Below are 54,658 nucleotides of genomic sequence, written 5' to 3' on the forward strand. Positions count from 1 at the left end.
GAAAGGGCCGACCCCGGGCGGGGGCCGAAGGCCGCAAGGCCTGGGGTCTCCACCAGATCGGCCTCGTCGGCGCTGGCCTGCCGGGAAATGGCCAGCGCCGAAACCGTGCCCCCCGTCGGGGGGGGCGAAACAACTCAGCCCTGGCCGGCCGGCGCCGTCGCGGCGGGGCGGGCGCGGCGCTGGGCGGCGCGCTGGCCGGACTGGCGATGGCGGCGCTGGGCCGCGGCTTCGCGGCGCTGGCGGCGCTGCGCGCGGGTCTGGGTCTGGCCATCGCGGGCCGCGGCCACTTCCTGATAGGGCGTGCCGTTGGGGGCGACGGGGCTGTTGGCGCTGGCAGGCGCCGTCAGCAGGACGGGAGCGGCGATGGCGGCGGCGGCGAGCAGCAGGCGAAGGGTCATGCGCATGGGTGCGTTCCTGAATCCGGGGCGGTTGGCTAGCGTCGCTGGCGCCCGGGGGGAAACGCCGTCGAGGTACCGCCAGGGTGCGCCCCAGCCCCTGACGGGGCGATGGGGCGCAACTGAAATCCACGTAATCCAAGACGCTTGGCGGATGTTCTTCGCGCGATGTCTCGTCAGATGAGGCAGAGCGCCTCAAGCTCCCGCCGCAGGGCGGGCGGCAGGGCCTCCAGGCCGGTCGCGGCGGCGCCGCCACGGGCGACGTCCGGCGGTGCGGCCGGCGGTTCCAGGTAGCGCCAGCCCTGGAAGGGCTTCTGCGGCCGCGGCTCGACCAGGACCAGCTCCGGGTCCAGGACCAGGCCAGCACAGGCGGAGCCGTCATCCCACCGCTCCTCCCGGATATCGACCAGGCGCTGGCGCACGCGGATGAGGCCGGCCACGACCCAGTAGAGGGATCCGCCATCCAGCAATTCGGCCGCGCGCTTCGGCACCATGCGGGTCTGGTGGCGCAGCGGCGGGTCGAGCGCGGCGCGGCGCGCCTGGTTGGCGGCAAGCTCCGCCACCTCCTTCGGGCCGACGCAGAGTTTCAGGAGATGCAGCATGCGACGGGCATGTGGCCGCCGGCCGAGTCCCTGCAAGCCCCGATCCGGCACGCGGGCTTGCCCCCGGGCGCGATCCCGCTGTAATGCGGGTGGCATACAAGCAACAAAACGGAGGAAGCGTCATGCGTCGCCGCCATATTCTTGCTGCCTCGGCCGCCGGTCTCGCCCTGCCCTGGATGGCCAGCCCCGGCTTCGCGCAGCCGCGCAACGCGTCCTGGCCGCGCGCGCTCACGATGGGCACGGCGGCGCCGGGCGGGACCTATGCCCTCTATGGCCCCGCCTGGGGGCAGATTGCGCAGGAAGCGACCGGGGTCGCCATTTCCTACCGCACCACGCAGGGGCCGAACCAGAACATCATCCTGGTCAACCGGCGGGAGGTGGAGCTGGGCATGGTGACCATGGGCGTCGCGCTGCAGGCCTGGAACGGCCAGGGCGACTGGACCCAGGGCAACCGCTTCCGCGACATCCGCGCGCTGTTTCCGATGTACGACACGCCCTTCCACGGCATCGCGCTGAAGCGCAGCGGCATCACCGGCCATGCGCAGCTCGGCGGCCGGTCCGTCGGCGTCGGCCCGCGCGGCGGCACGCCGGGCACCTACTACCCGCAGATCCTCAACACGCTCGGCGTCCGGCCCTCCGCCGTGCGCTACGGTTCGGCCTCCGACCTGGTGGGCCAGATCCAGGACGGGCTGCTGGACTGCTTCCTCTTCGCCTCCGGCGTGCCGGTGCCGGCCTTCAGCGAGATCGAGGTGCAGGCGGACGTCAACTACCTCGACTTCACGGCGGATGAGGTGCGGCGGCTGACCGCGCAATTCCCGGAGCTGTCGCCCGGCACGCTGCCCATGGGCACCTACCGCAAGCAGGAGAAGCCGCTCAGCATCGTCGGCATGTACAACTTCGCCATCGGCCACCGCAGCCTGTCCGACGACCTGGCCTACGAGATCACCAAGGCGGTGCTGGGCCAGAATGCCCGCTTCCGCCAGGCGATCGCCGCGGCGTCGGAGACGCTGGCGGAGAACTGGACGAAGAACACCTTCCTGCCCTTCCATCCCGGCGCGGCACGCTACCTGCGCGAAGCCGGGCATGCGGTGCCGGACAACCTCGTGCAGTCATAGACCTCACACAACCGTGAGGCGGGCGGTCACAACCGCCCGTCGTTCATTGTCCGGCAAGGTGGGTTTGCGAATTTCCGGATATTCATTCATCCGGAAGCTCGAAAAGAATGCGACTGATCCCGGACTTCACCGTGGGCCGCAAACTTGCGGCCTCGGCGCTGCTGACCCTTGCCATGCTGGCGGTGCTGACCGGCCTCGTGTGGCGCGCCACCACCGGCATCATCGGGGAGCAGGCCGCCTCGGCCGAAACCGAATCCGCCATGGACCGCCTGGATGAGGGCGAGTCGACGCTGCGGGACGTCGCGGTGCTGGAACGCGACCTGCTGCTGCTGCACCAGGAAGCCGCGCAGGCCCCGGCCTGGACGCGCATCGCCACCGCCCTGGAACAGGGAAGACGCATCGTGCAGGAGGCCGGGCAGCGGCTGAACCGCCCGGAGATGACGGCGGCGATCCAGCGGCTCGATGGCGCGGCCGGCAGCTACGGCCAGGCGCTGGAACAGGTGGCGCGGCTGCGCCTGCAGATGATCCAGGCCCGGGACAACGAGCTTTTCCCGCGCAGCGGCGAATATGACAGCCTATTCGAGGCGGTGGCCGCGGCGATTGGCTTCGACGTCCCGGCCGACCAGCAGGACGACGCCCGCCAGCGCCTGATGACGGTGCACGCGGCGGTGAACGACACGCGCATCGGCATCCAGCGCCTGCTGGCGACCGGGGAGGAGGAGCAGGTGCGCCGCATCCGCCGCGGCATCGCGCAGAGCCGCGTGCATGGCCGCGGCCTCGCTTCCATCGAGGCGCCGCCCCGGGTGAAGGAGGACATCAACCGGCTGATGGAGCGCGCGCTGGCGGTCGGCGAGGCGTCGAACAAGATCCTGGTGGCGGGCGAGGAGATCGCGAAGCTGCGGCGGGAGCAGGTGGAGCCCGCGCGGGCTGCGATGCGGGAGGCGATCGGCGCGGTCGGCGAGGTGGCGCTTCGCATCTCCGCGACCCAGCGCGCCGCCGTGGCGGAGGAAGCGGAGGGCGCGCGCCAGGGCACGATCTGGGCGGCGATGGCCATCGCCGTGGTCCTGGTCCTGTCCGGCCTGCTGCTGGCCCGCGTGATCGGCACGCCGCTCCGCCGCCTGTCCGGCGTGATGCGCCGCATCGCCGATGGCGACGCCAGCATCGCCGTGCCGCACCGCAACCGGCATGACGAGATCGGCGCGATCGCGGAAGCGCTGGAGACGCTGCGCGTGACCACCGGCCGCGCCTTCGCCCAGCAGCAGATGATCGAGCAGCTGCCGACCGCGGTGATGTCCGCCGATCCCAACAATGATTTCCGCATGACCTACATGAATGCGGAGACGAAGGCGCTGGTGGAGCGTCTCCGCCACCTGATGCCGACCGACGCGGATGGCATGATCGGCCAGTCCATCGACATCTTCCACAAGGACCCCAACCACCAGCGCGCGATCCTGTCCGACCCGTCCCGCCTGCCGCATACCTCCCGCATCATGCTGGGGAACGAGGTGATCGAGCTGCGGATCTCCGCCATCCGCGATGCCGCCGGCAACTACACCGCCACCATGCTGTGCTGGAACATCGCGACGGAGAAGGTGCGCCTGGCCGATACCTTCGAGACGGAAGTGGGCAACGTGGTCGGCGCGGTGGCGGAATCCGCGCAGCGCCTGCGGCAATCCGCGGTCGGGCTCAGCGCCTCGGCCGAGACCTCGGGCACGGAGGCGGCGGCGGTGGCCGCGGCGGGCGGGCGCGCCCAGGCCGATGTGCAGGCCGTGGCCGCGGCGGCGGAGGAGATGGCGGCCTCGGTCACGGAAATCTCCCGCCAGGTGGCGGAAGCCGCCAGCGTGGCGAGCCAGGCGGTGGCGGAGACCCGCGCCACCGACGCCACCGTGCAGGGGCTGGCGGAAGCCGCCGCCCGCATCGGCGACGTGGTGCGGCTGATCGGCGACATCGCCGGCCAGACCAACCTGCTGGCGCTGAATGCCACGATCGAGGCCGCGCGCGCCGGCGATGCCGGCAAGGGCTTCGCGGTGGTGGCGAGCGAGGTGAAGACGCTGGCCGGCCAGACCGCCCGCGCGACGGAGGAGATCGGCCAGCAGATCGGCCAGATGCAGGCCGCCACCAGCCAGGCCGTCGCCGCCATCCGCGGCATCGGCACGACCGTGGAACGCACCAGCGAGATCGCGACGGCCATCGCCGCCGCGGTGGAGGAACAGGGCGCCGCGACGCAGGAGATCGCCCGCAGCGCCGCCCAGGTGGCGGAAGCCACCCAGACGGTCGCGACGGGGATCGAGGGCATCCGCGGCGCGGCGAATGCCACCGGCGGCGCCGCCACCGCGGTCCGCGACGACAGCGGCGCGCTGGCCAGCCAGGCGGAACTGCTGCGCGCCAAGACCGACGGCTTCCTGCGGGCCGTCCGCGCCCTGTAATACCAGCGGACCGGCCTGTTGGCCGGTCCGAGCGCCCGAATGGGCGCCGCCGCTTATGCGTCACGCCGCAGGCGTGCCTTTGGCACGACGAAGCCAAGGAAACCGGAGGTTTCCGCGCCACGCCGCAGGCGTGCCTTCGGCACGACGCGTCTGAGGGGGCCTTGAGCGGTCACGCGAAAAGGCCGTTGGAATAGCCCGACGCGGAAGGCGGCCTCTGCTTGCCCCCTTCCGCCTGAGCGCCTAAGCCGCCCCTCCCCTTCCAAGGCAGGAGCGGCAGCATGGGCATGAAGGTCGCGGTCGTCGGCGCCACCGGCGCGGTGGGGCGGGAGATCCTCAAGACACTCGCGGAACGGTCCTTCCCGGCGGATGAGGTCGTGGCGCTCAGCGCCGGGCGCGGCGGCGGGCAGGAAGTCTCCTACGGCGAGGACGCGGTGCTGAAGGTCCGCGGCCTGGAGGGCCACGACTTCTCCGACACCGACCTTGCCTTCTTCGCGGCCGGCGCCGCCGCCAGCCAGGTGCATGCGACGCGCGCCGCCGGCCAGGGCTGCATCGTGATCGACGACACCAGCGCCTTCCGCATGGAGCCCGACGTGCCGCTGGTGGTGCCGGAGGTGAACGCCAATGCGCTGACCCGCTTCCGCAAGCGGCGCATCATCGGCAATCCGAGCCCCGGCAGCATCCAGATGGCGGTCGCGCTGAAGCCGCTGCACGACATCGGCAAGGCGCGGCGCGTGGCGGTCTCCACCTACCAGTCGGTCTCCGGCGCGGGGCGGGAGGGGATGGATGAGCTCTGGACGCAGACGCGCGGCGTCTATGTGAACGAGACGCCGCCCGCCGAGCAGTTCCCGAAGCAGATCGCCTTCAACTGCATCCCGCATGTCGGCGACTTCATGGATGACGGCGCGACGCGGGAGGAATGGGCCCTGGCCGCCGAGGCGCGGAAGGTGCTGGACCCCGACATCGCCGTGGTGGCAACCTGCGTGCGCGTGCCGGTCTTCATCGGCAATGCCCAGGCCGTGCATGTTGCCTTCGAGCGCCCGGTGACGGAAGCCGATGCCCGCAACGCGCTGCGGGAGGCGCCGGGCGTCATCGTGCTCGACCGGCGGGAGGATGGCGGCTACGCGACGGCGGCCGAGACCTCGGGCGAGGATGCCGTCTATGTCAGCCGGCTCCGCCGCGACCTGACGGTGCCGCATGGGCTGGCCTTCTGGAGCGTGACGGACAACCTCCGCAAGGGATCGGCGCTGAACGCGGTGCAGATCGCGGAGGAACTGGTGGCGCGGAAGCTGGTGGGGGAGTAGGGCGCGACCCTTCCGGGCCGTGGGACTCTCAGGCGCGGTAGAACAGCACCCGTCCCGCAGGCAGGACCTGCTGCATGAAGTCGAAGTCGCGGATGTTCCGGGTCAGCACCGTATGCCCGTTCTCCAGCGCATGCAGGTAGATCGCCGCGTCGTTGATGGCGTGCAGGGCCTGATGGGGCTGGAACCCGCCCAGGCGGTGCACCAGGCCGGCCATGATTCCGGCCTCCAGCATCGTGCCGGGGGCCACGCCCTCCACCCGATGCGGCGGGATGTCGTCGATGGCTCCGGCAAGCTCGGCGAGCACGGCCGCGGTGCCGGGCGCCCTGGGATCGAGCTTCCCGAACCAGTTCGTGAGTTCCGCGAGCACGACCGACAGGTGGAACAAAGGCCGCGCCGCCAGCAGGGCATCGACCTCCGGCGGCGTGGTGCCGCTCAGCACATCAAGGTAGACGGTCGTGTCCAGCAGGACCGGGGATCCGACCGCGTCGCCCGGACCGACGAAAGTCAGCTGCGCATCCGCGCGCCGCGCCAGCTGGCCGGTCCTGCCCTGCGGCCGGAGGCGCCGCAACGACCGACGCAGGTCAATCCTCAACGGTGAGGATGCCCTTCGCCACGCGCCCCTTCCGGGCGAGCAGGCGACTGCCGAAATCATCCTCCATCGCGACCTTGATCAGGGCGTAGGTCAGGAGCTCCGTCGGCTCCGTGATGCCGGCCCGGCGCTGCGCCTCGGCGACCAGGTGGTCCGGAAACCGCCCGGCGAGCTGCCTGGATTTGGGTCCGGCAAGCAGCCCGGCCTCGTCCGCCGCCTTCTTCAGCCGCGCCCGCCGGCGCTCGCCGAGCGAGCCTTCCGCGATGTCGGCCATGCAGTGCCTCCCGATCCGGTGACGTCAAACGAAATCGGATTTCTGTTTGACAAGTCAAGGCTGGCCGCACGGCCGGCCAGCGCCCTACCCGCCCCGGAACATCGCCGCCACTTCGCGCGCCATCCAGGGCGCGGTCGAGAACTTGCCGCTATCCACGGACACGTAGCGGCCGCTGCGGCGGATGCCGAAGCGGTCGCGGCGGTGCAGGCCGGCAGTAGGGTCGTCGAGCCGCCCACGGCCCTGGGCCACCACCCAGCTGCCCTGCAGGTCCATCTGCGCCGCGCCATCGGCCACCTGGCGCACCGCCGGCACATGCTCCGCCAGCCCGTCCAGGATGCGCGCCTTCAGCGCGGCACGCCCAGCCTCGTCCAGCGCCGGCAGGGGTGGCGGCGCGGGATCCTCCCCCACCGCGACCAGGCCGGCGGGGTACCAGGAGAGGTAGAAATCCCGGTCGCCATAGGCCTTCACGTCGCCAAAGGGCCCGGTGCCGATCAGCGCATTGGGCTGCGCCACCGGGCGCTCCGTATGGACGAAAAGCGCGTAGCGGTAGCGATGGGTCAGCTCCGGCGCCGGCGCCAGCCCGATGCCCTGGTCGATGACGCTGCGGCCTTCCCAGAGCGCATTCACCACGATGGTGAAGGGCCCGTCCTCCCCGCCATCGGTCCGGACCTGGAAGGGGCCATCGAGCCCCGTCGCCTCCGCCGATGGCCGGACAGAGACGACGCGGTGGCCGAGGCGCTGCTCGATCCGCGGTTCCGCCGCCAGCGCCGCGATGTAGCGCCGCGCGACCCAGCGGGAGGAGACGCTGCGTTCCGGCAGGCGCCAGCCGCCGAGGATGGCGCCGCCCTCGGTAGCCACCGCGGCCATCTCGGCGGGCGTCAGCGGCGTGACACCCCGCAGCGCGGCATCGTCCCAGTAGCGGCCGGCATCGGGATGGCGCCGCACCAGCTCCGAGACGCGGCGGAAATAGGCTTCGACCCCGTCCTGCTGCACGACCGAATCGCGGTGCAGCAGGAAGACCTCGTCCCGCGCCGTGGTGGCGCCGGCGATGGACCCGCCGAGCAGTTCCTCCACGATGTCGCGGAACAGCAGCCCGCCCGTCAGCAGCTGGCGCGCGGTGCCGAGGCTGGGGTCGGCGGCGTAGAGGTAGCCGAGGTGGAGCTTGCCGTCGTTCCAGCCGCTCGATCCCTCGAAGGGTTTCGCCGCCTGGTCGAACAGGGTCACGTCATAGCCCTGGCGCGCCATGAACAGCGCGGTCGAGCAGCCCATGATGCCCGCCCCGAGCACCGCCACCTTGCCTGTTGCCCGCCTGCCGCGGCGCCGAGACGTCTCCATCAACATGACGGTAGGCGGGCCGGTCGGGATCGGCAAGGAACCCGGGCGCGCGCGCGCAATACGACCAGGAGATTCAACGGAATCGAACGCAGGCGACCCTTCCCGACAGATCCTCAGAAGAACAGCCGGAGGATGGCGCCGAGCGCCGCGCCGCCGGTCAGCAGCTTGTGCAGCACCTCCAGCGCGCGGGTGAAGCGCGGAACGGCCGCGGGCGGCGGGGTGCCAGGGCGCGCGGGGCCGCTGCCGCTTGCGCCAGCGTTGTCCGGGCAGGGATCGGCCGGGCGACGGGGGGCGAAGCGCGGCAGCGTGCGGGGCTCGGGCTTGCGCATGGCGAAGGATAACATTCCTATCGCCCTGATGCACGATTCGCCGCATGGACGTCTGTCCATGTTGCGCCGCGTTGACGCTATGGCGCGGTGCACCATAAAAGCATCCACAAGGTTGAGCGTGCGCCCCGCCTCGACGCCGGGCGCGCCATGAGGAGCGGGCGCCTTATGTCGACAATGCAGGATTCGCGGGAGGCGACCATGATCGGTCGCCGGTCGGACGGCACGCCGGTCAGGCGGCCGCTGTCGCCGCATCTGCAGGTCTATGACATGCTGCAGATGACCAGCGCGCTGTCGATCAGCCATCGCATCACGGGCGTGATCTGGTCCGTCGGCGCGGCGGTGATGGTGTGGTGGCTGGTGGCCGCGGCCTCCGGGCCCGAGGCTTTCGGGAACGTCCAGTGGTTCCTGGGCTCCTTCCTCGGCATCCTGTTCCTGATGGGGCTGACGGGCGCCGCCTGGTTCCACACCCTGGCTGGCATCCGCCACCTGCTGTGGGATGCCGGCTGGGGCTACGACATCCCGACCGTCTACAAGACGGGCCGCGCGGTGCTGATCGGCACGGGCGTGCTGACGGCGCTGACTTGGCTCGCGCTGCTGATCTCCTGGTAAGGGGCGGAACCATGTCGCATTCGACCGGGGAAGCGCCCCGCCAGTCCCAGCTCCGCACGCCGCTCGGCCGCGTGCGCGGCGCGGGTTCCGCCAAGTCCGGCGTCGCGCATTGGTGGGGCCAGCGCGTCACCTCCATCGCGCTGCTGCCGCTGACGATCTGGTTCATCGCCTCGCTCGCGACCTCCGCCGGCATGCCGCACCATGTGGCGCAGGCCTGGATCGGGCATCCGCTGAACGCGGTGCTGCTGCTGGCGCTGATCGGCCTGACCTTCCACCACATCGCGGCCGGGCTGCAGGTGGTGATCGAGGACTACGCGAGCACCGAGGGTTCCAAGATCGCTGCCGTGCTGGCGGTGAAGTTCGTCTGCGTGCTGCTGGCGCTGGCGGCGGCGCTCGCCGTGCTGCGCATTGCGGTCTGACGCGGCGACCATAGTTCAAGGCCTGGCGGCGCGGGCTACGGGGCCCCGCCTGATGAATGGACGGCACAGCTGATGAACGCCATCTCGAAGCCCTCGATCGGCAATGGTGCGTATCGCATCGTCGATCACACCTATGACGTCGTCGTGGTCGGCGCCGGTGGCGCGGGCCTGCGCGCCACCTTCGGCATGGGGGCCTCCGGCCTCAAGACCGCCTGCATCACCAAGGTCTTCCCGACGCGCTCCCACACCGTCGCCGCGCAGGGCGGCGTCGGCGCCGCGCTCGGCAACATGGGCGAGGATGACTGGCGCTGGCACATGTACGACACCGTGAAGGGGTCGGACTGGCTGGGTGACCAGGACGCGATCGAGTACATGTGCCGCGAGGCGATCCCGGCGATCATCGAGCTCGAGCATTTCGGCGTGCCCTTCAGCCGGACCGAGGACGGCAAGATCTACCAGCGCCCCTTCGGCGGCCATATGCAGAACTACGGCAAGACGCCGGCGATGCGCGCCTGCGCCGCGGCCGACCGTACCGGCCACGCCATCCTGCACACGCTCTACCAGCAGGCGCTGAAGGCCAATTGCGAATTCTTCGTCGAATACATCGCCCTCGACCTGATCATGGACGATGAGGGCGCCTGCCGCGGCGTCACCGCCTGGTGCCTGGAGGATGGGTCGCTCCATCGCTTCCGTGCCCAGTCCGTGGTGCTGGCGACGGGCGGCTACGGCCGCGCCTATTTCTCCTGCACCTCCGCCCATACCTGCACGGGCGATGGCGGCGGCATGGTGCTGCGCGCCGGCCTGCCGCTGCAGGACAACGAATTCGTCCAGTTCCACCCGACCGGCATCTACGGCTCCGGCTGCCTGGTGACGGAGGGTGCGCGCGGCGAGGGCGGGTACCTCACCAACTCCGAGGGCGAGCGCTTCATGGAGCGCTACGCACCGACCGCGAAGGACCTGGCGTCCCGCGACGTCGTCTCCCGCGCCATGTCGATGGAGATCCGCGAAGGCCGCGGCGTCGGCCCGCTGAAGGACCACATCCACCTGCACCTGGAACACCTCGGCGCCGACCTGCTGCATGAACGGCTGCCGGGCATCTCGGAGACGGCGAAGATCTTCGCCGGCGTGGACGTGACGAAGGAGCCGATCCCGATGCTCCCGACCGTCCACTACAACATGGGCGGCATCCCCACGAACATCCACACGGAGGTCCTGAACCCGACGGCGGGCGACCAGGACCGGGTGGTGCGCGGGCTGATGGCGGTGGGCGAGGCCGCCTGCGTCTCCGTCCATGGCGCCAACCGCCTCGGCACCAACAGCCTGCTCGACCTGGTGGTCTTCGGCCGCGCGGCCGCGCATCGCGCTGCCGAGACGATCAAGCCGGGTGCGACCCAGGCGCCGCTGCCGCCGGGCGCGGGCGAGGCTTCCTTCGCCCGCTTCGACAAGGTGCGCCACACCAAGGGTTCCTCCAGCGTCGCCGATGTCCGCCTGCAGATGCAGCGGACGATGCAGGAACACGCGGCCGTCTTCCGGACCAGCGAGCTGCTGGCCGAGGGCGTGCAGAAGATGAACAAGGTGGCGGCGGGCTACGAGGATATCCGCATCGCCGACCGCAGCCTGATCTGGAACAGCGACCTGCTGGAGGCGCTGGAGCTGGACAACCTGCTCGGCAACGCGCTGACGACGATCGTCGGTGCCGATGCGCGCAAGGAAAGCCGCGGCGCGCATGCGCATGAGGATTTCCCGGAGCGCGACGACCAGAACTGGATGAAGCACACCCTCGCCTGGGTCGATGACAAGCGGAACGTCAAGCTCGACTACCGCGACGTGAAGATGCGCACGCTCACCAACGAAGTGCAGGTCTTCCCGCCCAAGGCCCGCGTGTACTAGGAGCCCGATGGATCATGGCTACCTTTACGCTGCCCAAGAACTCCACGATCTCGAAGGGCAAGCACTATCCCGCGCCGCATGGCGCGAAGAAGGTGCGGAGCTTCAAGATCTATCGCTGGGATCCCGATAGCGGGGAGAACCCGCGCACGGATACCTATGACATCGACCTCGATGCCTGCGGGCCGATGGTTCTTGATGCCCTCATCAAGATCAAGAACGAGGTGGACACCACGCTGACCTTCCGGCGGTCCTGCCGGGAGGGCATCTGCGGCTCCTGCTCGATGAACATCGACGGGCTGAACACGCTCGCCTGCCTGAAGCCGATCGAGGATGTGACGGGCGAGGTGAAGATCCACCCGCTGCCGCACATGCCGGTGGTGAAGGATTTGGTGCCGGACCTCAGCCAGATCTACGCGCAGCTCCGCAGCGTCGAGCCCTGGCTGAAGGCCGATACGCCCCCGCCGCCGGATGGGGAGCGGCTGCAGTCGAAGGAGGAGCGGGCGAAGCTCGACGGCCTCTGGGAATGCATCCTCTGCTTCTGCTGCTCGACCGCCTGCCCCTCTTACTGGTGGAACGGCGACCGGTATCTCGGCCCGGCCGTGCTGCTGCAGGCCTATCGCTGGATCGCGGACAGCCGCGACGAGGCGACGGGCGAGCGGCTGGATGCGCTGGAGGATCCCTTCAAGCTCTATCGCTGCCACACCATCATGAACTGCGCCCGCACCTGCCCGAAGGGTCTGAATCCGGGCCAGGCGATCGGCGAGATCAAGAAGATGCTGGCCGAGCGCCAGGTCTGACCGACCAGCGACCGATGAGCGGAAGGGCCCGCCGGCAACGGCGGGCCCTTTCGCGTTTCAGCGCAGATACGGATCGAGCAGCGGCAGCGACAGCAGGGCGGAGGCCGCGATCATCGCGTAGCAGGCGCGGCGGAAGACCACCGGCGACATGACGGTGAAGAGGCGCGTGCCGACCCAGGTGCCGAAGGCATAGACCGGCCCCGCCACGACCAGCGGGCCCAGCAGCGCCGCGCTGAACAGGCCGGCGATGGCGAAGCCCGCCGCGGTCAGGAATCCGCTGGCCGCGAGGAACAGGTTGAACACGGCGCGCAGCTTCGCGGGCGGCAGGTGGCGGCCGAGCAGCCAGGCCATCACCGGCGGGCCGGGCACCAGCGCGACGCCGGCCAGCACGCCGGCCACGGCGCCGACGCCGACGGAGGCACCGCGATGCACCGTGGCCGGGAAGCGCAGGCCCGAGGCCGCCAGCGCCAGCAGCGCCAGGATCACGCCGGCCACCAGCCAGCGCAGCGCCAGGGGGGCCGCCATCGCCAGCAGCCCGATGCCGAAGGGCAGGCCCGCCAGCACGCCGAGGCTGAGCCAACCGACCTCCCGCTTGTCCGCCAGCGGCCAGGCACCGCGCAGCAGCAGGATCATCGGCACGAAGTCGATCACCAGCAGCAGTGGCGCCGCCAGCCGCGGCCCGATGGCGAAGGCCGCCAGCGGCATGAAGACCAGCGCCGCGCCGAAGCCCGAAAAGCCCCGCGCCACGCCGCTGGCCAGCGAAGCCAGGACCAGGGCGGCGAGCGGGATGCCCTCCGGGATCGTCATGCCCGGCGGAAGGCGACGACCAGGTTGTTGGCCGGCATGGACGTGACCTCGGGCGGGCCGAAGCCCTGCATGGCGGCCAGCGCCGCCACCGCCTCCAGATGGCGCAGCCCCCAGGCGGGGTCGCGGGCGTTGAGGCTGGCGTCGAACTCCTCGTTGCTGGGCGCGGTCGGCACGCCGTCCTGGCGGTAGGGGCCGTAGAGGATCAGGGGCGCGCCCGCTGGCAACGCGCGGGCGGCGCCGCGCATCAGGCCCTCGGTCGCCGCCCAGGGGGCGATGTGGATCATGTTGATGCAGAGCACCGCATCCGCGGCCGGCACCGGCCAGGCCGCGCCGGCATCCATCGCGATCGGCGCCCGCACATTCGGCAGGCCCTGGCACCAGGCGGCGATGCTGGCGCGGTTCTCGGGGTCGAGGTCCGTCGGCTGCCAGTCCAGCGCAGGCAGCGCCGCGGCGAAATGGGCGCAATGCTCCCCGGTGCCGCTGGCCACCTCCAGCACCAGGCCGGACGGCGGCAGCAGGCGGCGGAGTTCGGCCAGGATGGGGTCGCGGTTGCGCAGCGTGGCGGGGGCGTATCGGCGCGGGTCGTCGCTCATGCCCCTGGCATCCGCCCGCGACGGCCGCAGGTCAACGGGCAACCGCGCCGGCCGCTCCCCGTTCCTTCCCCGCGCCGCGATGGGCGGCGGAGGAGGATACGCCATGACGCATCACGCGCTGCACCAGGTGCAGGAACACATGAAGGTCGTCGGCAGCGATGGGGAGGAGGTCGGCACCGTCGATCACCTCGATGGCGACCGCATCAAGCTGACGCGGGACGAAAGCGGCCAGCACCACTTCCTGCCGGGCGAGGCCGTGGCCTCGGTCAGCGATGGGCAGGTGCGGCTTTCCATGCCGGCGGCGCAGGCCAAGCGGCAGTGGCAGGCAGAGCAGATGAATCCCGCCATGAACCCGTCCATGACCGGCGCCACCCAGGGCCAGCGCACCATGCTGGGCGCGGCCGAGGCCGGGCGCGGCGGCGGGCAGCACCAGGGTCAGCACGGCATGTCGCAGAAGCAGGGCGACAAGCCCGTGGTCGGCGGCGAGGGTGGGGCGAATGATGCCACCGGCGGCACGGGCAGGACGCGCGACCCGATCTGACAGGCGCGGGAGCCAGGGGCGGCAACCGATTGCATCCCCTGGCCTTTCCGGGCCATCCTTCCTGCTCCCGGTGGCCATCGGAAGAGCGCACCGGAAGGGAGAGATACATGGTCCGCACCTCGTTGCTGGCGGCCGGCTTCCTCGCCGCGCTGGCCACCTTGCCGTCCCTCGGGCCTGCCTTCGCGCAGGCCCCTGCCCCCGCCCCGGTGCCCGGATGGGCGGTCGGGCGGCCCGAAGGCTCCACCCTCGCCCCCCATGCGCCGCGCCTGACGGTGACGCCGGCGGACCAGGTGCCGGTCGGCGCGCTGCGCCTGCCGCCGGGCTTCCAGGCCGAGATCTACGCGCATGGCATCCCCGGCGCGCGGATGATGGCGGAGGGGCCGAACGGCACGATCTTCGCCGGCTCCCGCGCCATCGGCCGGGTCTATGCCGTCCGCCGCAACGCCGACGGCACGACGCGCACCAGCATCGTGGCGCAGGGCCTGGCGCAGCCGAACGGGCTGGTCATGGTCGGCAACAGCCTGTTCGTCATCGCGGTCAACCGCGTGCTGCGCTACGACAACATCGAGGCCAACCTCGACAACGTGCCGGCGCCGGTCGAACTCACCGCCGCCTTCGGCCTGCCGACGGAGCAGGAGCACGCCGGCAACCACCACTGGAAATTCGCGTCGCTCGGCCCGGATGGCCGGATCTATACGAATGTCGGCGTGAACTGCAACGTCTGCGAAACGGACCGCGACAAGTTCGCCCTCCTCGTCTCCTTCAACCCGGATGGCAGCGACCGGCGGATCGAGGCGCGCGGCGTGCGCAACAGCGTCGGCATGGCGCATCACCCCGTGACGCGCGAGCTCTGGGCCACCAATAATGGCCGTGACTGGGCGGGGAATGACTGGCCGAACGACACGCTGCATCGCATCCGGCGCAGCGGGGAGGATCACGGCTTCCCCTTCTGCTCCGCCGGCAGCGCGGACCCGCAATTCAATGGCGGCCGCGCCTGCAGCGAATTCGTCCAGCCCGCGGCGCTGCTCGGCCCGCACACCGCCGCCCTCGGCATGCGCTTCTACACCGGCACCATGTTCCCGGAGCAGTACCGCAACCAGATCTTCATCGCCCGCCGCGGGTCCTGGAATCGGGAGAGGCTTTCGGGCTTCGACGTCGCGGTGGCGCATCTGGACGCGCAGGGCAACGTGACGCGGGTGGAGGAATTCATGACCGGGCTGCGTGACGACGCCAACCAGCGCTTCCTCGGCCGTCCGGTGGATGTGCAGGTGGCGCGCGATGGCGCGCTGCTGGTGGCGGATGAGCAGATGGGTGCGATCTACCGCATCACCTATCGCCAGTGACCCTGTTCCGACTTCTCGCGGCGGCCCTTCTGGCCGCCGCGTTCTCCGTGAGTGCCGAGGCCGCGGACCCGCGGCGGGGCGCCGACCTCGCCGCGCATCGTTGCGTGAACTGCCATGGCGACAATGGCCGCAGCCAGACGCCGGGCGTGCCCTCCCTCGCGGGGCAGCCGGCCGATTTCATCACCGTGCAGATGATCCTGCTGCGGGAAGGCATCCGCCAGGCACCGGCGATGAACCCCTTCGCGCAGGGCGTGCCGGACCAGGACATCGAGGACCTGGCCGCCTTCTTCGCCAGCCTGCCGCCCGGCCCGCCCGATGACCGCGCGCCGAAGGACGAGGCGCTGTTCGCCGCCGGCCAGGCGCTGGCGGGGCCGCGGCATTGTGCCACCTGCCATGTCGCCGACTATGGCGGCCGGGCCCAGATCCCCCGCGTGGCGGCGCAGCGGGAGGAATACCTGGTGCACGCCATGACGGAATACCGGGACGGCAAGCGGGCCGGCGTGGACACGCAGATGAACAGCGCCGTGGTGGGTCTCAGCAACGCCCATATCGCGGCGCTGGCGCATTACCTCGCGCATCTGGATTGACCGACCGGGGGCATGGCCCCCGGCGATCATGTTATGGTATGCCAAACTCCGGTATCGGAGTTCAGCGCCATGGCCTTCACCCCCCGCAAGATCGTCACCCATGCCGAGACCACCTTCATCGAGGGTGGCAAGGCCGCGCCCGTGCCGCTGCGGCTGTTCGGCGCGGCCGCGGTGCTGGCCAACCCCTGGGCCGGCCGCGGCTTCGTGGAGGACCTGAAGCCCGGGATCCACGCCATCGCGCCCCTGCTGGGGGAGATGCTGACGGCGGAGATCATCCGCCTGGCCGGGTCCGGGGAGGCGGTAGAGGGCTATGGCAAGGCCGCCATCGTCGGCACGGCAGGCGAGGTGGAACACGCCTCCGCCCTGATCCACACGCTGCGCTTCGGCAACCACTTCCGCCGCGCGGTCGGCGCGCGCAGCTACCTCTCCTTCACCAATTTCCGCGGCGGGCCGGGCACGCCCATCGTCATCCCGCTGATGGACAAGCTGGATGAGGGGCGGCGGTCCCACTACCTGACGGTCCACTTCGCCATCCCCGATGCGCCGGCGCCGGATGAGATCGTGGTGGCGCTCGGCGCTTCCATCGGCGGGCGGCCGCATCACCGCATCGGCGACCGGTACCAGGACCTCAAGGAACTCGGCGATACGCAGGGCTGAGCCGGAGATGGGCAAGCTCGCCTTCCGCCGCGCGGGCACAGGCCCGGCGCTGCTGCTGCTGCATGGCGTCGGGCTGGATGGCAGCGTCTGGGCGCCGCAGGTCGCGCATTTCAGGGTGACGCATGACGTGGTGGTGCCGGACATGCTGGGCCATGGCGGCAGCGACCTGCCGCCGGAGCAGCCGGAACTCGCGGACTACAGCGACGCCGTGCTGGCGCTGATGGACGAACTCGGCATCGCGCAGGCCGCTGTGGTCGGCCATTCCATGGGGGCGATGCTGGCGCTGGACCTGGCGCTGCGCCATCCCGGCCGCGTCAGCCGCGTGGTGGCGATGAACGCGGTCTTCCGCCGATCCCCCGCCCAGCGCGCGGCGGTGGAGGCGCGGGCGGCGAGCCTGGAGGGGGTGGGCGAAGCCGCCAGTTCCGCCGCCACCATCGCGCGCTGGTTCGGCGACCCCATCCCGCCCGCGCTGCAGGACAGCGCCGTGCTGCTGCGGGACCTGCTGGCCCGGGTGGACCGGGAGGGGTATGCGCGGACCTACCGCCTGTTCGCACGGATCGACGAGGCACATGCGGCGGCGCTGCCCGGACTCGCCATGCCGGCGCTGTTCCTGACCGGGGAGCATGACCCGAACTCCACCCCCGCCATGTCCCAGGCCATGGCGGCGCTCGCCCCGCGGGGCCGGGCGGAGGTGCTGGCGGGGGAACGGCACATGATGGCCATGGCCGCCCCGGCCCTGGTGAACGAGAGCCTGGCGCGCTTCCTCGGCGAGAGATAACAGCGGCACGACGGAGTGACATGCGGCCGGCGAAGCCGGCCGAGGCCGCGAAGGCGGCCCGCCGCCTATGCGGCGCAGCTAAGCTCGCGGAGCGAGCGCCGGCGATTGAGGCACGGAAAGGCAATACCAACGAGTCGCTGCAAGCGGCCGTTGGTATGACGCCTATTGCGGCTCGATCCCCGCATCGCGGGCGATCGGCGCCCAGGCCGCGAATTCCTCCCGCAGGGTGCGCGCGGTTGCGGGGCCATCGACCCAGAGCTTCTCGAAGCCCTGGGCGTTGAACAGCGCCTCCAGCGAGGGGTCCTGCACCACCGCGGCGAGTTCGGTGCCGAGGCGCTGCATGATCGGGTCCGGCACGCCGCGGGGTGCGGCCAGGAGGTAGCGGATATTGGCGTCGTAGTTGCGGACACCCTGCTCCTCGAAGGTCGGCACCTGCGGCGCCAGGCGGCTGCGCGCGGGGCCCGCCACGCCCAGCACCCGCATCTGCCCATCCCGCAGGAATTCCGTGACAGAGCCGAGCGTCAGGATGGCGGAGGCGACGTTGCCGCTGATGACATCCGTCATCGCCTGGGCGGTGCCGCGATAGGGCACATGGGTCAGGCGGATGCCCGCGGCCTGGGACAGCAGCTGTCCCGCGAAGTGATTGGCGGAGCCCACGCCGGCGGAGGCGTAGTCGATCTTCTCGGGCTCCGCCTTCGCCGCGGCGATGTAGTCCGCGAGCGTCCGATAGGGGCTGCGCCGCCCCACCACCAGCACGATCGGCGCCACCGCCACCATGCCGACCGGCACGATATCCCGCAGCGGGTCGAAGCCGAGCTGGCGGAAGATCAGCGGGTAGGTCGCGATGTTGTTGCCGTTCATCAGCAGGGTGTGGCCATCGGGCGCGGCGCGGGCCACGGCCTCGCTGCCGATGGCGCCGCCGCTGCCGGCGCGGTTCTCCACGATCACGGCCTGGCCGAGCCGCGGGGCGAGCCGTTCCGCCAGCGCGCGCGCCACCGCATCCGTGCCGCCGCCGGCGGGGAAGGGCACGACGATGCGGATGGGGCGGCTGGGCCAGGGCGTCTGCGCCAAGGCGGGCGTCGCCAGGCCGGCCAGGGCGGCGCCCAGCACCGCGCGGCGCGACGCCTCGGGATGCGACACCTCAGGATGCGATGGGGGCGTGCGGGGCATGGCGCGGGATCCTTGGGCGTTATCGGTATTATGGCATACCAAGCCCAGGGCCCTGTCAACGCCGCCGCTTGACTTCGCGCCGCGCTGCTTCATCCAGGGCCGCATCGCGAATGGGATGGGCGCCGGGCATGGGCGAGACCTCGATGCTGGTGGACCGCAGCGCCAGGACGCTGCGCGAACTCGCGACCGAGAAGATGCGGGACGCCATCCTGGACCTGCGCCTGAAGCCGGGCGACCGGCTGGTGGAGCGTGACCTCTGCGTCCAACTCGGCGTCAGCCGCACGGTGGTGCGGGAGGTGCTGCGCCATCTGGAGGCGGAAGGGCTGGTGGACGCCACGGGCCACCGCCCGACCGTGGCCCGCCCCACCCCCGACCAGGCCGCGCAGATCTACGAGATCCGAGCGCAGCTGGAGGGGATGGCCGCGCGGGCCTGCGCGGCACGCGGCGATGCGGCGCTGGCCGAGGCGCTGGAGGCGGCGCTGGGTGCCATCCGCGCGGCCTATGCGAAGCCGGACCTCCCCGGCGTGCTGGCGGCGACGCGGGAGTTCTACCGCCTGCTCTTCGAGGGCAGCGGGAGGGACATCGCCTGGGGGATCGTCTGTTCGCTGAATGCCCGCATCACGCATCTGCGGGCCATGACCATCGCGACGCCGGGGCGGGACCGGACGGGACCGGACCGGATGGCGCGGATCGTGGCGGCGATCCGGGCGGGGGATGGCGATGCCGCCGCGCAGGCCTGCATCGACCATGTCGGCGATGCCTCCGCGATAGCCCGGGCGCTGCTGGAAGCAGCGCCCGGATAATCAGCGTCCCTTGGGCGCTGCTGGAAGCAGCGCCCGGATAGTCAGCGTCCCTTGGGCGCTGCTGGAAGCAGCGCCAGGGTAGTATCAGGCGCCGCCACCGGCGGCGCCCGACGGCCAGCGTTCAGGCCAGGCGGCGATCCATGGCACGGACCGTGGTGCGGGTGCCGGTGCGGGCCCCGAGCACGGCCGCAACGGCGCCGAGCAGCATGGCGGCGAAGATCCAGTAGGCTCCGACCGCCGCGCCATTCGCGGCCGCATCGGCCGCGGCGCGGGCGCGCGTCTCGGCTTCCTGCGCCACGCGGGTGGCTTCGGCTTCCAGGCGATCGACGCGGGTCCGCGCTTCCTCCGCCGGGATGCCGTATTCGGCGGCAACCAGCTGGGACAGGCGGTCGCGCGCCCCCTGGTCGGCGCTGCCGCTGCTGATGCGGTTGCCGACGATCTGCGCCATCTCCGCCCGGCGCTGGTCGGTCGTCATGGCAGCCGGGTCGCCGCCGGTCTGGAGGCCGGCCTGCAGCCGTTCCGCCAGCGCACGCGGATCGATCTCACGCGCCGCGGGCGCGACGGCGGAGATCGCCTCGCCTGCGCCCTGGCCCAGCCCCTGCGCCGCGCCGCCCACCATGCGGGAGACGCCGTTCACCGCACCCGCCGCCGCATTGCCCAGCAGCACCGCGGAGATCAGGAAGCCGATGGCCCAGACGGACAGGCCGTGCAGCACGCCATCCGTGTCATCCGCCGTGCCCGACAGCCGCGCCGCGACATAGCCGCCGACGGCCAGGCCGATCAGGTTCGCCACCAGCAGCCAGATGCCGCCCGCGATGCCGAAGGTGCTGGCGGAAGGCGTCTCGCCCGCCACCACGGGATCGATCGTCGTCGCGCCGATGGCGAGGCCGAGGATGTTGAGCATGGCACCGACCGCGACGGCGACGACGCCGCCCGCAATGACGGCGCCCCAGGAGATTCGGCTGGGCAGGGCGGGCGCGCCTTCCGGCGCAACGCCGCCGGTCATGCCTTGCGCGGTGGCAACATGGGTCTGCATGGGAAATTCCTTCGGCTTGAATGCCGTCCGCGCAACGCGTCACGCCCGGGACAGGTTCAGGGCCCACGCTTCCGCGGAATGGATGTTCCGCAGAATGTGGGCGGCACAGCCGGATTTTTTCCCGCCGCAAACTTGCAGCGTCGGCGTTCCGGGTCCAAACCGCCGCATTCCCGCCATCCCGCCCGGGAAGAATGGACAGCGATGCAGGTCTATCTGCCGATCGCCGAAATGTCGGTGGATGCCCTGCTGCTGCTGGGCATCGGCTTTGGCGTGGGCTGGCTCTCGGGCCTGTTCGGCGTGGGCGGCGGCTTCCTGCTGACGCCGCTTCTGATCCTGATCGGCATCCCCTCTCCCGTCGCGGTCGGTTCGGGGGCGAACCAGACCCTGGGCGCCTCCGTCTCCGGGCTCATGGCGCAGTGGCGGCGCGGCAATGTCGATGTGCGCATGGGCAGCGTGCTGCTGGTCGGCGGCTTCGCGGGGTCGCTGCTGGGCGTGCAGCTCTTCGCGTGGCTGAGACGCCTGGGGCAGGTCGATCTCGCCGTCTCGATCTTCTACATCGTCGTGCTGGGCACCGTCGGCGCGCTGATGATGCGGGAGAGCCTGACGGCGATCCTGCGCCGGCGCCGGGCGCGGCCGCGCCGGCTGCACGAGCATTTCTGGATGCACGGCCTGCCGCTGAAGATGCGGTTCCGGAAGTCCCGCCTCTACATCTCTGTCATCCCGCCGCTGCTGGTCGGCTTCCTGATCGGCGTACTCTCCGCCGTCATGGGTGTCGGCGGCGGCTTCATGCTGGTGCCGGCCATGATCTACCTGCTCGGTATGCCGACGGCGGTCGTCATTGGCACCTCGCTGTTCCAGGTCGTCTTCGTGACCGCCAACGTGACCTTCCTGCAGGCCATCCAGGTCGGCAGCGTGGACATCGTGCTGACCCTGCTGCTGCTGGCCGGCGGCGTGGTGGGCGCGCAGATCGGCGCGGCCATGGGCACGCGGCTGCGGGGCGAGGAGACGCGCGCGCTGCTCGGCGCGCTGGTGCTCTCCGTCGCGCTGGCGCTGCTGTGGGATCTGCTGCGGGTGCCGGAGCAGCTCTTCGTCATCGGTCCGGTTCCTTGATCCGGCTCCTTCTTCTGCTGCTTCTGCTGGCCTTCCCGGCCGCGGCGCAGGTGGCGCCACCGCCGCCCGCCGCGCCGCCGACGATCGCGCCGCCCTCCCTCGCCGCGCAGCTCTCCGTCTCCACCATCGAGGTCACGACCGCCTTCACGGGCGGCGAGATCCTGGTCTTCGGCGCGACGGAACGGCTGATCGGCGCGCAGGGGGATGAGGTGGTGGTGCTGGCGACGGGGCCCTCCACCAGCCTCGTCGTGCGGCAGAAGGTCGAGATGCTGGGCGCCTGGATCAACGGCCCCTCGGCCCGCTTCAACCGGGTACCGACCTACTGGGCGCTGGCCTCCACCTCCCCCGTCGCCACGCTGCTGGATGGGGTGGAGCGGCAGGACCTGCGCCTCGGGCTCGACCTGCTGCCGCTGGTGCAGCTGGGCGCGCGCGGGCCGCAATTCCGCGCCGCACTCGCCAGCCTGAAGCAGGATGCCGGGCTCTGGGTGGACCAGGTGAAGCCGGTGGAGGTCTCGGGCGGCCGCCTGTTCCATGCGCGCCTTCCCCTGCCGGCCACGGTTCAGACCGGGGCCTACCAGATCCAGGTGATGCTGGTGCGGGAAGGCCGCGTGGTGGCACGGCAGGAATTGCGCCTGGATGTGGTGCGCAGCGGCACCGCGGCCTGGATCGCGGACGTCGCGCGCGGGCAGCCCGTGCTGTATGGCTTGGCCTGCATCCTGCTCGCCGCCCTGGCGGGGTGGATCGGCAGCGTGCTGTTCCGGAGGGGATGATGGCGGATGAGGTGACGGAGGAGACGGCCGCCGCCGCCAAGGCCAGGCGCGACCGCGTCTTCCTGGTGGTGGTGGATGACAGTCCCGAGCGTGGCGTCGCGCTGCGCTACGCGGCGCTGCGCACCAAGAAATCCGGCGGCCGCGTGGCCCTGCTGCGGGTGATCGAGCCCGCGGGCCAGGTGGAATGGGCCGGCATCGGGGCGCTGATGGCGGAGGAACGGCGGGAGGAGGCCGAGAAGCTGCTCTCCGCCCTGGCGGCGGAGGTGCACGACATCACCGGCGGGCTGCCCATCCTGCTGATCCGGGAGGGCGAGCCGCGGGACGAGCTGCTGGCGCTGCTGGAGGAGGATCCGCGCATCTCCATCCTGGTGCTCGCGAGCTCTACGGATGGATCGGGCCCCGGCCCGCTGATCGCAGCGCTGACCGGGCGCTACGCCGCCAAGCTGCCCGTGCCCATGACCATCGTGCCCGGCGCTCTGAGCGATGCGGAGCTGGAACGCGTGACCTGAAGGCCATGTCGCGGCAACCACCGTCCCGTTGCACGGGGCGGTGAAAAGGACCACATAGGTCCGGTATCGCCAGCCACCGCGGAAACCGCCAACAATGTTCATCGAAACCGAAAACACGCCGAACCCGGCCACGCTGAAGTTCATCCCCGGCCGGGATGTGATGGGCGGCCGCGGCACGGCCGATTTCACCGCGGCGACGGACGCCGAGGGCCGGTCCCCCCTCGCCGCGCGGATCTTCGCGGTCGGCGACGTCGCCCGCGTCTTCCTGGGCCATGACTTCGTCACCGTGACCAAGACCGAGGATGCCGACTGGCAGCTGCTCAAGCCTCGCGTGCTGGGCGCGGTCATGGAGCATTACCTCGCCGGCCTTCCCACCATGGAAGGCGAGGATGAGGAGGCCGAGGCCGAGGATTTCGAGGCCGAGGACGGCGAGATCGTCGCCCAGATCAAGGAACTGCTCGACACGCGTGTGCGCCCGGCCGTCGCCGGCGATGGCGGCGACATCGTCTTCCGCGGCTTCCGCGAGGGCGTGGTCCGGCTGCGCATGCAGGGTGCCTGCAGCGGCTGCCCCTCCTCCCGCGCCACGCTGAAGCATGGGGTGGAGACGATGCTGCGCCACTACGTGCCGGAAGTGGTGCGGGTGGAGCAGGTGGAAGCCTGACGTTCCATTCCCGAGGGGCCGGATTGGCCGGCGCGTGCCGCCGGCCTATCTCCCTCCGGCAGAGACCTGCCGGAGCCGCCTTCCATGACCGACCAAGCCCCCGCCTCCCCCGGTATGACCACCGAGCCCGCGCCGCCCACCCCGCCGGCGGTCGCGGAGCGTCCGGTGCTGGATGGCGCGGGGCTCGACCTCCTGTTCCGGGAGGCCCGCACCCACTACGGCTGGCAGGACCGGCCGGTGCCGGAAGCGAAGCTGGAGGAGATGTACAACCTCCTCCGCATGGGCCCGACCTCGGCCAATTGCAGCCCGGCGCGCTTCGTCTTCATCCGCACGGCGGAGGGCAAGGCACGGCTGAAGCAGGTGCTCTCCCCCGGCAACATCGAGAAGACGATGAAGGCGCCGGTGGTCTGCATCGTGGCGCATGACCAGGCCTTCTACGACAAGCTCGGCTTCCTGTTCCCGGGTGCCGAGCTGCGCGGCTGGTATGCCGACAACCCGGCGCTCTCGGATGCGACCGCGCTGCGCAACGGCACGCTGCAGGGCGCCTACCTCATCATGGCGGCGCGGGCCGTCGGGCTGGACGTCGCGCCGATGAGCGGCTTCGACAACTACCAGCTGGACAATTTGTTCTTCGCCGGCACGCGGTGGAAGTCGAACTTCCTGGTGGCGCTCGGCTACGGGGAGGCGGCGGCGCTGCCGCCGCGCAACCCTCGGCTCAGCTTCGACGAGGCTTGCCGCTTCGAGTGAGGGGATCGGGGGGCGTCAGCCCCCCAACCCGCCGGCATCAGGCCGCCTGGGCGCGCCCCGCGGCGGGGTCGAGGCGGTAGCCGCCGCCTTCCGTCACCAGCAGCCGGGCATTGGACGGATCCGGCTCGATCTTCTGGCGCAGGCGGTAGATATGGGTCTCCAGCGTGTGGGTCGTCACCGCGCTGTTGTAGCCCCAGACCTCGTTCAGCAGGATCTGCCGCCCGACCGGACGCCCGCCGGCACGGTAGAGGTACTTCAGGATCGCCGCTTCCTTCTCCGTCAGCCGGATCTTCCGGTTCCGCGCGGCTTCCAGCAGCAGCTTGGCGGAAGGGCGGAAGGTATAGGGCCCGACGGTGAAGACCGCGTCCTCGCTGTTGTCGAAGACGCGCAGCTGCGCGCGCAGCCGCGCCATCAGCTCGCTGACCCGGAAGGGCTTGGCGATGTAGTCATTGGCACCGGAATCGAGCCCGCGCACGATGTCCTGTTCGCCATCCGCCCCGGTCAGCATCAGGATCGGCATGCGGAGCCCCTGCTTGCGCAGCCGCGCGCAGAGTTCCCGCCCATCGCCGTCCGGCAGGCCGATGTCGAGGACGATGGCGTCGAAGCGCGCATCCTCCGCCGCCAGCCTGGCCGCGGCTTCGGCCGCGGTCCCGGCTTCGGAGGCCACGAACTCGCCGTCATGGGCCAATTGTTCCGCCAGCGTCTGCCGGAGGGCTTCGTCGTCGTCCACGACGAGGATGGGGCGTGGACCGGCCATGGTAGCTCCCGTATCTGTGAGGCGCCTTCACAACGGGCGCGATGCGCATCGGTTTCACGCAGCCGTGCCTGAATCTCGCGAATTCGGGACGCGACACGCGATCTGATCGTCCCAATCTTGCCCGAGGCGTCATGCAAGGGGCAAGCCTCGTGACCATACCGTCACGATCACCCTCGCTTGACGGGCAGAACGTTTTTCTCGGGGGCCCGCCCCCTCCCAAACGCCTTCCGCACGCCACATTCGAGCGCGCCAATGGGCGAGTACCGGAACGCCAGATGATGAAAACCTCCGCTCCCCTCGCATCACAGATGCGCGATCACGCCGTTGCTGCCCGAACCGATGCGGTGGGCAGCGACTCGGCGGTCGCCGCGCTTCGCGCCGTGCACCGTGTCGCCAGCGAATTGCGGCGCGGCACGCCGGTGCTGATCCGGGGGGCTGGAGGCGCCGTCGTGGTCGCGGCGGCGGAAACCGTCTCCGCGCGCGGCCTCGGCGAACTCGCCACCGCCGCGATCGGCCCGGCGCTGCTGCTGCTGGCCCCCGTTCGCGCCGCCGCGGTGCTGCAGCGCCCGGTGCCACAGGCCCTCGCCGCCGCCAATGCGGGCTCGCCGCCGGAGATGGGCGTGGTGGCCCTGCGCCTGCCGCCCGGCCTGCTGGACCCCGCCGCCCTGAAGACCCTGGCGGACCCGACGGCCGAGCGGTTGCTGCCGGCGGAGCCCGAGCGCGGCGCGGCGCCGCCCCATGCGCTGGCCGCCATCGGCCTGGCCAAGCTGGCGCGGCTGCTGCCGGCGCTGGTCGCCGCCCCGGCGGCGGAGGGCGCGGCCACGCGGCTGAACCTGCTGGCCGTCGATGCGGCCGACATACTCTCCTACCCCACCGGCGCCGCGGCGACGCTGACCCGGGTGGCGGAGGCGCGCGTGCCGCTCGAGGATGCGCCGGAGGCAAGGATCGTCGCCTTCCGCGCTGCCGATGGCGGGATCGAGCACCTGGCCATCCTGGTCGGCCAGCCGGAAGCGGCGCTGGAAGCCGGCACGGCACCGCTGGCCCGCATCCATTCCGAATGCTTCACGGGTGACCTGCTCGGCAGCCTCCGCTGCGACTGCGGCCCGCAGCTGCGTGGCGCCATCAAGCGCATGGCGGAGGATCCCTCCGGCGGCGTGCTGCTCTACCTCGCGCAGGAAGGGCGGGGCATCGGCCTCGTGAACAAGCTGCGTGCCTATGCGCTGCAGGACACCGGGCTCGACACGCTCGATGCCAATCGCGCGCTGGGTTATGGCGCGGATGAGCGGAATTTCTGGGTGGCGGCGGAAATGCTGCGCGCCGTCGGCATCGACCGCGTGCGCCTGCTGACCAACAACCCCGACAAGCTGGCGGGCCTGGCGGCCTGCGGGATCGGGGTGGAGGGGCGGGAGGCCCACCAGTTCGAGGCCAATGGCGTGAACGACGCCTACCTCGAGACCAAGGCCCGGCGCTTCGGCCACCTCCTGGCCTGATGCCGGCCGAGGCGGGTTACGCCCGCGTCCAGCCGCAGGGCGATGGCAAGCGCGGGCTGTTCATCCTGGATGGGCTCGTGCTGCGCTGTGCCCTCGGCAAGGGCGGCGTGCGCCCGGCGATCCAGAAGCGGGAGGGCGATGGCGCGACGCCGGCGGCCAGCATGGCGCTGCGCCGCGTGCTCTACCGCGCCGATCGCGGCCCGCCGCCGCGCTGCGCCGTGCCGGTGGAGCCGCTGTCGCCCAGCGATGGCTGGTGCGACGACGCGAATGATCGCGCCTATAATCGCCCGGTCCAACTGCCTTTCGACGGATCGCATGAGCGGCTGTGGCGGGACGATTCGGTCTATGACGTGATCGGCGTGCTCGGCTGGAACGACGCGCCGGTGAAGCGCGGCCGCGGCAGCGCCATCTTCCTGCATCTGGCGCGGGAGGATTTCTCGCCCACCGAGGGATGCGTGGCGCTGGGCGCCCGCGACCTGCGGGCGGTGCTGGAGGCCGGGTTGCGCGGCGTCACGGTGCTGGAGGGCTGACGCCTCATCCCTGCAGCGGCGGCGGCACCGTGGCCGCCACGGCGGGCCGGGCGAGCAGGCGGTCGAGATAGCCTGGAAGGTGCCGCGCCGCGGCGATGCGCGCGCCGGATTCCGGCAGGCCGCGCAGCCAGTAGAGAATGGGCACCAGATAGGCGTCCGCCAGGGTAAAGCTTGCGCCGCCGAGGAACCCCTCGCCCAGCGCAGCATCCAGCATCGCGAGGTGACGATCCAGCGCCGGCGCCACCTCCTCCACCCGCGCGCGGTCCGGGCTGCGGTCCGGCGTGCCGGGGAACAGATAGGCGAAGAGGTAGCGGCGGATCAGCACGGGCTCCGCGCTGGTCACGACGAGGGAGACCCATTGCTCCGCCTGCGCGGCCGCGCGGGGATCGCGCGGGATCAGGGCAGGTCCTTCGAAGCCCTGGTCGATGAAGGCCATGATGGCGCGGGATTCCGCCAGCACGAAGCCGTCCTGCCGCAGCAGCGGAATGCGGCCGAGCGGGTGCAGCCTCGCGACGTCCGGATGGCCGGGCGGCAGGGGGATGTTGGCATGCGCCACCCCCTTCTCCGCCGCCGCGATGCGGGTGGCCCAGACGAAGTTGCTCTGCGGGATGCCGATGATCTCGATGGGGGGCATGGGCGGTCTCCTCGGCGCCGGGATCGGCGTCCGGGGCGATGACGCGCGGGCCATGCCCGTTTCGACACGGCGGCTAGCAGGCTGCGGAAGAACGGGCGGCTGAGGATGGGCGAGCGAATTTTCGTGCAGGAAAGGATGACGCGAAGACACGATGTGGTTGCATCGTGGCGAGCGGCAGACGAATCCTGCGCGGAAAGGCGCCGCCCAGCCGACCCGTCCCGTTTTTCCGCAGCCTGCTAGGTCTTGCGCCGCCGCAGGCTCCGCAGCGCGTCGCGCAGGTCGAGTCCGCCCAGCGCCTGCGCCGCGCCGAAATAGCTGACGAGCCCGGCGCCGATCAGCAGCGCCAGCCCGCCGAAGCGGGCCAGGCCATGGTCCAGCGGGAAGATCGCGGCCTGCAGCGCGAGCAGGACGGCGGACATCACCAGGGCGGCGGCCAGCAGCCGCGGCACGGCGCGGCGCAGGCGGCGGTCCAGCACCAGCTGCCGCCGGCGGACCAGCAGCCAGCCCAGCACCAGCACATTGGCCCAGGAGGCGAGCGAGGTCGCGAGCGCGATGCCGACATGGCTGAGATAGCGGGTCAGCAGCAGGTTCAGCGCCAGGTTCAGCGCGACGACGCCGATCGCCACCTTCACCGGCGTCGCCGTGTCCCCGCGCGCGAAAAAGCCCGGGGTCAACGCCTTCACCAGCACGAAGGCCGGCAGCCCCGCGGCATAGGCGATCAGCGCGAGCGACGTCGCCGCGGTGGCCGTGGCGTCGAAAGCCCCGCGTTCGAACAGCGTGCCGATGATCGGCCGCGCGACGCAGGCCATGGCGAAGGCGGCCGGCAGGGCGAAGGCCAGCGTCAGCTCGATGGCCCTGTTCTGGCTGCGATGCGCCGACAGCGCCTTCCCCGTCCGCAGCTGGCGCGACAGCAGCGGCAGCAGCGCGGTGCCGACCGCCGCGCCGATGACGCCGAGCGGCAGCTGCGAGATCCGGTCGGCGTAATAGAGGAAACTCACCGCCCCCGCCGGCAGCAGCGACCCGATGATGATGCCGATGGCGAGGTTGAGCTGCGTGACCCCCGCCCCGATCAGCCCTGGCCCCATCCGGCGCAGCACGCCCCGCACCTCCGGCGTCAGCCGCGGCACCGAGAGAGGGTTGATCGCCATCCCCCCCATCCGCGCCGCCACGATCAGCATGAGGAGCTGCACGAGGCCGGAGGCGACGACGCCCCAGGCCAGCGCATGGGCGGGCGTGGCGACATAGGGCGTCAGGCCCAGCAGCGCCGCCATGGAGATCAGGTTGAACAGCACCGGCGCCGCGGCCGCGGCGGCGAAGCGGTCCATCCCGTTCAGCACGCCGGAGACCAGTGCCGCCAGGCAGATGAACAGCAGATAGGGGAAGGTGATGCGCGTGAGTTCCACGGCCAGCGGGAAGCGCAGCGCCTCCCCCACGAAGCCCGGGGCGAGGACGAACAGCAGCTGCGGCATGAAGATGATGCCGATGGCGACCAGGCCGCTCAGCGACAGCGTCATCAGCCCCGCCAGCGCATTGGCCAGCGCCCGGGCCTTGGCGGGGCCGTCCAACGCATAGGCGCCGGCGAAGGCCGGCACGAAGGCGGCGTTGAAGGCGCCCTCCCCGAAGAGCTGGCGGAACAGGTTGGGCAGGCGCAGCGCCACGAAGAAGGCATCGCCGATCGGCCCGGCGCCGAGGCGGGCGGCGATCAGCATGTCCCGCGCGAAGCCGAGGATGCGGCTCGCCATGGTCCAGCCGCCGACGGTGAAGATGCTGCGGAGCATGCCGGGGGTGTAGTCCGGATGCCGGGGGCGGGGAACCGCGGCGCGCCGCCTGTTCACTGATGATTAGCGCGACCGGGGTAAGCCCAGGGCAATGTCGCTCATCCCCGCATTGCCGCGCCTGACGCCGTCCCCGGTGCGGGGACTCGGCCCGGCCTGGCTGCTGCTGGGCGTGGCGACGATCGGCCTGCTCGCCCTGCAGGCCCTGCCGCGCGCCGGGTTGCCCGTGCTGGTGGTCTTTCCGCCAGGGCTCGGCCCTGACCGCGCGCTGGCCGGGCTGCTGGCGGTGCCGGGCTGGGACCCGGCGATGGTCCGGGCTTTCGGGCCCTTCGCCGTCGCGATCGCCGCACCGGCGGATCCCTCCGCGGAAGCCGGCACCTTGCGGCGCGGCAGCGGCGCCTGGCTGACCCTGTCCGCCCCCGGCCGCGCGGCCTGCATGGGACGGATCGGCTGATACGCCGCGCGTGTCGCGCGGCGGGACTGGTGTGAAACGACCGCTCCACGCCGTGCTCGCGGCGCGCCGGCCATCTTGTGGAGACGATGTCTCGATGGATCTCGATCGACTGCGCCAGGGCACGGCGCGCATGCTGCTGGCCACGCTCGCGGCCGGGGTGCCGCTGCTGGTCCTGACCGCCTGGATCTCGGGCGACCCCTGGGAACAGGTGCTGGGCGCGGGCGGGCTGTCGGCGGTGGCGCTGGTGGCCTCCCTCCTCGCGGCACGGGCCGGCATCGCGCATCCCGTGGCGCGCCCCGTCATCACGGTGGCGCTGATGGTGCAGGTCTCCGTGCTGGTCTGGGTGGCGCCCGATTCGCTCCGCATCGACATGCACATGGCCTATTTCGCGGCGCTGGCCGTGGCGGCGGGGCTGGTGGATCGCCGCGCGATCATCCTCGCCACGCTGACGGTCGCGCTGCATCACACGGTGCTGGCGGGCATCGCGCCCCTGGTCGTCTTCGGCGGCGAAGGCTCCATCCTGCGCGTTGCCGTCCATGCCGGCATCCTGGTGGCGGAGGCCGCGGCGCTGATCGCGCTGGTCACCGGCCTGCAGCGCGCCTTCGCCGCCGCCAGCGACGCGATGCAGCAGGCCGAGGCCGCACGGGCCGCGGAGCAGGCGGAAGTGGAGCGCCGGCTGGCACGGGACGCGACGGCCGCGGCGGAAGCCCGGGCGGGCCGGCAGGCCCTGGCCGCGACGGTGGAATCCGAGGTCGGCGGCGTGGCCGCCCATGTGGTGACCGCCGCCGCCGATATCGGCCGGGCGGCCAGCGGCCTCGGCGAGGCCACCAAGGCGGGGCGCGACAGCGCGCAGGATGCGGCGCGCGCCACCGCCGCCGCCGCCGCGGGGGTGCAGACGGTCGCCGCCGCCGCCGAGGAACTCGCCACCGCGGTGGCGGAGGTGACGCGCCAGGTCTCCAACGCGGCGGAGGTCGCGGGCCGCGCCTCCAGCCAGGCGCGGGAGACGGATGTGCTGGTGAACGGACTGGCGGAGGGTGCGGAGCGCATCGGCCAGGTGGTGCGGCTGATCAGCGACATCGCCGGCCAGACCAACCTGCTGGCGCTGAACGCGACGATCGAGGCCGCGCGCGCCGGCGATGCCGGCAAGGGCTTTGCCGTGGTTGCCAATGAAGTGAAGGCGCTTGCCGCGCAGACCGCCAAGGCGACGGAGGAGATCGGCCAGCAGGTCACCGCCATCCAGGCCTCCACCGCCGAAGCCGTGAAGGCCATCCGCGGCATCTCCGACGTGGTGGGGGACCTCGACGGCGTCGCCAGCGCCATCGCCGCGGCGGTGGAGCAGCAGGGCGCCGCGACGCGGGAGATTGCAGGCACCGCCGCCAAGGTCGCGCAGAGCACCGATGCCGCCGCCGGCGCGGTGGACCGCGCGGAGCAGGCGATCGGCACCACCAGCGCCGCCGTCGCCTCGCTGGACGAAACGGCGCGGCGGCTGGACCAGGGCGCGGCGACGCTGCGCCAGGCGCTGGGCAACACGGTGCAGGGGCTGCGCGCCGCCTGAGGCGGGGCGGCATGACCCCCGGGTGCTTGCCTGGGGGCATCGGGACGCCTAGGTGGGGGCGGCGCGTCCGTGACGCCTCCCCGTTCCGATCCGCCAACCAGGCCTGAGATCCAGATCATCACCGACATGAGCGACAAGCAGGATACCCCGAGCCCCGCCGAGACCCCGGCGGAGGCCGTTGCCGCGGCGACCGAGGGCAGCGCCGCCCAGCCCGGCGCCGTGCCGCCTTCGGATGCGGAGCGCGTTGCGGCGCTGGAGGCCGAGCTCGGCCAGATGCGCGACAAGTGGCTGCGCGCGGAAGCCGACAACGCCAATCTCCGCGCCCGCGCGAAGCGGGAGGCGGAGGATGCGCGGCTCTATGCCGTGCAGAAATTCGCCCGCGACGTGGTGGAGACGGCGGAGAACCTTCGCCGCGGCCTGGACAGCCTGCCGCCGGCCGCCGAGGGCGAGGCCGAGCTGCTGGCCAAGCTGCGCGGCGGGTTCGAGGGCGTGGAACGCGCCTTCGTCGCCATGCTGGAACGCCATGGCGTGCAGAAGCAGGACGCGCAGGGCAAGGCCTTCGACCCGGAACTGCACCAGGCGATGGCCGAGCAGCCGGCGCCCGACGGCGTCGAGCCCGGCACCATCATCCAGGCCTGGACGCCGGCCTGGACGCTGCATGGCCGCCTGCTGAAGCCCGCCATGGTGGTGGTCGCGGGCAAGTAGCCTGTTGACGCCTCGCGCCATCGCGCCGGCGGACCTGCCGGCGCTGAATGCGCTGAACGATGCCCATGCGGCGGCGGTGAACGCGCTGCCGCCGGCGGATTTCGCGGCGCTCGTCGGCATCGCCTTCCGTGCGCGGATGATCGAGGCCGCGGACGGCGCGCCGGCCGCGTTCCTCATCGCGCTGAGCCACGAGACGCCGCCGCAGGGGCCGAACCACGCCTGGTTTCTCGCCCGTCATCCACGCTTCGCCTATGTCGATCGCGTCGTCGTTGCGGACGCCTGGCAGGGGCGCGGGCTGGGGCGTGCGCTCTATGACGACCTCGCGGCCGAGGCGCGGGAAGCCGGCCTGCCGCTGCTGGCCTGCGAGGTGAACCTCGACCCGCCCAACCCCGGCAGCATGGCATTTCATCAGAAGCTCGGCTTCGCGCCCGCGGGGGAAGCGACCGATCCGCGCAACGGCAAGCGCGTGCGCTACCTGGTCAAGGCGCTGGGATAGCCTTCCGCCGGTTGCGGCGCATCCGCACCCAGACCAGCGCCGCCACCACCGGCACCAGCAGCGCCAGCACCGTCTCCGCCTTCCAGGCGCCGAGCGGCACGGGCTTCAGCGCGTAGCCCATCAGCGACAGCACATAGTAGGAAATGCCGGCGACGGAGAGACCCTCCACCGTCTCCTGCAGCCGCAGCTGGGCGCGGCCGGTATCGGCCATGGCGCCGAGCAACTTCTGCGTCTGCGCTTCCTGCGCCACGGCGACGCGGGCGCGGAGCAGGTCCACGGCGCGGCCACAGCGGACGGAGAGGTTGGCGATGCGCGTACCCGTCGCCTCCACCGTGGCGACGGCCGGGTCGAGCCGTCGTTCCAGGTATTCCGTCAGCGTCGGCAGCCCGTGCAGCCGGGCCTCCCGCAGCGATTGCAGGCGGCGGCCGACCAGGGCGTGGTAGGCGCGGGTGCCGCTGAAGCGGTCCGCCGTCTCGGCCGCCAGGCGCTCGATGGTGGTGGCGAGGTCCGTCAGTTCCTCCAGCGCTTCCCGTTCCTCATCCAGCTTGTCGAGGCCGGGCAGGCGCGCGGTCAGCGCGGCGAGGCCCGCGGAGGCGCGGGCGAGTTCGGGGCCGCAGGCGCGCGCCTGGGGCAGCGCGAGCAGGGCCAGCAGGCGGTAGGTCTCGACCTCCCACACCGCCTGGGCGAGGCGGCCGGCCAGCGCGGCCGTCATCCCGTGATCCTGCAGCAGGATGCGGGTGAAGCCATCCGCGCCGGGGCGGAAATCCGTCCAGGCCGTGGCGACGCCGGCGGAGAGGCTGGAACCCGCGAGATTGTCCGGCACGAAGCAGCCGGGCGGCGGCGGCTCGTCCTCCCCCGCCGTGCGCGGCACGGCGATATGGGCGGCGACCAGCGTGCGGCCGGGAAGTTCCGCCAGCCAATCCGTGGGCACGGCCTCGATCGCCGTATCCTCGAAGGGATCGGGCGCGCTGGCATCGGGGCCGGGGCGGAGGAAGGTCCAGCCATCGAATTCCGTGTGGCGTTCGTAGCGCAACGTGAAGCGCCCGAAATCGGCCAGCACGAAATCGGCACCCGCCGCCGGCGGCGTCACGCCATAGCGGCGGCACAGCGTCTCCAGGTGGCGGATGGCGGCTCCCCGGTCGGCCCCGGGCTCGCGCAGCAAGGCGAGCCGGCTGATCGTGACGGGGGTGGCGAGCGGCAGGGCCGGGCGGGCATGAAGCTCGCCGGCCAGCAGGTCGCGGTCGGGGTGCAGGGGGAGGGTCTTGATCATCGGCCGCCGCAATCTACACGAAGGCAGGCCAGCGCCGGAACGAAAGAAGCGACTTTTGCGCCACATGAGGCGGGAGGCTTCGGAACTTCCGCGCGCAAAGGTTGAGTCGCTGCCTCAATCCCCCTTCCGCCCCCTTGCCCGGGGCGACTGCGATGAATATGTCACAGCCCATCTACCAACCCCCATCCGGCAGGGGCCGGGGGCGGTGCCTTCAGGGGCCGCTCTCACGCCGCCGCAAGAGGAGCCACATCGGATGAGCAAGGTCATCGGTATCGACCTCGGTACCACGAATTCCTGCGTCGCCATCATGGAAGGCAAGGACGTCAGGGTCATCGAGAACGCGGAAGGCGCGCGCACCACCCCCTCCATGGTCGCCTTCGCCAAGAATGGCGAGCGCCTGGTCGGGCAGAGCGCCAAGCGCCAGGCGGTGACGAACCCCACCAACACCCTCTATGCCGTCAAGCGCCTGATCGGCCGCCGCTTCGACGACCCGATGGTGACGAAGGACAAGGGCCTGGTGCCCTATGCCATCGCCCGCGCGCCGAATGGCGATGCCTGGGTCGAGGTCGAGGGCAAGACCTACGCGCCGCAGCAGATCAGCGCCAACGTGCTGACCAAGATGAAGGAGACCGCCGAGGCCTATCTCGGCGAGAAGGTGACGCAGGCCGTCATCACCGTCCCGGCCTACTTCAACGACGCCCAGCGCCAGGCCACGAAGGAAGCCGGTTCGATCGCCGGCCTCGAGGTGCTGCGCATCATCAACGAGCCGACGGCCGCCGCGCTGGCCTATGGCATGGACCAGAAGAAGGGCGGCACCATCGCGGTCTATGACCTCGGCGGCGGCACCTTCGACGTATCCGTGCTGGAAATCGGCGACGGCGTCTTCGAGGTGAAGTCCACCAACGGCGACACCTTCCTGGGCGGCGAGGATTTCGACGCGCGCATCATCGACTACCTGGCCGACGAGTTCCGCAAGGAGCAGGGCATCGACCTGCGCGGCGACAAGCTCGCGCTGCAGCGCCTGAAGGAAGCGGCCGAGAAGGCGAAGATCGAGCTCTCCTCCTCCAAGCAGACCGAGGTGAACCTGCCCTTCATCACCGCCGACGCCTCCGGGCCGAAGCACCTGGTGATGCAGATGACGCGGGCGAAGCTGGAAAGCCTGGTCGATGACCTGATCCAGAAGACGCTCGAGCCCTGCAAGATGGCGCTCAAGGATGCGGGCCTCTCCGCCGGGGAGATCGACGAGGTCATCCTGGTCGGCGGCATGACGCGCATGCCGAAGGTCATCGAGGTGGTGAAGCAGTTCTTCGGCAAGGAGCCCGCGCGCAACGTCAACCCGGATGAGGTCGTGGCCATCGGCGCGGCGATCCAGGGCGGCGTGCTGAAGGGCGACGTCAAGGACGTGCTGCTGCTGGACGTCACGCCGCTCTCGCTCGGCATCGAGACGCTGGGCGGCGTCTTCACCCGCCTGATCGAGCGCAACACCACCATCCCCACCAAGAAGTCGCAGGTCTTCTCCACGGCCGATGACAACCAGTCCGCGGTGACCATCAAGGTCTTCCAGGGCGAGCGGGAGATGGCGGCGGACAACAAGCTGCTCGGCCAGTTCGACCTGACCGGCATCCCCCCCGCGCCGCGCGGCGTGCCGCAGGTGGAGGTGACCTTCGACATCGACGCCAACGGCATCGTCTCCGTCAGCGCGAAGGACAAGGCGACCGGCAAGGAACAGCAGATCCGCATCCAGGCGAAGTCGGGCCTCTCCGACAACGACATCGAGCGGATGGTGCGCGAGGCCGAGGCCAATGCGGAAGCCGACAAGAAGCGGCGCGAGGCGGTCGAGGCGCGCAACGGGCTCGATGCCCTGGTGCACTCCACGGAGAAGACGCTGAAGGAGAATGGCGACAAGGTCCCGGCCGCGGAGAAGGCCGAGGTCGAGGCCGCCATCGCCACGGCGCGCACCGCCATGGAAGGCCAGGACCTGGACGCCATCAAGGCGGCCAATGACAGCCTCTCCCAGGTCGCGATGAAGATGGGCGAGTCGCTCTACAAGGCGCAGGCGGCGGCGGGCGATGCGGCCGGCGCGGCGGGCGGCCAGCAGGGCGCCGGCGGCCCGGGCGGCAACCCGAACGACAAGGTCGTGGACGCCGAGTTCGAGGAAGTCGACCCGAAGAAGAAGAAGCCCTCGTAACAGGGCGAGGTCTCCGGATCGGCCACCGTTCCCGGCGCGCCCGGCTTCCGAAAGGGGGTCGGGCGTTGCCTTGTTGAAACAATGTCGCTGAACACGCTGCCCCACGGGCCCAGGCCCGACCGGGGCAGCCAGCGTGAGGACTTGGGGCCCCATGGCCAAGCGCGACTACTACGAGGTCCTGGGCACGGCCCGGGACGCGAGCGAGGAGGACCTGAAGAAGGCCTACCGCAAGCTCGCCATGCAGTACCACCCCGACCGCAACCAGGGGGACAAGAGCGCCGAGGCCAAGTTCAAGGAATTGAACGAGGCCTATGACGTGCTGAAGGATGCCGAGAAGCGCGCGGCCTATGACCGCTACGGCCATGCCGCCTTCGAACAGGGCGGCGGCGGGCCCGGCGGCTTCGGCGGCGGCGGTGCGGGCGGCAATCCCTTCGGCGGCGCCTTCGAGGACATCTTCGAGGAGATGTTCGGCGGCCTCGGCGGCCGTGGCCGTGGCGGGCGTGGCCCGGTGGGCCGCGGCGCCGACCTGCGCCAGCAGGTGGAAGTGACGATGGAGGAGGCCTTCGCGGGGGCGAAGAAGACCATCCGCGTCCCCTCCTCCGTCGTCTGCGAAGCCTGCAAGGGCACCGGCAGCGAAGGCCCCGCCGCACAGGCCGCCCAGACCTGCCCGACCTGCCAGGGGGCGGGCAAGGTGCGCGCGCAGCAGGGCTTCTTCCTGATCGAACGCACCTGCCCGACCTGCTCGGGCAGCGGGCGCATCATCAAGAACCCCTGCAAGGTCTGCGCCGGCCAGGGCCGCACGCAGCGCGACCGCACGCTGGCCGTGACCATCCCGGCAGGCGTGGAGGACGGCACGCGCATCCGCCTGTCCGGCGAGGGTGAGGCCGGGCTGAGGGGCGCGCCGGCGGGCGACCTCTATGTCGATGTCGGCGTGAAGTCGCACCCGATCTTCCAGCGGGACGGCGCCAACATCTTCGTCCGTGTGCCGCTGCGGATGACGCAGGCGGCGCTCGGCGGGGGTGTCGAAGTCCCCGTCATCGATGGTGGCCGCGCCCGCGTGACCATCCCGGCCGGCACCCAGACGGGCGACCAGTTCCGGCTGCGGGGCAAGGGCTTCTCCGTCCTGCGCTCCGCCGCGCGGGGGGACATGTATGTCCAGGTCGCGGTGGAGACGCCGCAGAACCTCTCGAAGCGGCAGCAGGAGCTGCTCGCGGAATTCGAGAAGGAATGCGAGAAGACCGGCCGGTCCAGCCCGGAATCGGAGGGTTTCTTCGCCAAGGTGAAGGAGTTCTGGGACGGGCTGAAATAGCCCGCTCTCTGACACCTGCGTGACCGGCAGGCACCGCCGCAACCCCGGCGGTGCCGCCCCGTTGAGCCCGTGACCGTCGCATCCCCCCATCGGCGGTCCAGGCAGGCGGCGGCGCGGTTCCAGGTCCCACCCGCGCCGCCGCCCGCCCCCCTCACGACCTCCGACGACATCGCAGGAACCGCATTCAGGTGCTTGACCCGGCACCCTGGATTGCGGAAGGGATCGGGCATGCGCTTTGCCCGTCCCGCGATCCTGTCGGTGCTGCTGGTCGCCCTCTCCGGGGGTGCCGCGCTGCCGCAATCCAGCATCGCGCCGTCCCAGGGGACGCTGCCGCCACCCCGGCCGGTTCAGGCGACGCCACCGGCCGCCAGCCCGCCCGCCGCGACTGCGCCAAGCCAGCCGCGCCCGGCCCAGCAGGGGCAGACCCCCGCGCGACCGGCCCAGCAAGCCACGCCGCCCAGGCCGCCGCAGCAGGGCGCCACGCCGCCGCGGCCCCAGGGCCAGCAGGGCAGCCAGGCGCAGCGTCCCGGCCAGCCACCGACCGTCGGGCGCAACCCGCAGCAGCCGAATCGCCGCCCCCCCGCCGCCGCCGCCGCCGCGGGGGCAGCGGCCGGGGCTGCGGCCGCCGGCGCCGCCGCCGCGACCAGCCGCGCGCCGGAACCGGCACAGCCGCCGCCCCCGCCCGTGCCCTCCACCGGCTCCGTCACCGGCCTCGCCCTGCCCCGCTTCGCCGCGCTGCGGTCGGACGAGGTCAACATGCGGGTCGGGCCCTCCACCAGCTATCCGATCGAATGGACCTTCCAGCGCCGCGACCTGCCCGTGCAGATCGTGGGCGAGTTCCAGCTCTGGCGCCGCATCCGGGATGCGGAGGGTGCGGAGGGCTGGGTGCATTCCTCGACGCTCGCGGGGCGCCGGACCGTGCTGATCCGCCCGCCCGCCACGGCGCAGGAAGTGACGCTGCGGCGCCGGCCGGAGGATGGCGGCGTCGCCGTCGCGCGGCTCCGCCCCGGCGTCATCGGCCGCGTCAGGGAATGCGAGGCCGGCAATGCCTGGTGCGAGGTGCAGGTGGCCGGGCATCGCGGCTTCCTGAAGCGCGCCGAGATCTGGGGCGTCGGCCCGGATGAAGAGGTGAAGTGACGCGCCACGCCGTGGCATCGCGCCGCGGATTGCGCATAGGATGGGCGCATGACGGACGAAATACCGCCCCCCGCTTTGCCCGTTTCGCCGCCACCGGCGACCCATGACCTCGGCGGCGCGCCCCGCTTCCGCTGCACGGCCGTCGAGCCGGATGACGAGGCGCCGCCCGATGAGTTCGGCAAGCGCGTCGATGCGCTGCGCCAGATCCTCGGCCGCAGCGGGCTGATGACGGTGGATGAGATGCGCCGCTGCATCGAGGCGATCCCGGAGCCGGAATACCACGCGCTCGGCTATTACGAGCGCTGGCTGCGGGCGATCTCGGCGCTGATGGTGGAAAAGGGCGTGGTGCCCGCGGAGAGCCTGCGATGACCGGAGCCTTCGAAGCTGGGCAGCGCGTCCGCGTGAAGCTGGATTTCCCGGAGCTGCGCGGCCCCTGCCACATCCGCACCCCGCATTACCTGCGCGGGCGCGAAGGTGTCGTGGAACGCCCCCTCGGCGCCTATCCGAACCCCGAGGACTTGGCCTTCGCCCGGCCGGCGCCGCGCATCCCGCTCTACCACGTGCGCTTCGACCAGCCCTCCCTCTGGAACGAGGGCGCGGCGGGGGACACGGTGCTGGTCGAGCTCTACGAGCATTGGCTGGAGGGCACGGCCTGATGGCCCATGCCCCCTCCGCGGAGAGCGTCGCGCTGCTCGACCGCTTCGTCGCCGCCCTGGTCGCCAAGGGCGTGCTGACGGAAGACCAGATCACGACCCAGATCGCGAGCACGGACCGCGCGAGCCCCGAGATCGGCGCGCGGATGGTGGCGCGCGCCTGGACCGATCCCGAGTACCGCGCCCTGCTGCTGCGCGACGGCGGCCAGGCGGCGGAGGCGATGGGCGTCTCCATGGCCGGCGCGCCGCCGCTCGGCGTGCTGGAGGATACGGACAAGGTCCATCACCTCGTCGTCTGCACGCTCTGCTCCTGCTACCCGCGCGCCGTGCTGGGCTATCCGCCGCACTGGTACAAATCGGCCGCCTATCGCGCGCGGGCGGTGCGGGAACCCCGCGCCGTGCTGGCGGAATGGGGCACCACGCTGCCGGATGGCGTCGCGGTGAAGGTGGTGGACAGCACGGCGGATTACCGCTGGATGGTGCTGCCGCAGCGGCCCGCGGGGACCGAGGGCTGGGACGCGGCGCGGCTCGCCTCCATCGTCACACGGGATGCGCTGGTGGGAGTCGCGCTGCCGCGCGCGGGGCAATGATGCTGCCGCGCGCCGGCGGGTGATCCGCCGGGCGATCCTGGACGACATTCCCGCGCTGATGCGCATCCGCCTCGCGGTGCGGGAGAACACCTTCAACCCGGCGCGGGTCTCGCCGGCGGATGTGGTGTGGTTCGTCGAGCAGGCGCCGGTCTGGGTGTGGGAGGAAGCAGGCGCGATGCGCGGCTTCTCCGCCGGGGATCCCCGGGACGGCTCGATCTGGGCGCTGTTCGTCGAGCCGGGGTTCGAGGGGCGCGGCATCGGAAGCGCGCTGCTGGCCCGCGCCTGCGCCAGCCTGGCGGAAGCGGGCCATGCGACCGCGACGCTCGACACCGACCCCGGCACCCGCGCCGCCGAATTCTACCGGCGGCAGGGATGGGTCGAAGGCGGGCGGGATGCGGCGGGGGCGCTGCTGTTCAGCCGCGCCCTCGTCACGGGGTCGTAGGGCCGCGCAGCCGCTCCCGCTTTCGCGCGTTGCAGCGCGAAAGCCAGGGCATTCCGCCCCATGGCCGGGAAGCCCTGCATGCCAGACCTGACCAACCACCCGACGATGCTCGCCTGGGCGCCACGGATGCTCTCCGTGCTGCGCATCATGGCGGGGCTGCTGTTCCTCGCGCATGGCACGCAGAAGATCCTGGGCTTTCCGCCCATGGCCGGCGGCGCGCCGTTGCCGGATGCGATGACCTTGTCCTGGGTGGCGGGGGTGCTGGAACTGGGGCTGGGCGCGCTGCTGGTGCTGGGCCTGCTGACGCGCCCCGCGGCCTTCATCGCCTCCGGCGAGATGGCGGCGGCCTATTTCATCGGCCATGCGCCGCGCAACTTCTTCCCCGTGCTGAACGGCGGCGATGCCGCGATCCTCTACTGTTTCGTCTTCCTCTACATCACCTTCGCCGGGCCTGGCCCGTGGAGCCTGGACGCGTTGCGGCGGCGAAGCGCGTAGCTCAGCGCGGCACGACGGCCAGCACCACCGGCAGGCCGAAGCGCCGCCACCACAGCGGCCAGCGCAGCAGGCGGATGCGATCCTCCACCGTCTGCGTTTCCCACAAGCCGCAGAAGTCGCGCTCATAGCCTGCAAGCCGGACGGCCTGGCAGGCGACAGGCCCGCCATCGAGGTTCAGCGCGATGGCGAGGTCGAGCGGCGCTTCGCGCAGGAAGTCCGCGAAACGCCGCAGCGAGAAGAAGGCATCGGCGGTGGTGCCGATGAGGATGCGGCCGTCGCGGTCCTGGCCCAGGAAGCTGCGATTGGCGAGCCAGCGCGCATCGCCGGCCGCGCGGCTGCTGCCATCGGGCGCCAGCAGCAGGGGCCAGGAGACGACGCCATCCCGCGCGCCGGCCAGCGCCGCCCGCCAATCCTGGCCGCGGAGGTCGAGGAGGCGCGTGCCGGAAGCGTCGCTGACCACGGCGCCATGGCGTGCCTCATAGGTGGCGGGGCCGAGGCGCTGTCCGTCGCTGACCATCGGCGTGTCGGGATCGCCGTAGCGATCGTAGAAGCTGCCATTGACGACGAGCACGGCGCCCAGCGCCCGCCGCCAGTCCCGGAGGTCGCGGTTGCCGGCGGGCGCGCCGCGCGCGATGAGGCGGAAATGGCGCGGATCGATGCGCGTCAGCAGCAGGCGATCGACTTCCGCCTCCCCGGCCAGCACCGGCATCTCCGCCACCTCGAAGCCCTCGGCCAGGCTGCGCCAGGCGATGGGGCCCGCGCGCACCGCCGGGACGGGATCGCGCAGCGCCAGCCGCATGGCGGGCGAGAGGCGCGCATCATCCCGCGTGACATCGACCCAGTAGCTGCCGCCCCGCCGCAGCACGATGGTGACGCCGTAGAGCCCCGCCTGCGCATAGGCCCAGCCGAGCCCGGCCAGGATCGCAAGCAGCGCGAGACTCCCCAGCCAGGCGAGGCGGCGCCTCACGCCATCGCCGCCTTGCCCCGCATGCCTTGCGCGCGGATCAGCAGGGTGGTGACGATGATGAGGTTCACCAGGTTCCAGGCGACGCCGTTGAGGAAGGCGGCGGCGTAGCTGCCGGTCAGGTCGAAGATCAGGCCGGAGACCCAGCCGCCGATCGCCATGCCCGCCAGCGTCGCCATCAGCACGATGCCGACGCGCGTGCCGGCCTCCCGCGCCGGGAAATACTCCCGCACGATGATGGCGTAGGATGGCACGATGCCGCCCTGGAACAGGCCGAACAGCGCGGAAATCACATACAGCGACACCAGGCTGTCGAAGCCGAGGTAGAGCACCAGCGCCGCGCCCTGCAGCAGCGATCCCAGCAGCAGCGTCCGCAGGCCGCCGATGCGGTCGGCGATGAAGCCGGAGGCGATGCGGGAGACGATGCCGAAGGCGAGCATGAGGGAGAGCATCTCCGTCCCCCGCGCCACGCCATAGCCGAGGTCCCCGCAATAGGCGACGATATGGACCTGCGGCATGGCCATGGCGATGCAGCAGCCGATGCCCGCGAAGCCCAGCACGCCCGTCAGCATATTCTTCGACATGCCGAGCGGACGGTCCACGCGCTGCGGCGGCGCGCCGGCGACGGCTGGCGCCACCCTCGCCACCGGCGGCCGCGCGCGCAGCATCAGCGCGATCAGCGGCATGGTCGCCAGCACGATGCAGCCGACGACGATATGCGCCACGCGCCAGCCCCAGCTGCCGATCAGCACCGTCAGCAACGGCGGCCAGACGACGCCCGCGAGGTAGTTGCCCGATGCCGCCAGCGCCACGGCGATGCCGCGGCGGCGCATGAACCACATCGACGCATCGGCCATCAGCGGGCCGAAGCTGGCGGAGGAGCCCAGCGCCCCGATCAGCACGCCCTGCACCAGGGCGAAGACCAGCAGGCTCGGCGCCAGGCCCGCCAGGATGTAGCCGAGCCCCATGACGCAGGAGGCGATCATCACGGGCCACATCGCGCCGAAGCGGTCCGACATGCGCCCCATCAGGATACCGCCGAGGGCGAAGCCCACCATGGTCAGCGTGTAGGGGAGCGACGCATCGGCGCGGGTCGCCTGGAATTCCGCCTGCACGAAGGGCAGCGCGACCACCACGGACCACATGCCCGCCCCGCCCAGCGTGGACAGCGCCATGATGGCGGAGAGCCGGATCCAGCTCTGCCGGCTGTCGAGATGCGTCACGCGCCGGGTCCGAAGGTGACGAAGGTGGAGAGCGGCTCCCGTTCCGTCACCAGCGCGTTGGTGGGCTCATCCGCATCGGCGATGCCGATCGACATGCCGCAGACCAGCGCCTGGTCATCCGGGATGCCGAGATGGGCGCGCACCACGTCGTGGTGGTCGCAGAAGGCGGCCTGGGCGCAGGTGTCGAGGCCCTCGGCGCGGGCCGCCAGCATGATGGACTGGAGGAACATCCCGTAGTCGAGCCAGGAGCCCTGTTCCATGTCGCGGTCGATGGAGAAGAAGAGGCCGACGGGCGCGCCGAAGAAGTCGAAGTTGCGGGCGCGCTGCGCATGGGCGGCCTGCGTGTCGCCGCGGCCGATGCCGGCGAGTTTGTAGAGCCCGAAGCCGCAGGCGCGGCGGCGCGCCAGGTAGGGTTCGCGCCAGACCCGTGGATAGTAGTGGTAGTCGCGTTCGACCTTGGCGCCGGCATCGTGCGCGGCGCGCAGCGCGCGGGAGAGGGCGGCCTTCTCCTCGCCTACCGTGACGCGCACGCGCCAGGGCTGGATGTTGGAGCCTGAGGGCGCGCGGGATGCCGCGCCAAGGATTTTTTCCAGTGTCGCGCGCGGGATGGGGTCTGGCCGGAAGCCGCGGATGCTGCGGCGCGTGGCCAGGGCCTCGAACACGTCCATGGTTTTTGGCGCTGCTCCCGCTTGCTTGCTTTGAGTTTGTCGCGCCCGGTGAGTTGGCGCAAATCGATGGCGGGGTCCGGGGGGCGCCACGCCCCCCGGCGGAGCACGAGGCGGAGCCTCGTTCTGTTCATGCCCTCAAGCGCCGGGCGCGGCCTCCGGCCGCTTGGCTCGCCGGACTTCCGGCGGGCCGCATTCGCGGCCTCGGCCGCCAAAGGCGGCCGCAGGTCACTCCATCGTGCCGTTGGAGTCACCCGATCTGTTCGGCGATCGCTTCCGCCACGCCCTTCGTCCCCACGCCCCCGAATTCCGCGCTGCGGAGCCCTTTCGCGAAGGCCGCATCGACCGCGCCTTCCATCTCGGTCGCCGCATCCGCGAATCCCTGCCCCACGCCACGCATCGCCAGCCAGTCCAGCATCAGCGCGGCGGACAGGATCGCCGCCGTCGGGTTGGCGATGCCCTTGCCCGCGATGTCGGGACCCGTGCCGTGGCTGGGTTGGAAGACCGCGTGGGTGTCACCGATATCGGCGGAGGGGGCGTAGCCCATGCCGCCGATGAGGCCGGCGCCGAGGTCGGAGAGGATGTCGCCGAACATGTTCTCGGTCGGCAGCACGTCGAAGTCCCACGGCTTGCGGATCATGTCGAGCGCCATGGCATCGACGTAGTGCGCATCGGCGGGGACGCCGGGGAACTCCGCGGCGATCTCGAGGAAGACCTTCCGCATGAAGGCCATGGAGGTGAAGACGTTGGCCTTGTCCACCAGCGTCACGCGCTGCGGGCGCCCAAGCCGCGCGGCGCGCCGCTCCGCCAGGCGGAAGGCGAAGCGGGAGAGGCGTTCGGTGGTGGCGCGGGTGATGAGCATGGTGTCGCGCGCCTCGGCATCGTCGGTCACGGTGCCGCGGCCGCGGGCGTAGAAGAGTCCTTCCGTGCTCTCCCGCAGGATCACCAGGTCGATGTCCTTGGCGCGCGGGTCGGAGAGCGGCAGCGGCACGCCGGGGATGGCGCGGATCGGGCGCACGCCGGCGTAGAGGCCGAGGCGGAAGCGGAGGTCGAGCTGGGGCGCGATCTCCGTGCCGTCCTCGTAGCGGATGCCGGGCCAGCCCATGGCGCCGAGCAGGATGGCGTCGGCGGCTTTCGCGCGCTCGAAGGTCTCCTCCGACATCGCGGTGCCGCTGCGCTGATAGGCGAAGGCGCCGGCGTCCAGCGTTTCCGTCGCGATGCCGATGGCGTGGCGGCGGGCCAGCTTCTCCAGCACGAAGGTGGCGGCTTCCGTCACTTCCGTGCCGATGCCGTCGCCAGGCAGAAGGGCGATGCGGACGCTGTTGCTGGGGGTGGCCATGGCGGGGTTTCCTGGGTGCTTTGCGCCATAACGGCATGGCGGCGGCACGGCGCCAAGCCCGGCTAGCGTTAACGAATGCAGCCGGAAGATGCATTCGTTAACGCAATAATCGCCTTCCGGTTGGGGTCGCCTTAAGCGTATCTTGAGGAATGGCCCGCCGCCCGCCCGTCTTCTCCATCGCCATGGCGCTGACCCTGGTGCCCTCGCCCGTGATGGCGCAGGCGGCGGATGCGCGGCCTTCCGGCGGCCAGGTGGTGGCCGGGCAGGCCAGCATCGGCCAGACCGCGACCCGCACCCAGGTGAACCAGGCCAGCGACCGCGCGGTGATCGAATGGCAGCGCTTCGATGTCGGCGCGCAGCACCAGGTGGATATCCGCCAACCCGCCGCGTCATCCTTCTCCCTGCAACGGGTGACGGGGGGCGATCCTTCCGCCATCGCGGGGCGCATCACCTCGAATGGCGGCGTCGCGCTGGTGAACCCCGCGGGCGTGGTGTTCCACCAGGGCGCGCAGGTGGATGTGGCGGCGCTGATCGCGACGACCTCCGACATCACCAACCAGAACTTCATGGCCGGGCGGATGGTCTTCGATGGCCAGCCGCGTCCCGGCGCGCGGGTGGAGAATCGGGGCACCGTCACCGTCGCGGATCGCGGCCTGGCGGCGCTGGTGGCGCCCTCCGTCGCCAATTCCGGCACGATTCGCGCGCGGCTGGGCCGTGTCGCGCTGGCGGGCGGGGAGGCCTTCGCCCTGGACCTCGCGGGCGATGGCCTGCTGTCGCTCGACGTCACGCGCCAGGTCCAGGCGGCGCCCGGCGGCGCCACTGCGCTGGTGACGCAGGCCGGCACGATCGAGGCGCAGGGCGGCAGCGTGCTGCTCACCGCCTCCGCCGCGTCCAACGTGATCGAGACGCTGGTCCAGGCCAGCGGCAGCACCACCGCATCCCAGGTCGCCCTGCGCGGCCAGGGCGGCGGCGTCACCATCACCGGCGACGTCGCCGCGCCGCGCGGCGTGGTGGAGGCGACGGCCTCGGGCACCGTCCGCGTCGCCTCCGGCGCGCGGATCACCGCCGAGGCCGGGCGCGTCGCCATCGGTGCGGGGGCGGAAAGCCGGCCGGGGGCACCGCGCCGCCTCGCCGGCCGCACCGTCGTGGAGCAGGGCGCGCGCATCTCCGCCGATGGCGGCGGCAGCATCCTGGTGCATGGCGAGGGGCGCACGGAGATGCGCGGCGCCCTCTCCGCCACCGGCGGGGAGATCGAGGTGTCGTCGCGCGGCGCGCTGGCGCTGGACGGCGCGATGGCGGCGGATCGCGTGCTGGTCGATCCCGTCACGCTGCGGGTCGTCTCCACGCTGTCGGGCGCCACCGAACCGGCGGAGATCACCGCGGCCGCCGTCAATGCCACGACGGGCGCGCTCACCCTGCAGGCGGAGGCCGCCATCACGGTGGAGGCCGCGATCAACAAGCCCAGCGGGCCGCTGACGCTGGAGACAACGAACGCCAGCGCGGCCGCCGGCGACGGCATCACCATTCTCCGCCCCGTGACCGTGGCCGGCGACCTGGTGCTGCGGAGCGCCGGCGACATCGCCCAGGCCGGCGCCGCCGCCCTGCTGAATGTCGGCACGCTGGAGGCACGGAGCAGCGCCGGGCAGGTGCGGCTCGAAGCCGCGGGCAACGCCATCCGCGCGCTGGCCGGCGGCGCTGCCGCCACGCGCCTCGGCATCGCCACCACCACCGCGCTCGCGGTCGATGGCGCCGTGACGGCGCCGGAGGTCGCGCTGGCGACAAGCGAATCGCTCACCCTGCGCGCTCCGCTCCTCGCCACCACCAGCCTCGACCTCAACGCCGATCGCGGCGTGACGCAGGCGGCGACGGGGGCCGGCATCACGACCGGCCTGCTGCGCCTCCAGGCGCCGCTCGGCGCGGTCGCGCTGACGGGGGCGGGCAACGGCATCACCACGCTCGGCGACGCGACGGTGCCGGCCGGCCTCTCGCTGGTGAATGGCGGCGCGCTGAACATCGCGGGCAGCGTCAGCGGCGGGCGTCTGTCCTTCACCACGCTCGCGGGCGACCTGACGCAGGACCCCGCCGCATCACGGATCGTCGCCGATGAACTCCAGGCGGTGGCGGAGCAGGGCTCCGTGCTCTTCGACGGCACACTGAACAGCATCCCCCTGCTCTTCGGCCGCGCGCGGGACAGCTTCGTGGTGGATGCCGGCGGCGCCGTGCTGCTGGCCGCGCCGGTCACCGCGACCGATGTGGAGATCCGCGCCGTGGGCGAGATCGCGCAGGATATCGGCGCGCCGGTCACCGCCACGCGGCTGCGGCTGAACGCGACGGGCGGCGCCATCACGCTCGATGACCCCGCGAACCGGATCGCGGCGCTGGGCGATGTCGCGGCGGGCGGCGCCCTCATCCTCGCCACCGCCGATGCGCTCTCGATCGAGGGCGCGCTCTCCGGCACCAGCGTCGGGCTGACCGCTGGCGGCGCCATCACGACGAATGGCGGCCACGTCGCGACGCCGCTGCTCACCGTCACCTCCACCGGCGGCCAGGTCAGGCTGGATGCCGCGGCGAATGCGATCGAGGCGCTGGGCGCCTCCGGCGCCGCCACCGACTTCACGCTGGTCAATGCCGGCGCGTTGCGCGTGGCGGGCGCGGTCGATGCGGGCACGGCGCTGCGGCTGACGGCGCAGAGCCTGGCGGTGGAGGCGCCGCTGGCCGCGCCGCTGGTGGTGCTGCGGGCGGAATCGGGCGACGTGACGCAGACCGCCGCGGGCGGCATCAGCGCGCCGCGCCTGCTGGCGGAAAGCCCGCTCGGCAATGTCCGCCTCGCCACCGCCAGCAACGGCATCGCGGCCTTCGGCGGCAGCGCCGCCTTCGAATGGGAGGTCGCGGCGGCGGGCAGCGCGGCGCCCGACGCCACGGCCGGCATCGTGGCGCCGCAGGTGCGGATGACCGTGGGCAGCGACCTGGTGCAGGACGGGGCCGCGGCCGGCATCCAGGCCGATCGCATCACCGTCTCCGCCGGCGGGCGGGTCGATCTGCGGGCGGCGGCGAATGCGATCCGGGAACTGGGGGCCATCACCGCACCGGGGGGCCTCTCCCTCTCCACCACCACCGACCTGACGCTCGCGCTGCCGCTCGCCCTGCCCTCCGCGACGCTCACTGCCGCCGGCGGCATCACGCAGCTGACCGGCGCGCCGCTGGCGGCCGATGTCGTGCGGCTGGACGGCGGCACGGGCGACGTGACGCTGCCGGAAGGCGCCAATGCCATCGCGCGGGTCGCTTCCGGCCAGGCCGGCGGCGTTTTCCGCCTCTCCACCGCCGGCGCGCTGGCGATCGAGGGCGCGGTCACCGCCGGCACGCGGATCGAGTTGCAGGCGGGCAGCGACATCAGCCAGGCCGGCACCGGGGCGGGGCTTTCGGCGCCGCTGCTCGGCGTGGTGTCGCTGGGCGGCAACGTCGCGCTGACCGGCGCGGGCAACCGCGTGCCGGCGCTGGGCTACAGCGCGGCGGCGGGCAATTTCACCCTGGCGCAGGAGGGCAGCGCGGCGCTCCGCCTGACGGGCCTGCTGGTCGCGCCCCTCGTCACGCTGCGGACGGAAGCGGGGGTGGAGGATGCCAGCGGCGGCGGGCTGCGCGCGGGCATGCTGGTGCTGGACACCACCGGGGCGGTGCGCCTCGACGCCGCCGGGCAGCACCTGCTGGATGCGGTGGCGGGCCGCGCCGGCAGCCTGGCGCTGACGGTGGAGGGCGCGCTCTCCGTCGCCGATCCGCTGGCGGTGACGGGCGCGGCCGCGCTCTCCGCCACCGCGATCTCGCTGGATGCGGGCATGGCGGCGGGCAGCGCGGCGCTGGTGGCGCGGGCGGGCGACGTGACCCAGGCGGCGACGGGGGCGGGGCTTTCGACCGGCAGCCTTTCCGTCCAGGCCAGCGGCGCCGTGGCGCTGGAAGGCGCGGGCAATGCCGTGACGCGGCTCACCGCCGGCAGCGCCGGGGCGGCCTTCGCGCTGGCCGATGCGGGGGCGCTGACGGTTGCGGGCGGCGTTTCCGGCACCGATGTCGTGCTGCGCGCCGCGGGGACCATGACGCTGGCGGGCGCCAGCCTGGCGGCGGATCGCGCCGTGCTGCTGGGCGTGCCGGGGGGACTCACCTCCACCTCCACGAGCCGGCTGCAGGCGCGGGACCCGCTGCTGCTGCCGGTGATGATCGTGGATACGCGGCGGGCAGGCGGGCTGACCGCCATTCCCGCCGGCGTCGCGGCCGACCTGCCCGGCCTGCCGGCGGCGGCGCAGGCGACGCAGCTCTCCACCTTCGGCGCGCCCTCGGCGGCCGCGGCCGGCCCGGCGGTGTTCGACCTGGTGGTGGGGTCGTCCCCCCTCTTCCTGCTGCTCGATGCCGGCAGCGCGCTGGGGGTGCTGGAGGCCGGGCGGCTCGGCGTGCTGGGCAGTGGCGGCTCCGCCTTCATCGTCGGCACGCTGGGCGGCGCGGGGGGCGGCACCGCCGCGCAATCCGTGGCGGTGGCCGCCACCGGCAGCAGCTACCTCTTCAACAGCTGCGTCATGGGGGCGGCACTCTGCGGCGGGCAGGAGGTGACGCCGGAAGTGCCGGACCCCGGCGTGCCCGTGACGCCGCCCGTCGTGGTGGTCCCGGAAATCCCGACGCCCAGCGGCCCGACGCTGTCCGGCTCGCTGGTCCTGCTGCCCGGCGCCAGCATCGCGCCCCGGCTGCTGGCCGCGGATCTCCGCGCCGGCAGCCCGGACGGGCCGCCGGAATGGCTGCTGCTGTCACCCTGGCGGCGCGAGGAGGACCCCTGACCCGCCCAGCGCCGGCAGATCCTGCACCCGCGGCAGCGCGGCGGGCCGCAGCGTGATGCTGCCATCCGGGTTGGGCTGCGCCGTGACGGGGCCGAGGCGGCTCAGCGCCTCCAGCGCCGCCGCCAGCCGCGCCTCGTCCAGCGGGGCCTGAGCGCCAGGCAACGGCTCCGCCGAAGGCTGGCCGCGCATCAGGTTGGCGGCGACGCGGGCGGGGTCGAGGTCCGGCGCCGCGCGCATCGCCTCCAGCAGCGCGGCCGCGGCGGCCGGTGCGGTCGCCAGCAGCGCGGCATGGATCTGGTCGCGCCGGGCGTCCGGCGGCAGCGGCGCCTGGACGGCCCGCGCGGCGGCGATCCGCCTGGCCGTCGCCGCCAGGTCAGCGGCCAGGACGGCGTGGCGACGGCTGGCCAGCAGGGCGCGCGTCGCCGTCTCATCGAGCCCCGCGGCCGCCGCGGCGAAGACCGGGTCATGCGCGCGCCGCGCCGCGATCTCCCGCCGCTCCGCCTCCGTCTCCGGCCGGGATGCCGCATCCAGCAGCAGTCGCGCGACCAGGGGCGCGGGCGCATCCGGCAGCGGCGCCGCGCGCACCGGCGCGGGCACGATCGCCAGGCTCCGCGGCGGGGGAGAGGGCGGACGCGGCTTCGGGAAGATCACGGCCTGGACCCAGAGGCAGGCGGCCAGCGGCAGCGTGCCGATGGCGATATGCGCGGGCAGGCCGATCTTCGGCACCGCCGCGCTGAAGACCAGGAAGCAGCCCAGACCGAGCAGCACCGCCCCCGCCCAGAGCCCGGCCAGGGCGGCAAGGCGGGCAGGCGGCAGGGGCGCGGGCTTCGCGCGGCGGCCCAGCATCAAGGCGGGCGATCCAGGCAGGCTCAGCGCAGGTTCATCAGCCCCTCGAAGAGGCCGCGCAGCATGCCGGCGCCCTCGGTCAGGCCTTCCACCCGCAAGGGCCGGCCCTCCGCCGTGCCCGTCGCGGTGGCGAAGCCGGCGCGGTCCTGCGCCAGCTCCGCGGCGGAGAGCCTTCCATCCCCGTCATAGTCCAGGCTTTCCAGCAGGGCGCGCCCGGCCAGGATGCCGGCGACGGCGCCGGCCCCGACCGCGGCGGCGATGACGTCCTGCGTGCCGCCTTCCTGCACCGCGCCCAGCCAGGCGGCGCCACGGGCGAGCCGCGCGATCTCCGCCGTGGTCAGCAGCCCGTCGCCGCTGACATCGGCCTGGGCGACGATCGCCTGGGCGCAGACGCCGGGGGTTCCGCTGGCGCAGCCGGCTTCGAGGTTCTCGATGATGGAGAGGAAGGCAGCGCCTTCGCCATGCAGCGCGGCCAGCACGGGGGGCGGCGCCGGGCAGCGGCGCCAGGCGGCGACGGGGGTCTCGCCCGGCAGCCGGTCGTCGCGCAGCTTGGCGTCGGGCTCGGCCGTCTCCAGCGAATCACCGGCATTGCGCAGCAGGATGCGCGGCGCCTCGGCGCCGGTGGCGGTGCCGATGGTCCAGCTTTCCGTGGCGCGCGTCGCCGCCAGGCGGAACAGGCGGGCAGGCGCCTCGGCCTCCACCCGCGCGACGCTGCGGGCCGTGACCAGCAGCATCCCGCGGGGGTCGGCGCAGTCACCGGCGAACCAGGCGCCGCGCTGCGCATCCGGCAGCACCGCGGCGGGTTGTGCCGCCAGCGGCGGGATCGCGGCCAGCGACAGGGTGGCGGCGCCGATCAGGCGCCGGGTCCAGGCAGGCATCATCGCACCTCGATCTCCTCGCCGCGGCAGAGATCGATGCCGGGTCGCGACACTTCCCGCCCATCGCGGAACACCACCACCAGGTCGCCGGTGCAGACGCCGCCCTCCAGCCCCGGCAGGTCCACCGCATCGCCGACCGGCACCACATCGGCGCCGAGGCGATCCGTCCCGCGCGGCGCGCCCGGCGCGCCGGCATAGACCTCCACCACCGGCAGGGGCCCGGCATTGCGGAGACGGAAGCTGCCCGGGGAGGGTGTCGGCGTCGTGGCCGGCGCCGGCGTCTCCTCGATCCGCTGCACCACCCAGCCGGGGGCAAGCACGATGCGCGGCTGTTCGCAGATATTGACCTCCCGCGCTTCCTCCGCCCCGCCATTGGGGAAGACAATGCGGATGTCGGCCTCGCAGCCGCCCTCCATCTGCACCACCGTCTCCTGCCCCTGCGGCAGGGTGGCGGCGCCCAGCCGGTCCGGACCCCAGTCGCTGTCGCTGCTGGGGGAGACATAGACTTCCTGCACGGTGGCGAGGTGCCGGTTGACCAGCGCGACCGATTGCGTCGGCGGGCGCGGGATGCCGCTGCGGTCGAAGGCGACGGTCCGGTTGGCGCAGAGGTCGAGGCCCTGCTTCACCTCCTCCCGGTCATCGGCATAGACGGCGCGGAGATCGAAGGCGCAGTCCCGCGTGCGCATGCGCAGCCGGAAGGTCGCATTGGCGTCGATCACGCCGGCGCCGAGGCGATCCGGGCCCCAGGCATCCTCCGCGCGCGGTTCGGGCCGGGCGGGCGCCGCGTAGAGTTCGCGCAGCACCGTGTCGCTGCGGTTGGCGATCTCCGCCTCCAGCGTCGGCAGCGCGGGGTCGCCATAGATCAGGCGCTGGGTGCGGCAGATATCGACCCGGCGGCGCACATCCTCCGACCCGTCCTGGAAGATCGCGACGGTGTCCCAGGTGCAGTTCTGGATGCGGCCCAGGCGCAGCCGGAAGGTCGCGCCCTGCGGCACCGTGTCCCGCCCCAGCCGGTCCTGCCCGCGATCCTGGCTGTTGGGCGCGAAGAGGTAGAAATTCTGCAGGACGAGGTCGGTCTCGTTCTGCAGCGTGATCTCCCGGTTCGGCGCCTGCTGGGCGGGCTGCTGCTGGGCCATCGCGCCGCCCGCGATGGCAAGGCCGATCACCGCCAGGGCGCAAGCTCGCCTGATGGCTCGGATGGGTCGCATGTGTGGCCGGGCTCCCGCTGGTCCGCCCGACAATGCTCATGCGCCACGCCATACGCAAGCAAGCGTTTCTTTCCAGGCCGTTAACCAACCCTCGCCGTGTTGTCGGCGGGCTCCGGGCCTTCCAGGTCCTGCGCCTTCGGCCGCCAGATCGCATAGGCCAGCAGGATCAGCACCAGGAGCCCGCCGGCCAAAGCAGGGGCGCGCCAATCGCCGGTCATCAGCCGGTTCACCAGCAGGGACCCGCAGACCAGCGCGCCGAGCGCGGGGACGAATTGCGGCACCTCGAACCCGCCCGGCACCGGGCCGTCCCGCCGCTGCAGCGTGAGGAGCGCCAGGTTCACCACGGTGAAGACCGCCAGCAGCAGCAGCACGGTGGCGGCGGCGAGCTGGCCGATATTGCCGGCCAGCACCAGCGCCACCAGGATGGGCAGCAGCGCCAGCGTCGCGATGTGCGGCGTGCGGCGCGTGGGGTGGATGCGCGCGCAGGCCGCCGGCATCAGCCCCTGCCGCGCCATGCCGAGCAGCAGGCGCGACGCCGTGACGTAGTTCAGCAGCGCGGTGTTGGAGACCGCGAAGATGGTGATGGCGACATAGCCCCAGCCCGGGAACCAGGGCGCGGCGCGGGCCATCACCTCCGCCAGCGGGCCCGGCGCCGCCGCCAGTTCCCGCCAGGGCACGACGGAGACGGCGGTGATGGCGACGGCGATGTAGAGGGCGGTTGCCGCCAGCATGGCGGCGATGATGCCGATCGGCAGTGTCCGGCGCGGGTCCTTCGCCTCCTCCGCCACGTTCAGCGTGTCCTCGAAGCCGATGAAGGCGAAGAAGGTCAGGATGGCGCCGGTCATGAGGAAGGAGAGGCCGATGCCATCGGGGCTCGGCGTCTCGAACAGATCGGCGCTGCCCCAATAGGGTGCGCCGACGGCGATCACGAGCAGCAGGCCCGCCGCCTCCACCGCCGTGCAGACCAGGTTCATCCACATGCTTTCCTGGATGCCGCGCAGCACGACGCCCGCGATCAGCAGCAGGAAGCCCAGCGCCAGGATCAGCGGCGCCACCGCCTCCGCCCCCAGCAGCCGCAGCAGGTTCTCCGCCACCACGCGGGACTGGGTGGCGACGGAGGTGAGGCCGGAGGCCATGACCGCGAGGCCCACCACCCAGGTCAGCAGCGGCCGGGCGAAGGCGCGCTGGGTGACATAGGCCGCACCCCCCGCCCGCGGATGGCGGCTGCCGAGGGAGGCGTAGGAAAGCCCCGTCAGCAGCGCCGCCACCATGGCGACGATGAAGCCGAGCCAGACGGCGGAGCCGAGTTCGCCGGCCGCCCGCCCGACCAGGCCATAGATGCCCGCCCCCAGCATGCCGCCCAGCGTATAGGCGAAGAGCTGGACGGGCCCGATGCTGCGATGGAGCGCGGGCTCCGCGCCATCCGGTTGGGATGCGGGCATGGCGTTCGGTTCCTCCCGGCGGTGACACGGAAACAGGACGCACGGCAACCCCTCCGGTTGCGCGGAGGCGCGTCGGCGCCCGGCCACGGTGCCACCTTCCGGCGCGGACGACAGCCTTCTAAGGTGGATGGGAAAGCGCCATTCCTGGAGGAAACATGACCACCCGCCGCAGCCTGATCGCCGCCACCGCTGGCCTGCCGATGGCCACCCTCCTGCCCGGCGCGGCCCGCGCCCAGCAGCGCTTCAACAGCCTCTACGTCTTCGTCCCCGCCGGCCCCGGTGGCGGCTGGGACGGCCTGGGCCGTGCGATCGAGCAGGCGTCCCGTAGCGCGGGCCTGGTCAATTCCTTCCAGTTCGACAATGTCGGCGGCGCCGGCGGCACGGTGGGTCTGCCCCGCTTCGTTGGCCAGCGGCGTGGCCGCGGCGATGCCATCATGGTGGCGGGCGCCGTCATGGTCGGCGCCGTGCTGACCAACCGCACGCCGGTCGGCCTGAAGGACGTCACGCCGATCGCGCGCATGACGACGGAGCCCGGCGTGATCGTGGTGCCCGCCAGCAGCGACCTGCGGGACCTCGCGGGCTTCATGGCGGCGCTGCGGGCGAACC

At 72.2% G+C, this 54,658-nt stretch carries 56 protein-coding genes (1 of these 56 cut by a window edge); 34 read left to right on the forward strand and 22 right to left on the reverse strand.

What is annotated here, in order from left to right:
* Nucleotides 1–134 precede the first annotated feature (134 nt).
* Both G3576_RS24040 and G3576_RS24045 read right to left on the reverse strand, forming a co-directional pair.
* A complete protein-coding gene (locus G3576_RS24040) occupies nt 135–404 on the reverse strand; it encodes a hypothetical protein (protein WP_164697024.1) in 270 nt (89 codons plus the stop codon).
* Between the two features lie 167 nt (nt 405–571).
* Entirely contained in the window at nt 572–997 is a 426-nt protein-coding gene (locus tag G3576_RS24045; protein WP_164697025.1) for a DUF1489 family protein, read from the reverse strand.
* 122 nt (nt 998–1,119) lie between these two features.
* On the opposite strand from G3576_RS24045, the gene G3576_RS24050 reads away from it, so the two are divergent.
* From G3576_RS24050 to G3576_RS24060, 3 genes are all read left to right on the forward strand, one after another.
* A complete protein-coding gene (locus G3576_RS24050) occupies nt 1,120–2,112 on the forward strand; it encodes a TAXI family TRAP transporter solute-binding subunit (RefSeq protein ID WP_164697026.1) in 993 nt (330 codons plus the stop codon).
* Between the two features lie 107 nt (nt 2,113–2,219).
* On the forward strand, nt 2,220–4,538 hold the full coding sequence (locus G3576_RS24055) for a methyl-accepting chemotaxis protein (protein WP_164697027.1): 2,319 nt from the start codon (nt 2,220–2,222) through the stop codon (nt 4,536–4,538).
* Between the two features lie 278 nt (nt 4,539–4,816).
* Nucleotides 4,817–5,839, forward strand: a complete 1,023-nt coding sequence (locus G3576_RS24060) for an aspartate-semialdehyde dehydrogenase (protein ID WP_164697028.1) — start codon at nt 4,817–4,819, stop codon at nt 5,837–5,839.
* Nucleotides 5,840–5,867: 28 nt separating this feature from the next.
* Here G3576_RS24060 and G3576_RS24065 read toward each other — a convergent pair whose 3' ends face one another.
* The 4 genes from G3576_RS24065 to G3576_RS24080 form a co-directional block, all read right to left on the reverse strand.
* Nucleotides 5,868–6,407 carry a type II toxin-antitoxin system VapC family toxin gene (locus tag G3576_RS24065; RefSeq protein WP_235952409.1) on the reverse strand — a complete coding sequence of 180 codons (540 nt, stop codon included), beginning with the start codon at nt 6,405–6,407 and terminating at the stop codon, nt 5,868–5,870.
* 13 nt (nt 6,408–6,420) lie between these two features.
* Nucleotides 6,421–6,702, reverse strand: coding sequence for a hypothetical protein (locus tag G3576_RS24070; protein WP_164697030.1), 282 nt, complete (start codon nt 6,700–6,702; stop codon nt 6,421–6,423).
* A gap of 84 nt (nt 6,703–6,786) precedes the next feature.
* Entirely contained in the window at nt 6,787–7,995 is a 1,209-nt protein-coding gene (locus tag G3576_RS24075) for an FAD-dependent oxidoreductase (protein WP_164697031.1), read from the reverse strand.
* Between the two features lie 155 nt (nt 7,996–8,150).
* Nucleotides 8,151–8,366, reverse strand: coding sequence for a hypothetical protein (locus G3576_RS24080; protein ID WP_164697032.1), 216 nt, complete (start codon nt 8,364–8,366; stop codon nt 8,151–8,153).
* A gap of 198 nt (nt 8,367–8,564) precedes the next feature.
* Here G3576_RS24080 and sdhC point away from each other — a divergent pair, with 198 nt between their 5' ends.
* From sdhC to G3576_RS24100, 4 genes are all read left to right on the forward strand, one after another.
* Nucleotides 8,565–8,975 carry a succinate dehydrogenase, cytochrome b556 subunit gene (sdhC, locus tag G3576_RS24085; protein WP_235952410.1) on the forward strand — a complete coding sequence of 137 codons (411 nt, stop codon included), beginning with the start codon at nt 8,565–8,567 and terminating at the stop codon, nt 8,973–8,975.
* 11 nt (nt 8,976–8,986) lie between these two features.
* The gene (gene sdhD / locus G3576_RS24090) at nt 8,987–9,394 is read left to right on the forward strand and encodes a succinate dehydrogenase, hydrophobic membrane anchor protein (RefSeq protein ID WP_164697034.1); all 408 of its coding nucleotides are present in this window, start codon (nt 8,987–8,989) and stop codon (nt 9,392–9,394) included.
* Between the two features lie 72 nt (nt 9,395–9,466).
* Nucleotides 9,467–11,284: a succinate dehydrogenase flavoprotein subunit gene (sdhA, locus tag G3576_RS24095; RefSeq protein WP_164697035.1), complete on the forward strand. Its 1,818-nt coding sequence runs from the start codon at nt 9,467–9,469 to the stop codon at nt 11,282–11,284.
* Between the two features lie 14 nt (nt 11,285–11,298).
* Complete coding sequence (locus tag G3576_RS24100; protein WP_164697036.1) at nt 11,299–12,081, forward strand: succinate dehydrogenase iron-sulfur subunit; 783 nt, start codon at nt 11,299–11,301, stop codon at nt 12,079–12,081.
* 57 nt (nt 12,082–12,138) lie between these two features.
* Here the strand turns inward: G3576_RS24100 and G3576_RS24105 are convergent, their stop codons facing one another.
* Both G3576_RS24105 and G3576_RS24110 read right to left on the reverse strand, forming a co-directional pair.
* Entirely contained in the window at nt 12,139–12,888 is a 750-nt protein-coding gene (locus tag G3576_RS24105; protein ID WP_164697037.1) for a sulfite exporter TauE/SafE family protein, read from the reverse strand.
* Entirely contained in the window at nt 12,885–13,481 is a 597-nt protein-coding gene (locus tag G3576_RS24110) for a DUF938 domain-containing protein (protein ID WP_164697038.1), read from the reverse strand. The genes G3576_RS24105 and G3576_RS24110 overlap by 4 nt, the downstream gene beginning before the upstream one ends.
* A gap of 103 nt (nt 13,482–13,584) precedes the next feature.
* On the opposite strand from G3576_RS24110, the gene G3576_RS24115 reads away from it, so the two are divergent.
* From G3576_RS24115 to G3576_RS24135, 5 genes are all read left to right on the forward strand, one after another.
* Nucleotides 13,585–14,022 carry a DUF2171 domain-containing protein gene (locus G3576_RS24115; RefSeq protein ID WP_207623017.1) on the forward strand — a complete coding sequence of 146 codons (438 nt, stop codon included), beginning with the start codon at nt 13,585–13,587 and terminating at the stop codon, nt 14,020–14,022.
* Nucleotides 14,023–14,129: 107 nt separating this feature from the next.
* Nucleotides 14,130–15,365, forward strand: coding sequence for a PQQ-dependent sugar dehydrogenase (locus tag G3576_RS24120; protein ID WP_164697040.1), 1,236 nt, complete (start codon nt 14,130–14,132; stop codon nt 15,363–15,365).
* A gap of 47 nt (nt 15,366–15,412) precedes the next feature.
* Complete coding sequence (locus G3576_RS24125; RefSeq protein ID WP_164697041.1) at nt 15,413–15,952, forward strand: c-type cytochrome; 540 nt, start codon at nt 15,413–15,415, stop codon at nt 15,950–15,952.
* A gap of 69 nt (nt 15,953–16,021) precedes the next feature.
* Complete coding sequence (locus tag G3576_RS24130) at nt 16,022–16,609, forward strand: amino acid synthesis family protein (RefSeq protein ID WP_164697042.1); 588 nt, start codon at nt 16,022–16,024, stop codon at nt 16,607–16,609.
* Nucleotides 16,610–16,616: 7 nt separating this feature from the next.
* The gene (locus tag G3576_RS24135; protein ID WP_164697043.1) at nt 16,617–17,387 is read left to right on the forward strand and encodes an alpha/beta fold hydrolase; all 771 of its coding nucleotides are present in this window, start codon (nt 16,617–16,619) and stop codon (nt 17,385–17,387) included.
* 162 nt (nt 17,388–17,549) lie between these two features.
* Here G3576_RS24135 and G3576_RS24140 read toward each other — a convergent pair whose 3' ends face one another.
* Nucleotides 17,550–18,557 (reverse strand): Bug family tripartite tricarboxylate transporter substrate binding protein, encoded by a 1,008-nt coding sequence (locus tag G3576_RS24140; RefSeq protein WP_164697044.1) that lies wholly within the window; start codon nt 18,555–18,557, stop codon nt 17,550–17,552.
* Between the two features lie 128 nt (nt 18,558–18,685).
* Here G3576_RS24140 and G3576_RS24145 point away from each other — a divergent pair, with 128 nt between their 5' ends.
* Nucleotides 18,686–19,360 carry a GntR family transcriptional regulator gene (locus tag G3576_RS24145; protein WP_164697045.1) on the forward strand — a complete coding sequence of 225 codons (675 nt, stop codon included), beginning with the start codon at nt 18,686–18,688 and terminating at the stop codon, nt 19,358–19,360.
* 121 nt (nt 19,361–19,481) lie between these two features.
* Here the strand turns inward: G3576_RS24145 and G3576_RS24150 are convergent, their stop codons facing one another.
* Nucleotides 19,482–20,396, reverse strand: a complete 915-nt coding sequence (locus G3576_RS24150; protein WP_235952411.1) for a hypothetical protein — start codon at nt 20,394–20,396, stop codon at nt 19,482–19,484.
* Nucleotides 20,397–20,597: 201 nt separating this feature from the next.
* On the opposite strand from G3576_RS24150, the gene G3576_RS24155 reads away from it, so the two are divergent.
* From G3576_RS24155 to G3576_RS24175, 5 genes are all read left to right on the forward strand, one after another.
* The gene (locus tag G3576_RS24155) at nt 20,598–21,506 is read left to right on the forward strand and encodes a sulfite exporter TauE/SafE family protein (RefSeq protein WP_164697046.1); all 909 of its coding nucleotides are present in this window, start codon (nt 20,598–20,600) and stop codon (nt 21,504–21,506) included.
* Nucleotides 21,503–22,276 (forward strand): TIGR02186 family protein, encoded by a 774-nt coding sequence (locus tag G3576_RS24160; protein WP_164697047.1) that lies wholly within the window; start codon nt 21,503–21,505, stop codon nt 22,274–22,276. Before G3576_RS24155 ends, G3576_RS24160 begins: the two co-directional genes overlap by 4 nt.
* Entirely contained in the window at nt 22,276–22,785 is a 510-nt protein-coding gene (locus G3576_RS24165) for a universal stress protein (RefSeq protein ID WP_164697048.1), read from the forward strand. Before G3576_RS24160 ends, G3576_RS24165 begins: the two co-directional genes overlap by 1 nt.
* A gap of 94 nt (nt 22,786–22,879) precedes the next feature.
* Nucleotides 22,880–23,446, forward strand: a complete 567-nt coding sequence (locus G3576_RS24170) for a NifU family protein (RefSeq protein ID WP_164697049.1) — start codon at nt 22,880–22,882, stop codon at nt 23,444–23,446.
* Nucleotides 23,447–23,560: 114 nt separating this feature from the next.
* Nucleotides 23,561–24,193 carry a malonic semialdehyde reductase gene (locus G3576_RS24175; RefSeq protein ID WP_164697164.1) on the forward strand — a complete coding sequence of 211 codons (633 nt, stop codon included), beginning with the start codon at nt 23,561–23,563 and terminating at the stop codon, nt 24,191–24,193.
* Between the two features lie 37 nt (nt 24,194–24,230).
* Here the strand turns inward: G3576_RS24175 and G3576_RS24180 are convergent, their stop codons facing one another.
* Complete coding sequence (locus G3576_RS24180; RefSeq protein WP_164697050.1) at nt 24,231–24,950, reverse strand: response regulator transcription factor; 720 nt, start codon at nt 24,948–24,950, stop codon at nt 24,231–24,233.
* 308 nt (nt 24,951–25,258) lie between these two features.
* Here G3576_RS24180 and ribA point away from each other — a divergent pair, with 308 nt between their 5' ends.
* A complete protein-coding gene (gene ribA / locus G3576_RS24185; RefSeq protein ID WP_164697051.1) occupies nt 25,259–26,440 on the forward strand; it encodes a GTP cyclohydrolase II in 1,182 nt (393 codons plus the stop codon).
* Entirely contained in the window at nt 26,440–26,970 is a 531-nt protein-coding gene (locus G3576_RS24190; protein WP_164697052.1) for a L,D-transpeptidase family protein, read from the forward strand. Before ribA ends, G3576_RS24190 begins: the two co-directional genes overlap by 1 nt.
* 4 nt (nt 26,971–26,974) lie before the next feature.
* On the opposite strand, the gene G3576_RS24195 is transcribed toward G3576_RS24190, so the two are convergent.
* Both G3576_RS24195 and murJ read right to left on the reverse strand, forming a co-directional pair.
* On the reverse strand, nt 26,975–27,604 hold the full coding sequence (locus G3576_RS24195) for a glutathione S-transferase family protein (RefSeq protein ID WP_164697053.1): 630 nt from the start codon (nt 27,602–27,604) through the stop codon (nt 26,975–26,977).
* Nucleotides 27,605–27,840: 236 nt separating this feature from the next.
* On the reverse strand, nt 27,841–29,382 hold the full coding sequence (gene murJ / locus G3576_RS24200; RefSeq protein WP_164697054.1) for a murein biosynthesis integral membrane protein MurJ: 1,542 nt from the start codon (nt 29,380–29,382) through the stop codon (nt 27,841–27,843).
* 91 nt (nt 29,383–29,473) lie between these two features.
* On the opposite strand from murJ, the gene G3576_RS24205 reads away from it, so the two are divergent.
* The 4 genes from G3576_RS24205 (at nt 29,474) to G3576_RS24220 (ending at nt 32,589) form a co-directional block, all read left to right on the forward strand.
* Nucleotides 29,474–29,833, forward strand: a complete 360-nt coding sequence (locus G3576_RS24205) for a hypothetical protein (RefSeq protein ID WP_164697055.1) — start codon at nt 29,474–29,476, stop codon at nt 29,831–29,833.
* A gap of 94 nt (nt 29,834–29,927) precedes the next feature.
* Nucleotides 29,928–31,388 (forward strand): methyl-accepting chemotaxis protein, encoded by a 1,461-nt coding sequence (locus tag G3576_RS31965; protein WP_164697056.1) that lies wholly within the window; start codon nt 29,928–29,930, stop codon nt 31,386–31,388.
* A 126-nt stretch (nt 31,389–31,514) separates the two neighbouring features.
* On the forward strand, nt 31,515–32,093 hold the full coding sequence (locus G3576_RS24215) for a nucleotide exchange factor GrpE (protein ID WP_164697057.1): 579 nt from the start codon (nt 31,515–31,517) through the stop codon (nt 32,091–32,093).
* A 4-nt stretch (nt 32,094–32,097) separates the two neighbouring features.
* Nucleotides 32,098–32,589 carry a GNAT family N-acetyltransferase gene (locus G3576_RS24220; protein WP_207623018.1) on the forward strand — a complete coding sequence of 164 codons (492 nt, stop codon included), beginning with the start codon at nt 32,098–32,100 and terminating at the stop codon, nt 32,587–32,589.
* Here G3576_RS24220 and G3576_RS24225 read toward each other — a convergent pair.
* Entirely contained in the window at nt 32,573–33,859 is a 1,287-nt protein-coding gene (locus G3576_RS24225; protein ID WP_164697058.1) for a DUF3422 family protein, read from the reverse strand. The genes G3576_RS24220 and G3576_RS24225 overlap by 17 nt on opposite strands.
* A gap of 64 nt (nt 33,860–33,923) precedes the next feature.
* Here G3576_RS24225 and dnaK point away from each other — a divergent pair, with 64 nt between their 5' ends.
* The 8 genes from dnaK (at nt 33,924) to G3576_RS24265 (ending at nt 40,673) form a co-directional block, all read left to right on the forward strand.
* Nucleotides 33,924–36,047: a molecular chaperone DnaK gene (gene dnaK / locus G3576_RS24230; protein ID WP_268888578.1), complete on the forward strand. Its 2,124-nt coding sequence runs from the start codon at nt 33,924–33,926 to the stop codon at nt 36,045–36,047.
* Nucleotides 36,048–36,198: 151 nt separating this feature from the next.
* Nucleotides 36,199–37,356, forward strand: a complete 1,158-nt coding sequence (gene dnaJ / locus G3576_RS24235) for a molecular chaperone DnaJ (RefSeq protein ID WP_164697060.1) — start codon at nt 36,199–36,201, stop codon at nt 37,354–37,356.
* A 228-nt stretch (nt 37,357–37,584) separates the two neighbouring features.
* Complete coding sequence (locus G3576_RS31970) at nt 37,585–38,493, forward strand: SH3 domain-containing protein (protein ID WP_235952412.1); 909 nt, start codon at nt 37,585–37,587, stop codon at nt 38,491–38,493.
* Nucleotides 38,494–38,541: 48 nt separating this feature from the next.
* Entirely contained in the window at nt 38,542–38,862 is a 321-nt protein-coding gene (locus G3576_RS32645; RefSeq protein ID WP_207623019.1) for an SH3-like domain-containing protein, read from the forward strand.
* Entirely contained in the window at nt 38,859–39,149 is a 291-nt protein-coding gene (locus G3576_RS32650) for an SH3-like domain-containing protein (protein ID WP_164697061.1), read from the forward strand. The genes G3576_RS32645 and G3576_RS32650 overlap by 4 nt, the downstream gene beginning before the upstream one ends.
* Nucleotides 39,149–39,736 carry a nitrile hydratase subunit alpha gene (locus G3576_RS24255; protein ID WP_164697062.1) on the forward strand — a complete coding sequence of 196 codons (588 nt, stop codon included), beginning with the start codon at nt 39,149–39,151 and terminating at the stop codon, nt 39,734–39,736. The genes G3576_RS32650 and G3576_RS24255 overlap by 1 nt, the downstream gene beginning before the upstream one ends.
* A 19-nt stretch (nt 39,737–39,755) precedes the next feature.
* A complete protein-coding gene (locus G3576_RS31980; protein WP_207623020.1) occupies nt 39,756–40,178 on the forward strand; it encodes a GNAT family N-acetyltransferase in 423 nt (140 codons plus the stop codon).
* Between the two features lie 78 nt (nt 40,179–40,256).
* Complete coding sequence (locus G3576_RS24265) at nt 40,257–40,673, forward strand: DoxX family protein (protein ID WP_164697063.1); 417 nt, start codon at nt 40,257–40,259, stop codon at nt 40,671–40,673.
* A gap of 1 nt (nt 40,674) precedes the next feature.
* On the opposite strand, the gene G3576_RS31985 is transcribed toward G3576_RS24265, so the two are convergent.
* From G3576_RS31985 to G3576_RS24285, 4 genes are all read right to left on the reverse strand, one after another.
* Nucleotides 40,675–41,640 (reverse strand): phosphodiester glycosidase family protein, encoded by a 966-nt coding sequence (locus G3576_RS31985; RefSeq protein ID WP_164697064.1) that lies wholly within the window; start codon nt 41,638–41,640, stop codon nt 40,675–40,677.
* Nucleotides 41,637–42,860 carry an MFS transporter gene (locus tag G3576_RS24275; RefSeq protein WP_328729724.1) on the reverse strand — a complete coding sequence of 408 codons (1,224 nt, stop codon included), beginning with the start codon at nt 42,858–42,860 and terminating at the stop codon, nt 41,637–41,639. Before G3576_RS24275 ends, G3576_RS31985 begins: the two co-directional genes overlap by 4 nt.
* Nucleotides 42,857–43,528 carry a nitroreductase gene (locus G3576_RS24280; protein WP_164697065.1) on the reverse strand — a complete coding sequence of 224 codons (672 nt, stop codon included), beginning with the start codon at nt 43,526–43,528 and terminating at the stop codon, nt 42,857–42,859. Before G3576_RS24280 ends, G3576_RS24275 begins: the two co-directional genes overlap by 4 nt.
* A 247-nt stretch (nt 43,529–43,775) precedes the next feature.
* Nucleotides 43,776–44,864: an isocitrate/isopropylmalate dehydrogenase family protein gene (locus G3576_RS24285; RefSeq protein ID WP_164697066.1), complete on the reverse strand. Its 1,089-nt coding sequence runs from the start codon at nt 44,862–44,864 to the stop codon at nt 43,776–43,778.
* A gap of 149 nt (nt 44,865–45,013) precedes the next feature.
* On the opposite strand from G3576_RS24285, the gene G3576_RS24290 reads away from it, so the two are divergent.
* Nucleotides 45,014–49,678: a beta strand repeat-containing protein gene (locus G3576_RS24290; protein WP_164697067.1), complete on the forward strand. Its 4,665-nt coding sequence runs from the start codon at nt 45,014–45,016 to the stop codon at nt 49,676–49,678.
* Here G3576_RS24290 and G3576_RS24295 read toward each other — a convergent pair.
* From G3576_RS24295 to G3576_RS24310, 4 genes are all read right to left on the reverse strand, one after another.
* Complete coding sequence (locus G3576_RS24295; protein ID WP_164697068.1) at nt 49,649–50,524, reverse strand: hypothetical protein; 876 nt, start codon at nt 50,522–50,524, stop codon at nt 49,649–49,651. The genes G3576_RS24290 and G3576_RS24295 overlap by 30 nt on opposite strands.
* Before the next feature lie 23 nt (nt 50,525–50,547).
* Nucleotides 50,548–51,405 (reverse strand): hypothetical protein, encoded by an 858-nt coding sequence (locus tag G3576_RS24300; protein ID WP_164697069.1) that lies wholly within the window; start codon nt 51,403–51,405, stop codon nt 50,548–50,550.
* Nucleotides 51,402–52,610: a hypothetical protein gene (locus G3576_RS24305; RefSeq protein ID WP_164697070.1), complete on the reverse strand. Its 1,209-nt coding sequence runs from the start codon at nt 52,608–52,610 to the stop codon at nt 51,402–51,404. The genes G3576_RS24300 and G3576_RS24305 overlap by 4 nt, the downstream gene beginning before the upstream one ends.
* 80 nt (nt 52,611–52,690) lie before the next feature.
* On the reverse strand, nt 52,691–54,052 hold the full coding sequence (locus G3576_RS24310; protein ID WP_164697071.1) for an APC family permease: 1,362 nt from the start codon (nt 54,050–54,052) through the stop codon (nt 52,691–52,693).
* A 155-nt stretch (nt 54,053–54,207) separates the two neighbouring features.
* Between G3576_RS24310 and G3576_RS24315 the strand changes: the two genes are divergently transcribed.
* On the forward strand, nt 54,208–54,658 hold the beginning of the coding sequence (locus tag G3576_RS24315) for a Bug family tripartite tricarboxylate transporter substrate binding protein (RefSeq protein WP_164697072.1). Its footprint extends 521 nt past the window's final position; the window shows 451 of its 972 coding nt (coding positions 1–451); the start codon lies at nt 54,208–54,210; its stop codon lies beyond the right edge, outside the window.

It is taken from the genome of Falsiroseomonas algicola, assembly GCF_011040385.1.
GTDB lineage: Bacteria > Pseudomonadota > Alphaproteobacteria > Acetobacterales > Acetobacteraceae > Falsiroseomonas > Falsiroseomonas algicola.

What these genes read in the sequence shown, in the direction of transcription:
- G3576_RS24040 (WP_164697024.1), bottom strand. Translation starts at nt 404, where the DNA reads ATGCGCATGACCCTTCGCCTGCTGCTCGCCGCCGCCGCCATCGCCGCT.
- G3576_RS24045 (WP_164697025.1), bottom strand. Translation starts at nt 997, where the DNA reads ATGCTGCATCTCCTGAAACTCTGCGTCGGCCCGAAGGAGGTGGCGGAG.
- G3576_RS24050 (WP_164697026.1), top strand. Translation starts at nt 1,120, where the DNA reads ATGCGTCGCCGCCATATTCTTGCTGCCTCGGCCGCCGGTCTCGCCCTG.
- G3576_RS24055 (WP_164697027.1), top strand. Translation starts at nt 2,220, where the DNA reads ATGCGACTGATCCCGGACTTCACCGTGGGCCGCAAACTTGCGGCCTCG.
- G3576_RS24060 (WP_164697028.1), top strand. Translation starts at nt 4,817, where the DNA reads ATGGGCATGAAGGTCGCGGTCGTCGGCGCCACCGGCGCGGTGGGGCGG.
- G3576_RS24070 (WP_164697030.1), bottom strand. Translation starts at nt 6,702, where the DNA reads ATGGCCGACATCGCGGAAGGCTCGCTCGGCGAGCGCCGGCGGGCGCGG.
- G3576_RS24080 (WP_164697032.1), bottom strand. Translation starts at nt 8,366, where the DNA reads ATGCGCAAGCCCGAGCCCCGCACGCTGCCGCGCTTCGCCCCCCGTCGC.
- sdhC (WP_235952410.1), top strand. Translation starts at nt 8,565, where the DNA reads ATGATCGGTCGCCGGTCGGACGGCACGCCGGTCAGGCGGCCGCTGTCG.
- sdhD (WP_164697034.1), top strand. Translation starts at nt 8,987, where the DNA reads ATGTCGCATTCGACCGGGGAAGCGCCCCGCCAGTCCCAGCTCCGCACG.
- sdhA (WP_164697035.1), top strand. Translation starts at nt 9,467, where the DNA reads ATGAACGCCATCTCGAAGCCCTCGATCGGCAATGGTGCGTATCGCATC.
- G3576_RS24100 (WP_164697036.1), top strand. Translation starts at nt 11,299, where the DNA reads ATGGCTACCTTTACGCTGCCCAAGAACTCCACGATCTCGAAGGGCAAG.
- G3576_RS24105 (WP_164697037.1), bottom strand. Translation starts at nt 12,888, where the DNA reads ATGACGATCCCGGAGGGCATCCCGCTCGCCGCCCTGGTCCTGGCTTCG.
- G3576_RS24110 (WP_164697038.1), bottom strand. Translation starts at nt 13,481, where the DNA reads ATGAGCGACGACCCGCGCCGATACGCCCCCGCCACGCTGCGCAACCGC.
- G3576_RS24115 (WP_207623017.1), top strand. Translation starts at nt 13,585, where the DNA reads ATGACGCATCACGCGCTGCACCAGGTGCAGGAACACATGAAGGTCGTC.
- G3576_RS24120 (WP_164697040.1), top strand. Translation starts at nt 14,130, where the DNA reads ATGGTCCGCACCTCGTTGCTGGCGGCCGGCTTCCTCGCCGCGCTGGCC.
- G3576_RS24130 (WP_164697042.1), top strand. Translation starts at nt 16,022, where the DNA reads ATGGCCTTCACCCCCCGCAAGATCGTCACCCATGCCGAGACCACCTTC.
- G3576_RS24135 (WP_164697043.1), top strand. Translation starts at nt 16,617, where the DNA reads ATGGGCAAGCTCGCCTTCCGCCGCGCGGGCACAGGCCCGGCGCTGCTG.
- G3576_RS24140 (WP_164697044.1), bottom strand. Translation starts at nt 18,557, where the DNA reads ATGCCCCGCACGCCCCCATCGCATCCTGAGGTGTCGCATCCCGAGGCG.
- G3576_RS24145 (WP_164697045.1), top strand. Translation starts at nt 18,686, where the DNA reads ATGGGCGAGACCTCGATGCTGGTGGACCGCAGCGCCAGGACGCTGCGC.
- G3576_RS24150 (WP_235952411.1), bottom strand. Translation starts at nt 20,396, where the DNA reads ATGCAGACCCATGTTGCCACCGCGCAAGGCATGACCGGCGGCGTTGCG.
- G3576_RS24155 (WP_164697046.1), top strand. Translation starts at nt 20,598, where the DNA reads ATGCAGGTCTATCTGCCGATCGCCGAAATGTCGGTGGATGCCCTGCTG.
- G3576_RS24165 (WP_164697048.1), top strand. Translation starts at nt 22,276, where the DNA reads ATGGCGGATGAGGTGACGGAGGAGACGGCCGCCGCCGCCAAGGCCAGG.
- G3576_RS24170 (WP_164697049.1), top strand. Translation starts at nt 22,880, where the DNA reads ATGTTCATCGAAACCGAAAACACGCCGAACCCGGCCACGCTGAAGTTC.
- G3576_RS24175 (WP_164697164.1), top strand. Translation starts at nt 23,561, where the DNA reads ATGACCACCGAGCCCGCGCCGCCCACCCCGCCGGCGGTCGCGGAGCGT.
- G3576_RS24180 (WP_164697050.1), bottom strand. Translation starts at nt 24,950, where the DNA reads ATGGCCGGTCCACGCCCCATCCTCGTCGTGGACGACGACGAAGCCCTC.
- ribA (WP_164697051.1), top strand. Translation starts at nt 25,259, where the DNA reads ATGCGCGATCACGCCGTTGCTGCCCGAACCGATGCGGTGGGCAGCGAC.
- G3576_RS24190 (WP_164697052.1), top strand. Translation starts at nt 26,440, where the DNA reads ATGCCGGCCGAGGCGGGTTACGCCCGCGTCCAGCCGCAGGGCGATGGC.
- G3576_RS24195 (WP_164697053.1), bottom strand. Translation starts at nt 27,604, where the DNA reads ATGCCCCCCATCGAGATCATCGGCATCCCGCAGAGCAACTTCGTCTGG.
- murJ (WP_164697054.1), bottom strand. Translation starts at nt 29,382, where the DNA reads ATGCTCCGCAGCATCTTCACCGTCGGCGGCTGGACCATGGCGAGCCGC.
- G3576_RS24205 (WP_164697055.1), top strand. Translation starts at nt 29,474, where the DNA reads ATGTCGCTCATCCCCGCATTGCCGCGCCTGACGCCGTCCCCGGTGCGG.
- G3576_RS31965 (WP_164697056.1), top strand. Translation starts at nt 29,928, where the DNA reads ATGGATCTCGATCGACTGCGCCAGGGCACGGCGCGCATGCTGCTGGCC.
- G3576_RS24215 (WP_164697057.1), top strand. Translation starts at nt 31,515, where the DNA reads ATGAGCGACAAGCAGGATACCCCGAGCCCCGCCGAGACCCCGGCGGAG.
- G3576_RS24225 (WP_164697058.1), bottom strand. Translation starts at nt 33,859, where the DNA reads ATGATCAAGACCCTCCCCCTGCACCCCGACCGCGACCTGCTGGCCGGC.
- dnaK (WP_268888578.1), top strand. Translation starts at nt 33,924, where the DNA reads ATGAGGCGGGAGGCTTCGGAACTTCCGCGCGCAAAGGTTGAGTCGCTG.
- dnaJ (WP_164697060.1), top strand. Translation starts at nt 36,199, where the DNA reads ATGGCCAAGCGCGACTACTACGAGGTCCTGGGCACGGCCCGGGACGCG.
- G3576_RS31970 (WP_235952412.1), top strand. Translation starts at nt 37,585, where the DNA reads ATGCGCTTTGCCCGTCCCGCGATCCTGTCGGTGCTGCTGGTCGCCCTC.
- G3576_RS32645 (WP_207623019.1), top strand. Translation starts at nt 38,542, where the DNA reads ATGACGGACGAAATACCGCCCCCCGCTTTGCCCGTTTCGCCGCCACCG.
- G3576_RS32650 (WP_164697061.1), top strand. Translation starts at nt 38,859, where the DNA reads ATGACCGGAGCCTTCGAAGCTGGGCAGCGCGTCCGCGTGAAGCTGGAT.
- G3576_RS24255 (WP_164697062.1), top strand. Translation starts at nt 39,149, where the DNA reads ATGGCCCATGCCCCCTCCGCGGAGAGCGTCGCGCTGCTCGACCGCTTC.
- G3576_RS24265 (WP_164697063.1), top strand. Translation starts at nt 40,257, where the DNA reads ATGCCAGACCTGACCAACCACCCGACGATGCTCGCCTGGGCGCCACGG.
- G3576_RS24280 (WP_164697065.1), bottom strand. Translation starts at nt 43,528, where the DNA reads ATGGACGTGTTCGAGGCCCTGGCCACGCGCCGCAGCATCCGCGGCTTC.
- G3576_RS24285 (WP_164697066.1), bottom strand. Translation starts at nt 44,864, where the DNA reads ATGGCCACCCCCAGCAACAGCGTCCGCATCGCCCTTCTGCCTGGCGAC.
- G3576_RS24290 (WP_164697067.1), top strand. Translation starts at nt 45,014, where the DNA reads ATGGCCCGCCGCCCGCCCGTCTTCTCCATCGCCATGGCGCTGACCCTG.
- G3576_RS24295 (WP_164697068.1), bottom strand. Translation starts at nt 50,524, where the DNA reads ATGCTGGGCCGCCGCGCGAAGCCCGCGCCCCTGCCGCCTGCCCGCCTT.
- G3576_RS24300 (WP_164697069.1), bottom strand. Translation starts at nt 51,405, where the DNA reads ATGATGCCTGCCTGGACCCGGCGCCTGATCGGCGCCGCCACCCTGTCG.
- G3576_RS24305 (WP_164697070.1), bottom strand. Translation starts at nt 52,610, where the DNA reads ATGCGACCCATCCGAGCCATCAGGCGAGCTTGCGCCCTGGCGGTGATC.
- G3576_RS24310 (WP_164697071.1), bottom strand. Translation starts at nt 54,052, where the DNA reads ATGCCCGCATCCCAACCGGATGGCGCGGAGCCCGCGCTCCATCGCAGC.